At 70.4% G+C, this 55,929-nt stretch carries 46 protein-coding genes (2 of these 46 cut by a window edge); 15 read left to right on the forward strand and 31 right to left on the reverse strand.

What is annotated here, in order from left to right; genetic code table 11:
- From cybH to HHL10_RS12215, 4 genes are all read right to left on the reverse strand, one after another.
- Nucleotides 1-321 carry the 5' end (the start) of a Ni/Fe-hydrogenase, b-type cytochrome subunit gene (cybH, locus tag HHL10_RS12200; protein ID WP_169160639.1) on the reverse strand. Its footprint begins 408 nt before the window's first position, so the window shows 321 of its 729 coding nt (coding positions 1-321); its start codon is at nucleotides 319-321; its stop codon lies off the left edge, out of view.
- A 23-nt stretch (nucleotides 322-344) separates the two neighbouring features.
- Complete coding sequence (locus tag HHL10_RS12205; RefSeq protein WP_205833013.1) at nucleotides 345-941, reverse strand: HupE/UreJ family protein; 597 nt, start codon at nucleotides 939-941, stop codon at nucleotides 345-347.
- A 25-nt stretch (nucleotides 942-966) separates the two neighbouring features.
- Nucleotides 967-2,823 carry a nickel-dependent hydrogenase large subunit gene (locus tag HHL10_RS12210; protein WP_169160640.1) on the reverse strand — a complete coding sequence of 619 codons (1,857 nt, stop codon included), beginning with the start codon at nucleotides 2,821-2,823 and terminating at the stop codon, nucleotides 967-969.
- A 111-nt stretch (nucleotides 2,824-2,934) separates the two neighbouring features.
- Nucleotides 2,935-4,017, reverse strand: a complete 1,083-nt coding sequence (locus tag HHL10_RS12215; protein ID WP_169160641.1) for a hydrogenase small subunit — start codon at nucleotides 4,015-4,017, stop codon at nucleotides 2,935-2,937.
- Nucleotides 4,018-4,373: 356 nt separating this feature from the next.
- Here HHL10_RS12215 and HHL10_RS12220 point away from each other — a divergent pair, with 356 nt between their 5' ends.
- Nucleotides 4,374-5,045 carry a TetR/AcrR family transcriptional regulator gene (locus HHL10_RS12220; protein WP_169160642.1) on the forward strand — a complete coding sequence of 224 codons (672 nt, stop codon included), beginning with the start codon at nucleotides 4,374-4,376 and terminating at the stop codon, nucleotides 5,043-5,045.
- A 24-nt stretch (nucleotides 5,046-5,069) separates the two neighbouring features.
- Here the strand turns inward: HHL10_RS12220 and HHL10_RS12225 are convergent, their stop codons facing one another.
- The 5 genes from HHL10_RS12225 to HHL10_RS12245 all read right to left on the reverse strand — a co-directional run bounded on the left by HHL10_RS12225 (nucleotide 5,070) and on the right by HHL10_RS12245 (nucleotide 12,218).
- On the reverse strand, nucleotides 5,070-7,340 hold the full coding sequence (locus HHL10_RS12225) for a hybrid sensor histidine kinase/response regulator (RefSeq protein ID WP_169160643.1): 2,271 nt from the start codon (nucleotides 7,338-7,340) through the stop codon (nucleotides 5,070-5,072).
- A 233-nt stretch (nucleotides 7,341-7,573) separates the two neighbouring features.
- On the reverse strand, nucleotides 7,574-7,954 hold the full coding sequence (locus HHL10_RS12230) for a PilZ domain-containing protein (protein WP_169160644.1): 381 nt from the start codon (nucleotides 7,952-7,954) through the stop codon (nucleotides 7,574-7,576).
- A 367-nt stretch (nucleotides 7,955-8,321) separates the two neighbouring features.
- A complete protein-coding gene (locus HHL10_RS12235; protein WP_169160645.1) occupies nucleotides 8,322-9,431 on the reverse strand; it encodes a hybrid sensor histidine kinase/response regulator in 1,110 nt (369 codons plus the stop codon).
- Between the two features lie 40 nt (nucleotides 9,432-9,471).
- The gene (locus HHL10_RS12240; RefSeq protein WP_169160646.1) at nucleotides 9,472-9,891 is read right to left on the reverse strand and encodes a response regulator; all 420 of its coding nucleotides are present in this window, start codon (nucleotides 9,889-9,891) and stop codon (nucleotides 9,472-9,474) included.
- Nucleotides 9,888-12,218 carry a CHASE domain-containing protein gene (locus tag HHL10_RS12245; RefSeq protein WP_169160647.1) on the reverse strand — a complete coding sequence of 777 codons (2,331 nt, stop codon included), beginning with the start codon at nucleotides 12,216-12,218 and terminating at the stop codon, nucleotides 9,888-9,890. The genes HHL10_RS12240 and HHL10_RS12245 overlap by 4 nt, the downstream gene beginning before the upstream one ends.
- Before the next feature lie 282 nt (nucleotides 12,219-12,500).
- On the opposite strand from HHL10_RS12245, the gene HHL10_RS12250 reads away from it, so the two are divergent.
- The 4 genes from HHL10_RS12250 to HHL10_RS12265 all read left to right on the forward strand — a co-directional run bounded on the left by HHL10_RS12250 (nucleotide 12,501) and on the right by HHL10_RS12265 (nucleotide 15,253).
- On the forward strand, nucleotides 12,501-12,995 hold the full coding sequence (locus HHL10_RS12250) for a hypothetical protein (protein ID WP_169160648.1): 495 nt from the start codon (nucleotides 12,501-12,503) through the stop codon (nucleotides 12,993-12,995).
- A 15-nt stretch (nucleotides 12,996-13,010) separates the two neighbouring features.
- On the forward strand, nucleotides 13,011-13,538 hold the full coding sequence (locus tag HHL10_RS12255) for a DUF421 domain-containing protein (protein ID WP_169160649.1): 528 nt from the start codon (nucleotides 13,011-13,013) through the stop codon (nucleotides 13,536-13,538).
- 296 nt (nucleotides 13,539-13,834) lie between these two features.
- Entirely contained in the window at nucleotides 13,835-14,488 is a 654-nt protein-coding gene (locus tag HHL10_RS12260) for a hypothetical protein (protein WP_169160650.1), read from the forward strand.
- A 111-nt stretch (nucleotides 14,489-14,599) separates the two neighbouring features.
- Entirely contained in the window at nucleotides 14,600-15,253 is a 654-nt protein-coding gene (locus tag HHL10_RS12265) for a hypothetical protein (protein ID WP_169160651.1), read from the forward strand.
- A gap of 102 nt (nucleotides 15,254-15,355) precedes the next feature.
- Here the strand turns inward: HHL10_RS12265 and HHL10_RS12270 are convergent, their stop codons facing one another.
- Nucleotides 15,356-16,360 (reverse strand): LLM class flavin-dependent oxidoreductase, encoded by a 1,005-nt coding sequence (locus HHL10_RS12270; protein WP_169160652.1) that lies wholly within the window; start codon nucleotides 16,358-16,360, stop codon nucleotides 15,356-15,358.
- Nucleotides 16,361-16,447: 87 nt separating this feature from the next.
- Nucleotides 16,448-19,261: a PAS domain S-box protein gene (locus HHL10_RS12275; protein ID WP_169160653.1), complete on the reverse strand. Its 2,814-nt coding sequence runs from the start codon at nucleotides 19,259-19,261 to the stop codon at nucleotides 16,448-16,450.
- Nucleotides 19,262-19,441: 180 nt separating this feature from the next.
- Here HHL10_RS12275 and HHL10_RS12280 point away from each other — a divergent pair, with 180 nt between their 5' ends.
- The 6 genes from HHL10_RS12280 (at nucleotide 19,442) to HHL10_RS12305 (ending at nucleotide 26,068) form a co-directional block, all read left to right on the forward strand.
- Nucleotides 19,442-19,882 carry a host attachment protein gene (locus HHL10_RS12280; RefSeq protein WP_169160654.1) on the forward strand — a complete coding sequence of 147 codons (441 nt, stop codon included), beginning with the start codon at nucleotides 19,442-19,444 and terminating at the stop codon, nucleotides 19,880-19,882.
- 291 nt (nucleotides 19,883-20,173) lie between these two features.
- Nucleotides 20,174-20,758, forward strand: a complete 585-nt coding sequence (locus HHL10_RS12285) for a TRAP transporter small permease (protein WP_169160655.1) — start codon at nucleotides 20,174-20,176, stop codon at nucleotides 20,756-20,758.
- 30 nt (nucleotides 20,759-20,788) lie between these two features.
- Entirely contained in the window at nucleotides 20,789-22,069 is a 1,281-nt protein-coding gene (locus HHL10_RS12290) for a TRAP transporter large permease subunit (RefSeq protein WP_169160656.1), read from the forward strand.
- Between the two features lie 104 nt (nucleotides 22,070-22,173).
- Nucleotides 22,174-23,178, forward strand: a complete 1,005-nt coding sequence (locus tag HHL10_RS12295; protein ID WP_169160657.1) for a TRAP transporter substrate-binding protein — start codon at nucleotides 22,174-22,176, stop codon at nucleotides 23,176-23,178.
- Nucleotides 23,179-23,245: 67 nt separating this feature from the next.
- Nucleotides 23,246-24,133: a shikimate dehydrogenase gene (locus HHL10_RS12300; RefSeq protein ID WP_169160658.1), complete on the forward strand. Its 888-nt coding sequence runs from the start codon at nucleotides 23,246-23,248 to the stop codon at nucleotides 24,131-24,133.
- Between the two features lie 27 nt (nucleotides 24,134-24,160).
- A complete protein-coding gene (locus HHL10_RS12305; protein ID WP_169160817.1) occupies nucleotides 24,161-26,068 on the forward strand; it encodes a bifunctional sugar phosphate isomerase/epimerase/4-hydroxyphenylpyruvate dioxygenase family protein in 1,908 nt (635 codons plus the stop codon).
- Nucleotides 26,069-26,092: 24 nt separating this feature from the next.
- On the opposite strand, the gene HHL10_RS12310 is transcribed toward HHL10_RS12305, so the two are convergent.
- The 7 genes from HHL10_RS12310 to HHL10_RS12340 form a co-directional block, all read right to left on the reverse strand.
- Nucleotides 26,093-27,820 (reverse strand): MASE1 domain-containing protein, encoded by a 1,728-nt coding sequence (locus HHL10_RS12310; protein WP_169160659.1) that lies wholly within the window; start codon nucleotides 27,818-27,820, stop codon nucleotides 26,093-26,095.
- A 362-nt stretch (nucleotides 27,821-28,182) separates the two neighbouring features.
- On the reverse strand, nucleotides 28,183-28,524 hold the full coding sequence (gene mnhG / locus HHL10_RS12315) for a monovalent cation/H(+) antiporter subunit G (RefSeq protein ID WP_169160660.1): 342 nt from the start codon (nucleotides 28,522-28,524) through the stop codon (nucleotides 28,183-28,185).
- On the reverse strand, nucleotides 28,521-28,799 hold the full coding sequence (locus tag HHL10_RS12320) for a K+/H+ antiporter subunit F (protein ID WP_169160661.1): 279 nt from the start codon (nucleotides 28,797-28,799) through the stop codon (nucleotides 28,521-28,523). Before HHL10_RS12320 ends, mnhG begins: the two co-directional genes overlap by 4 nt.
- On the reverse strand, nucleotides 28,796-29,284 hold the full coding sequence (locus HHL10_RS12325) for a Na+/H+ antiporter subunit E (RefSeq protein ID WP_169160662.1): 489 nt from the start codon (nucleotides 29,282-29,284) through the stop codon (nucleotides 28,796-28,798). Before HHL10_RS12325 ends, HHL10_RS12320 begins: the two co-directional genes overlap by 4 nt.
- A complete protein-coding gene (locus HHL10_RS12330) occupies nucleotides 29,281-30,882 on the reverse strand; it encodes a monovalent cation/H+ antiporter subunit D (RefSeq protein WP_235971406.1) in 1,602 nt (533 codons plus the stop codon). Before HHL10_RS12330 ends, HHL10_RS12325 begins: the two co-directional genes overlap by 4 nt.
- Nucleotides 30,883-30,965: 83 nt before the next feature.
- Nucleotides 30,966-31,310: a Na+/H+ antiporter subunit C gene (locus tag HHL10_RS12335; protein WP_169160663.1), complete on the reverse strand. Its 345-nt coding sequence runs from the start codon at nucleotides 31,308-31,310 to the stop codon at nucleotides 30,966-30,968.
- Nucleotides 31,310-34,213, reverse strand: a complete 2,904-nt coding sequence (locus tag HHL10_RS12340) for a monovalent cation/H+ antiporter subunit A (protein WP_169160664.1) — start codon at nucleotides 34,211-34,213, stop codon at nucleotides 31,310-31,312. Before HHL10_RS12340 ends, HHL10_RS12335 begins: the two co-directional genes overlap by 1 nt.
- A 247-nt stretch (nucleotides 34,214-34,460) precedes the next feature.
- On the opposite strand from HHL10_RS12340, the gene HHL10_RS12345 reads away from it, so the two are divergent.
- On the forward strand, nucleotides 34,461-35,387 hold the full coding sequence (locus HHL10_RS12345; protein ID WP_169160665.1) for a universal stress protein: 927 nt from the start codon (nucleotides 34,461-34,463) through the stop codon (nucleotides 35,385-35,387).
- An 18-nt stretch (nucleotides 35,388-35,405) separates the two neighbouring features.
- Here HHL10_RS12345 and HHL10_RS12350 read toward each other — a convergent pair whose 3' ends face one another.
- Nucleotides 35,406-35,813 carry a GreA/GreB family elongation factor gene (locus HHL10_RS12350; protein ID WP_169160666.1) on the reverse strand — a complete coding sequence of 136 codons (408 nt, stop codon included), beginning with the start codon at nucleotides 35,811-35,813 and terminating at the stop codon, nucleotides 35,406-35,408.
- Nucleotides 35,814-36,288: 475 nt separating this feature from the next.
- Between HHL10_RS12350 and HHL10_RS12355 the strand changes: the two genes are divergently transcribed.
- Nucleotides 36,289-37,272, forward strand: a complete 984-nt coding sequence (locus HHL10_RS12355; RefSeq protein ID WP_169160667.1) for a DMT family transporter — start codon at nucleotides 36,289-36,291, stop codon at nucleotides 37,270-37,272.
- On the opposite strand, the gene HHL10_RS12360 is transcribed toward HHL10_RS12355, so the two are convergent.
- The 8 genes from HHL10_RS12360 to HHL10_RS12395 form a co-directional block, all read right to left on the reverse strand.
- On the reverse strand, nucleotides 37,246-38,652 hold the full coding sequence (locus HHL10_RS12360; RefSeq protein WP_169160668.1) for an efflux transporter outer membrane subunit: 1,407 nt from the start codon (nucleotides 38,650-38,652) through the stop codon (nucleotides 37,246-37,248). The genes HHL10_RS12355 and HHL10_RS12360 overlap by 27 nt on opposite strands.
- A complete protein-coding gene (locus HHL10_RS12365) occupies nucleotides 38,649-39,863 on the reverse strand; it encodes an HlyD family secretion protein (RefSeq protein ID WP_235971385.1) in 1,215 nt (404 codons plus the stop codon). The genes HHL10_RS12360 and HHL10_RS12365 overlap by 4 nt, the downstream gene beginning before the upstream one ends.
- Nucleotides 39,860-41,593 (reverse strand): MFS transporter, encoded by a 1,734-nt coding sequence (locus HHL10_RS12370; RefSeq protein ID WP_169160669.1) that lies wholly within the window; start codon nucleotides 41,591-41,593, stop codon nucleotides 39,860-39,862. Before HHL10_RS12370 ends, HHL10_RS12365 begins: the two co-directional genes overlap by 4 nt.
- A gap of 254 nt (nucleotides 41,594-41,847) precedes the next feature.
- Nucleotides 41,848-43,185 (reverse strand): ferredoxin reductase family protein, encoded by a 1,338-nt coding sequence (locus tag HHL10_RS12375; RefSeq protein WP_169160670.1) that lies wholly within the window; start codon nucleotides 43,183-43,185, stop codon nucleotides 41,848-41,850.
- 202 nt (nucleotides 43,186-43,387) lie between these two features.
- Complete coding sequence (locus HHL10_RS12380) at nucleotides 43,388-44,368, reverse strand: Bug family tripartite tricarboxylate transporter substrate binding protein (protein ID WP_169160671.1); 981 nt, start codon at nucleotides 44,366-44,368, stop codon at nucleotides 43,388-43,390.
- 55 nt (nucleotides 44,369-44,423) lie between these two features.
- Nucleotides 44,424-45,689: an MFS transporter gene (locus HHL10_RS12385; protein WP_169160820.1), complete on the reverse strand. Its 1,266-nt coding sequence runs from the start codon at nucleotides 45,687-45,689 to the stop codon at nucleotides 44,424-44,426.
- Between the two features lie 340 nt (nucleotides 45,690-46,029).
- Complete coding sequence (locus HHL10_RS12390; protein WP_169160672.1) at nucleotides 46,030-47,025, reverse strand: Bug family tripartite tricarboxylate transporter substrate binding protein; 996 nt, start codon at nucleotides 47,023-47,025, stop codon at nucleotides 46,030-46,032.
- A gap of 249 nt (nucleotides 47,026-47,274) precedes the next feature.
- Nucleotides 47,275-48,567: a gallate dioxygenase gene (locus HHL10_RS12395; protein ID WP_169160673.1), complete on the reverse strand. Its 1,293-nt coding sequence runs from the start codon at nucleotides 48,565-48,567 to the stop codon at nucleotides 47,275-47,277.
- 189 nt (nucleotides 48,568-48,756) lie between these two features.
- Between HHL10_RS12395 and HHL10_RS12400 the strand changes: the two genes are divergently transcribed.
- Nucleotides 48,757-49,671, forward strand: a complete 915-nt coding sequence (locus HHL10_RS12400; RefSeq protein WP_169160674.1) for a LysR family transcriptional regulator — start codon at nucleotides 48,757-48,759, stop codon at nucleotides 49,669-49,671.
- A 3-nt stretch (nucleotides 49,672-49,674) separates the two neighbouring features.
- Here HHL10_RS12400 and HHL10_RS12405 read toward each other — a convergent pair whose 3' ends face one another.
- The 4 genes from HHL10_RS12405 to HHL10_RS12420 form a co-directional block, all read right to left on the reverse strand.
- The gene (locus HHL10_RS12405; RefSeq protein ID WP_169160821.1) at nucleotides 49,675-50,274 is read right to left on the reverse strand and encodes an alpha/beta hydrolase; all 600 of its coding nucleotides are present in this window, start codon (nucleotides 50,272-50,274) and stop codon (nucleotides 49,675-49,677) included.
- A gap of 224 nt (nucleotides 50,275-50,498) precedes the next feature.
- Nucleotides 50,499-51,125 (reverse strand): LysE family translocator, encoded by a 627-nt coding sequence (locus HHL10_RS12410; protein ID WP_169160675.1) that lies wholly within the window; start codon nucleotides 51,123-51,125, stop codon nucleotides 50,499-50,501.
- Nucleotides 51,126-51,170: 45 nt separating this feature from the next.
- Entirely contained in the window at nucleotides 51,171-52,130 is a 960-nt protein-coding gene (locus HHL10_RS12415; RefSeq protein ID WP_169160676.1) for a PQQ-dependent catabolism-associated beta-propeller protein, read from the reverse strand.
- Nucleotides 52,131-52,177: 47 nt separating this feature from the next.
- The gene (locus tag HHL10_RS12420; RefSeq protein WP_169160677.1) at nucleotides 52,178-54,490 is read right to left on the reverse strand and encodes a TonB-dependent receptor; all 2,313 of its coding nucleotides are present in this window, start codon (nucleotides 54,488-54,490) and stop codon (nucleotides 52,178-52,180) included.
- Nucleotides 54,491-54,607: 117 nt separating this feature from the next.
- Here HHL10_RS12420 and HHL10_RS12425 point away from each other — a divergent pair, with 117 nt between their 5' ends.
- A protein-coding gene (locus HHL10_RS12425) for a sensor histidine kinase (protein WP_169160678.1) crosses the window boundary here: on the forward strand, nucleotides 54,608-55,929 show its 5' portion. Its footprint extends 76 nt past the window's final position; the window shows 1,322 of its 1,398 coding nt (coding positions 1-1,322); its start codon is at nucleotides 54,608-54,610; its stop codon lies off the right edge, out of view.

Below are 55,929 nucleotides of genomic sequence, written 5' to 3' on the forward strand. Positions count from 1 at the left end.
CTCGCGCGCATGGTGGTTGCCCACGAAGGCCCAGTACAGGCGGCCCAGCAGCCCGATGGCGAACACGTAGCCCGCGGCGAAGTGCGCGAAGCGGATATAGCCCATCAGGAAGTGGTCGCTGGCCTCGCCGGGCAGCGTGGGCAGCGGCGAGCCGATGAGGTAGCCCGTGACGCCCAGCACCGTGATGGCCAGCGCGTTGATCCAGTGCCACACCCGCACCGGCGCCTCGTAGACGTACACCGAGCGGATGGGATGTGCGCGCACCAGCTCGCGCGCATCCGCGCCGGGCAGGTGGTTGAGCTCCTTGGGGACGGCGGACATGGCGCTCTCCTGGGGCGTGCGGGTCAAAGGCGGGCGGCCAGCATCGCCAGGCCGCCGGCGCCCAGCGCCGCGCCGGTGACGGTCCAGGCCAGGGCGGGCAGCCGTTGCGCGCGCACCGCCAGCGCCAGGCCGGCGCCGTGCAGCGCGGCCGTGGCGGCAACGAAGCCGGCGGCAAAGGCCGCGAAGCCGCCGGCCGGGGCCTCGGCGCCATGCGCCAGGCCATGGGCCAGCGCGGCCAGCGCCACCAGCGCCAGGCCCGCGTTCGGGCTCATGCGCCGGCCCAGCGCCACCAGCACGCCGCACAGCATGACGCTGGCGGCGATGGCGACTTCCACGCCCGGCAGCGCCACGCCGCCCAGGGCAGCCAGCGCCGCGGCCAGCATCGCGGCCACGAACACGGCCGGGGCCTGCCAGCGCCGCGCCGCGGGCAGCGCGCGCGCCGACCACAGGCCCACGGCCACCATGGCCAGCAGGTGGTCCAGGCCCAGGAAGGGATGCGCCAGGCCGTCGGCCAGGCTCGTGGCATGGCCGGGGTGCGCGGCGGCGGTGCCGGCCACAGTAGCCAAGGTCAGCGCAGCGGCAGCGCGCGACAGGACGCGGGACGTCTTCAGGTTTTTCATGCGGGTCTCCTTGGGTCGCGCGGCTTCAGCGCACCTTCACCGTGGTCAGCTCGCGGCCGTCCTCGCTCATCACGTGCGTGGAGCAGGCCAGGCAGGGGTCGAAGGAATGCAGCGTGCGCAGCAGCTCCACCGGCTGCTCGGGATCGACCATGGGCGTGCCGATGAGCGCGGCCTCGAAGGCGCCGATCTGGCCCTTGGCGTCGCGCGGGCTGCCGTTCCAGGTGGTGGGCACCACGCACTGGTAATTCTCGATCCTGCCGTCCTTGATGCGGACCCAGTGGCCGAGCTGGCCGCGCGGCGCGGCCACCTGGCCCACGCCCTTGGCCTCCTTGGGCCAGGTGGCCGGGTCCCACTTCTCGACGTTGGCGGTGGCGGTGTCGCCGGCCTTGATGTTGGCGACGAGCTCCTTGTAGTCCTCCACCATCATCTCGGCGCAGTATTGGCTCTCCAGGCAGCGCGCCAGCGTGCGGCCGATGGTCGAGGGCAGCATCTGCTTGAGCGTGAGCTCGGTGGTGGGCAGGCCCAGCGCCTTGGGGAACCCGCTGTTGATCATCGCGGCCGCGTACTCCAGCTGCTCCTTGGGGCGCTGGGCGTACTTGTTGCCCTTCTTGGCGTGCGCGTAGGCCAGGATGTAGCGCGGCAGCGGGCCCACCTCCATGGCATGGCCGCGCCAGCGCGGGGCCTTGATCCACGAGTACTTGGCGCTCTCGTCGATCTGCTCGATGTTCGTGCGGCTGCCCTTGGTCTTGGCGCCGAGCTCGAAGTTGGGCTCGGTGACGCCGTCCCAGGGGTGCAGGCCCTTGCTCTCGTCGGCGTACTTGTACCAGCTGTGGGTGACGAACTCCTGGATCTGCTCGGGATCGCGCGCGTCCACCTCGTGGATCTCGTCCCAGTTGCCGTTGAGGATCGCCCCGCCGGGCAGTTGATCCGTCGACTTGTCGTAGTTGAGCTTCGGGTACTCGCCGTAGTCGCTGACGTTGAGCGCGGCCAGGCCGCCGCCGTGCAGCCACCCGGCCTGCTTGTACAGCGTGCCGATGGCCAGCACGTCGGGCAGGTAGACGTTCTTGTTGAACTCCACCATCTCGTCGATGCGCGCCTTGACGAAGTTCAGCCGCTCCATCGTGATGGGCGCGCCCACGGCGCCGTTGCCGTCGAGGTTGATGGCGCAGGGCACGCCGCCCACGAGGTAGTTCGGGTGCGGGTTCTTGCCGCCGAAGATGGTGTGGACCTTGACCCACTCCTTCTGCAGGTCCAGCGCCTCCAGGTAGTGCGTCACCGCCATCAGGTTGGCCTCGGGCGGCAGCACGTAGGCCTTGTTGCCCCAGTAACCGTTCATGAAGGGGCCGAGCTGGCCGCTCTCCACGAACTTCTTCAGCCGGTTCTGGATGTCGCGGAAGTAGCCCGGCGAGGACAGCGGGTGCGAGGGCGACACCAGCTGCTGCAGCTCGCTGGTCTTCTTGGGGTCGGCCTTGAGCGCCGACACCACGTCCACCCAGTCCAGCGCGTGCAGGTGGTAGAAGTGGACGGCGTGGTCCTGCACCTGCAGCGTCTTGGCCATCATCTCGCGGATGAGGTGCGCGTTCTTGGGGATCTTGATGCCCAGCGCATCCTCCACCGCGCGCACCGAGGCCAGCGCGTGGCAGCCGGTGCACACGCCGCAGATGCGCTCGACGAAGGCCCAGGCGTCACGCGGGTCGCGGCCCTTGAGGATGACCTCCAGGCCGCGCCACATGGTGCCGGTGGAGACGGCGTTGCGGATGACGTTGTTGCTGTCCACGTTGACCTCGCATCGCATGTGGCCCTCGATGCGGGTGACGGGATCGACGACGATGCGGCGGCCGCTGTCGTCGAGGTTGAAGCCTTGGGTGGCGTAGGCGGTCATGGCTTGCTTTCGTTGAGTTCCAAATCCCGTTCGGGCTGAGCCTGTCGAAGCCCTGTGGCCCAGATGGCAGGCAGGCCCTTCGACAAGCTCAGGGCGAACGGAAATTCAGCGTCAGGGCTGCGCGTTGGCCGCGGCGTCGTGCTTGTGCGTGGCGCGCTTGATGGCCGACACCGCCGCGTGCGCGGCCACGGCCGCGCCCACCGTGCCGGCGGCAGCGATGCCGACCTGGTCGGCATTGGCCTCGATGCCGAACTGATGGATGCCGCTCAGACGCTCGTAGAACGAGCCCTTGTCCCAGAAGCCGTCCTCGGAGCAGCCGATGCAGCCGTGGCCGGCCTTGATCGGGAAGCTCGTGCCGCCGTTCCACTGCACCGTGGAACAGGCGTTGTAGGTGGTGGGGCCCTTGCAGCCGACCTTGTAGAGGCAGTAGCCCTTGCGCGCGGACTCGTCGTCCCAGGCCTCCACGAACTGGCCGGCGTCGAAGTGCGGCCGGCGGTAGCACTTGTCGTGGATGCGCTGGCTGTAGAACATCTTGGGCCGGCCCTGGCGGTCCAGCTCGGGGATGCGGTCGAAGGTCAGCATGTAGGTGATGACGCCGGTCATCACTTCGGCGATGGGCGGGCAGCCGGGCACCTTGATGATGGGCTTGTCGGTGATGACCTTGTGCACCGGCACCGCCTGCGTCGGATTGGGCTTGGCGGCCTGCACGCAGCCCCAGGAGGCGCAGGAGCCCCAGGAGATCACGGCCTTGGCGTCCTTGGCCACGTGCCTGAGCTGCTCCACGAAGGGCCGGCCGCCGATGATGCAGCTCATGCCGTCCTGGTTCAGCGGCGGGTTGCCCTCCACGGCCAGGATGTAGTTGCCCTTGTACTTGCTCATGACCTCTTCGAGGATGGCCTCGGCCTGGTGGCCCGCCGACGCCATGAGCGTGTCGTCGTAGTCCAACGAGATCATGGACAGCACCACGTCCTTGGCCAGCGGGTGCGCGCTGCGGATGAAGGACTCGGAGCAGCAGGTGCACTCCAGCCCGTGCAGCCACAGCACCGGCGTGCGCGGCTTGGTCTCCATCGCGTGCGCGATCTGCGGCACGAAGGCCGGGCCCAGCCCCAGCGAGGTGGCGGTCAACGAGCAGTACTTGAGAAAGCTGCGCCGCGAGATGCCCTGCCGCCGCATCACCTCGTAGAAGGTCTCCATCCGTCTTCTCCGGTCTGTGGAACTGCCGCCCTTCCCCTGGCCGGGCGTTGCGCGAGGAATCACAAGTTCCATGCCGGCGGCACGGGCTCTGCGGGAGATCCCTGAGGGCACGTGCTAAAGCCTTGCGGCGCATCAAGTTTCAGGACCGGGTTCGTGAAGGGCTCGTGACCGGGTGCAGCGCCCCGTGGTCATGCGCCTTGCGGCGGCGCGGCCAAAGTGGAAGCGGTGCTTGCAGCGCCGGCCCGCCGGCCCGCCGGGCTGCGGGCGAATCGAGGCCGATGCCTAGGGTTTCCACCAGGATGCGGCGCCTGGGGTTGTCAGCCGGTGCAGGGGGTGCCGCTCCTACACTGCGCGGCATGAACCAGTCAGTACATTCCGCGCCGCGCACCGCGGCCGCCAAGGCGGAGACCACGCGGACGCACGACCCGGAGCGCACCATGGCCGACATCCTGGCCGTGGCCACGCGCGAGTTCGCCGACAAGGGGCTGGCCGGGGCACGCGTGGACGCCATCGCCGAGGCCACGCGCACCAGCAAGCGCATGCTCTATTACTACTTCGGCAACAAGGAGGGGCTGTACGTCGCGGTGCTGGAGAACGCCTACAGCGCCATGCGCGCCATCGAGGCCGAGCTGCACCTGGAGGACCTGGAGCCCGAGGCGGCGCTGCGCAAGCTGGTGTCCCACACCGTGGACTACCAGCGCGAGCACCCCGATTTCATCCGCCTGGTGATGAACGAGAACATGCACCGCGGCGAGTTCATGGCGCAGAGCAAGGTGATCCAGCAGCTCAACGTGCCCGCCATCGACGGGGTGCGCCGCATCTACGAGCGCGGTGTACGGGACGGCGTGTTTCGCCCCGGCCTGGACCCGGTGGACATCCACATGTCCATCAGCGCGCTGAGCGTGTTCAACGTCGCCAACCGCCACACCTTCTCGCTGATCTTCAAGCGCGACCTGGAAACCCCCGAGGCCATCGCCGCGCGGCGCGACAGCATCGTGGAGATGATCGTGCGCTTCGTGCGGCAGTGAGCCTGTCTGAGGCGGCCCGCCGCTTCAAGCTGCGGCTGTTGGCGCCCCGCTCCTGCGCCGCCGCACCGCCTCGATGAGCGAGGCCACCAGCTCCAGCAGCGCCTGGCTGTCCACGGGCTTGGTGAGGTGGTGGTCGAAGCCGGCCTCGCGGGCCAGGGCCTGGTCCGGCGCCCGGCCGTAGCCGGTGACGGCGATCAGGCCGGCCGCGCCCAGCACCGGGTCGCTGCGCCAGCGCCGGGCCACCTGGTAGCCGTCCAGGCGCGGCATGCCGATGTCGCACAGCGCCAGGTCCGGCGCGAAGTCCCTGGCGATGTCCAGCCCCTCCACGCCGTCGGCGGCGCAGCGCACCTCGTAGCCCTGGCCGCGCAGGATCTCGCCCATGGTCTCGCGCACGTCCTCGCTGTCGTCGATGACCAGCACGCGCGCGGCACCGGCGCTTCGGGCTGAGGGGCCCGGCGCCGCCGCGGCCGGCGGCGCTGCCGCGGCCAGCTGCGGCAGCGTGATGCAGAAGCGGCTGCCACGCCCCTCACCCTCGCTGTGCGCGCTGATGCGCCCGCCGTGCAGCGTGACCAGCGACCTGGCGATGGCCAGCCCCAGCCCGAGCCCGCCCTGCGTGCGCGCCGCGGCCTGGGCGCCCTGCACGAAGGGCTCGAACACCTGCGGCAGCAGCGCCGGGGCGATGCCCATGCCGGTGTCGGCCACGCACAGCTGCACCTCGCCGCCGTCGGACGCCAGCGAGGCCGTGACCGTGCCGCCGGCGTCGGTGAACTTGCAGGCGTTGACCAGCAGGTTGGTGAGCACCTGCAGCAGCCGCGTGCGGTCGCCGCGCACGTGCACCGGCGCCGCGGGCAGCTCCAGCCTGCAGCTCAGGCGCTTGTCGCGCACGGCGGGCTGCACGGTTTCCATCGCATCGGCCAGCAGCGCCGCGAGGTCCACGGGCTCCAGCGCCAGCGTGACGCGCCCTTCGGCGATGCGCGCCACGTCGAGCAGGTCATCGACCAGCCGCGTGAGGTGGCGCACCTGGCGCCCGATGACCTGGCGCGCGAGCTCGTGCGCGCGCGGCTCGGGCTTGTCCAGCAGGGTCAGTGCCGTGACGATGGGGTGCAGCGGGTTGCGCAGCTCGTGGCCGAGCATGGCCAGGAACTCGTCCTTGGCGCGGCTGGCGCGCTCGGCCTGGCGGCGTGCCTCCTCGGCCTGCGCGAACAGCCGCGCGTTGTCCAGCGCCAGCGCCGCGCGGTCGCCCAGTTGTGTGAGCATCGTCATGTCGGCGTCGTCGAAGCGCCGGCCCGATTCGGCCTGCAGCACCACCAGCGCGCCCAGGGTGCGCCCGCGCGCCACCAGCGGCACCATCAGCGAGTCGTGCACGCCCAGGATGCGCACCAGCTCGGCGAAGTCGGGGTCGGTGATGAGGCGGATGTTCTCCGGCGTCACGCTGCCGCGCTGGGGCTTGGCGTGGCGGATGGTCCAGTCGACCGACCCTGGCACCGTGGCGGAGGCGCGCCAACGCCGCGAATGGGCCTCGGCCCGCGCCGCCAGCCCGGCATCCTGGTGATGCACCAGCGCCACCGACGGCTGGCCTTGGGCATCGACCAGGTCGATGCGGCACCAGTCCACGACCGCGGGCACGAGCAGCCGGGCGATGGTGCGCAGCGTCGCGGGCGTGTCCAGCGTCTGCGACAGCTCGCTGCTGGCCGCGGCCAGCAGTTGCATGCGGCGCTGCGCGGACTCGGCCGCCAGCCGGGCGCGGCGCTCCGCCGCCAGCAGGCGCACGTTGGCCAGCGCCGGCGCGACCAGGTCGGCGATGTCCTGGGCCAGGGCCACGTCCTGCGCGCCGTGCCGGCGCCCGGAGCGGCCCATGAACAGTGTCAGCGCGCCCACGAGCTCGCCGCTGAAGCGCAGGGGCACGCTGACCATCGAGCCGAAGGCCAGCCCGCGCAGCGCGGCCAGGTGGGCCTCGTCGCCACGCGCCACGCGCCGGTACCAGGCGTCGTCGATGTCGGGGTGCACCGCCGGCACACCGCTGGACAGCGCGCACAGGTTCATGCCGTCGTCGCGCTCCTGGTGCGCCCAGCGCGTGGGCCGCAGCAACGCCTCGGTCGCCGGGTCCTCGTGGGCGCGCGCGGTGCGGACCACCTCGGTGCCCAGGTCCACGTCGAAGAAGCCGAAATCGCCCAGCAGCGGCAGGCAGGACTGCAGGACGTTGGCGGCCAGTTGCTCGAAGCTGGCCGAGGAGCACACCAGCGCCGCGCAGCGCTGCAACGCCAACAGGTGCCCGGAACTGTGTGTTCTGCTCATCGCCGCGGGGTGGGGTCGCGCCCGCCGGGAGTCGGCGGGCTTGACGGAGCTCAATGCAACAGCCCCAAGGCTACCGCAGCGGGGACCCGCGGCCGCCGCGCCGGCCCTTGGCCCCGAAGCCTTGGCTCGGCCGCCTCACTGGGACGCCGTGGCGACCGCTCGCGAGGAGTGGGCGTCGCGGCCCGGAGCCGCGACCGTGCCGGACGGCGAATGCGCGCCCAAATGCCTCGGGCTCAGCCCGTCATGTACCGCTTGATGGCGTGCAGCACGTCGGCATGTGCCTCGGTGAAATCCAGGCCGATCAGAAAGCCGCCCTGCTGGGCGCTGAGAATGCTGTGATGGACCCTGGCGTGGAGCCTGATGGGCACGCTGCCGTGCTCCATGAGCGGCAGGCGGAAATGCACCTCGCACTTGCAGCCCTGGGGCAAATTCAACGGCGCCACGACCCCCATGCCAGACGAGGCGATGAAATAAGTGCGGCCTTCGAGCTGTTCGCGGTTCGACAGCACCAGCATGGCGCGGGTCCTGAGCGTCCGCTTCTCGACTTCGCGGTCTGCTGAATCCCAATGCCCAAGAATTCCGGCTTCGATTGACATGCCCATGTTCTTGTCCATTTGGCAGTGTGATTTGGCAGTGTGCTGCTTGATTGAACGCTGTCTGTTTCCGGCGGCAGCTGGATTCTTTTAGAACCTGGCCCGGCTGGCATCGCACTGAATACAGCCGGGTGCGAACGAATACTTTTTCAGCGAAGGTTCTGCATGTTCGGCTACCTGTGACTTTGTTTGATTGTTTGCAACATTGTTCCCGGATGGCCTGTGACGAAGTTCACGCTTTTGCCCCTCGTGGCCTGCTTGCATGCTGTCCCGCACCCGGCGGTTGGTCAGTCTGCGGTGCGGCACCTTGGCGGCCGGAACCGGTTGTTCCGGTCGGTGAGCTCGGCAACCACTGCCCGCCAGCCAGGCCGGCCCTGGCTGTGCGCGTTCAGGTGTCGGCGGGCGTGCGCGGCAGCCGCACCGTGAAGCGCGTACCGGCGGATGCGGACGATTCCACGTCCACGCCGCCCCCATGCGCCCGCGCGATCTGGTCGACGATGAACAGGCCCAGGCCGATGTTGCCCACCGGCGCTCCCTGGCGCAGGGCGCCCCGGCGCAGCGGCTCGAACAGCGTGTCGCGCAGCTCCCCGGGAATCGGCTCGCCCTCGTTGTGCACGCTCAGGCCGACGCCGTCCTCGTTGCCGCCCACGTCAACCGTCACCGGCCGGTCGGGCGCGCCGTAGGCCAGCGCGTTGGTCACCAGGTTGGTCACGACCTGGGCCAGCCGGTCCGCGTCCCAGATGCCGGCGCCGTCGCCCGAGAGCCGCAGCACGAGCTCGCGGCCCGGGTGCGTGGAGCGCAGCTCCTCGACGGCTTCCGAAACCAGCGCATGCAGGTCGGTCGAGGCGCGGTTGATGGGGATGCCGCTGCCCAGCCGGGCCTGAGTGAAGTCGAGCAGGTCGTGGATGAGGCGCAGCGACTTCTTGCCGCTGGTCTTGATGCGCGCCACGCACTGCTGCAGCTCCGGCGGCAGCTTGGCCGAGCGCTCCAGGATCGCCACGTTGAGCATGATCACGCTCAGCGGGTTGCGCAGGTCGTGCGAGGCGATGCCCACGAACATCTCGGCGAACTGCACCTGTTGGCGCAGCAGCTCCTGCGCCTTGCTGGCCGCCTGCTGGGCCTCGTACAGCTTCAGCGCGGCCAGGATGCCGGTGCCCAGCCGCTGCGCGCTGAGGTTGGCCTTGGCGACGTAGTCGGAGGCGCCGGCCTTCATCAGCTCCACGGCCAGCGCCTCGTCGCCTTGGCCCGTGAGCATGATCACCGGCGTGTCAATGCCCATGGCGCGCACGCGCCGCAGCACGTCCAGGCCATCGAGCCGCGGCAGGTGGAAGTCCAGCAGCACGCAGTCGAAGCTGCCGGCCAGCAGCGCCTCGATGGCCGCGGCGGCGTCGCCGGCCTCGACGATGCTGGCGTGCAGCTCGCTGCCGCGCAGCATGCGCTGCACCGCCATGCGGTCGAGCTCGTCGTCATCGACGAGCAGCAGGCGCAGCGGCTTCATGCCCGGCTCCTGCGGCGGTCGGTGCCACGGGCGCGCGCCGTCATGGCATCTCCACCAGGGTCCAGTACTTCTGCAGCGTCGCCATGAGGTCCACGAAGGTCGTGAAGGTCACGGGCTTGAGCAAATAGCCGGCCACGTTCAGGTTGTAGGCCTCGACCTTGTCCTGGTCCTCGTTGGAGGTGGTCAGCACCACGACCGAGGTGGCGCGCAGCCGGGCATCGGCGCGCAGCTCGCGCAAGAACTCGATGCCGTTCATGCGCGGCATGTTGAGGTCCAGCAGCACCAGCAGCCGGCCCTGCGGCACCCGGCCGTCGCGCAGCATCTGCAGCGCCTCCAGCCCGTTGCCGGCGGTGTAGACCGGGTTGGCGAGATTGGCCTTGGTGAAGGCGCGCCGGACGTTCATCACGTCCACCTCGTCATCGTCGACGAGCAGGATGTTGAGCACACGCGGATCGGTCATGCCATTCCTTGTTGCAGTTGCTTGGGCCAGGTGAAGAAAAAGGTCGCGCCCGCACCTTCAGCGGACACCACCCAGGCCCGGCCGCCGCGGGCCTCCACCGTCTTGCGCACGATGGACAGCCCGATGCCGGTGCCCTCGACCTTGTCGCGGGCCTCCAGGGTCTGGAATATGGCCCAGATGCGCTCCTGGTACTGCGCCGGGATGCCGGGCCCGTTGTCCGCCACCGAGAACTCCCAGCAGCGCCCGTCGTCGCGCGCGGCCACGCGCACCTCGCCCCGCTCCCCGGCGGCATGCTTGAGCGCGTTGCCCACCAGGTTCATGAACACCTGCTGCAGCGCCGTGCGGTCGGCCAGCACCACGGGCATGGGCGGCACGATCTCGATGCGCATGCCCGGCGGCGGCGCCAGCAGCTCCACCACCTCGCGCAGCAGCTCGCCCACGTCCACCTGCACCGGGTCGGCCAGCACGCGCCCGGCGCGGCTGTACTGCAGGATGCCGTCGATCAGCGCCTCCATGCGGTGCACGCGGCCCTGCAGCAGCCGGGTGTACTGGGCGATCTGCTCCCCCTGCTCGCCCAGGTCTTCCTGTATCCACTGCGCCAGGTTGGCGATGCCGCGCAGCGGCGCCTTCAGGTCGTGGCTGGTGACGTAGGCGAACTGGTCGAGCTCCTTGTTGACCGCGTCGAGCCGCGCCTTCTGGGCCTCGGCCCGCTCGCGCGCCTCGCGCTCGCGCTGCAGCAGCTGCAGGTTCTCCAGCACCACGCCGGCCTGTGCCGCCAGGCCTTCCACCAGCCGCTCGTGCCCGGCCTGGAAGCGCCCCGGCTCGGGGTGGCCCAGCAGCAGCGCGCCCAGCACGCGGCCCGCGCGCGTGCGCACGCCCGCGCCCAGGTAGCTCACCACCGGCGGATGGCCCTCGGGCATGCCGTGGTAGGGCGGGTTGCGGCCGAACAGCGGGCTCTGGCGCACGTCGTCGAGCCGCACGGTGCGGCCCTCGAAGGTGGCGCCGAACAGCGCGGTGGCGCGCACCGGCGGGAAGCGCCGGAAGGCCTCGATGTCGGAACCCGACAGCGTGTAGAGGCCGAAGTGCCCGCCCGCGTCGGGCTGGTTGTGGAAGTAGGCGCCGAAGGCCGCGCCGGTGAGCCGCGTGGCCTCGTCGGTCAGGCGCTGCAGCAGCTCGTCGACGTCGGGCTCGGAGCCCAGCGCCAGCGCGATCTCCGACAGCGACTCGGCCAGGTGGCGTTGCGCGCGTTCGCCCTCCAGGGCACGCGAGCGGGCCTGGGCGATGGCCTCGGTGCGCCGGCGCGCGCGCAGCTGCGAGCGGGTGAGAAAGAACAGCAGCAGCGCGATGCCCGTACCCGCCAGCGCCGTGGCCGGGGGCAGTAGCGCCTCGGACGAGGCCTGGTGCAGCGGCACGAACTCCACCGTCCAAGGCTGGCCGCCGAAGCTGAAGCCGCGCAGCAGCCCGGCTCCTGGCGCGCCGGGCTGCTGCGGCTGCGCGTCGTGCAGCAGCTGCGCCACATCGGGCTTGGCCGCGGCATACACGCGCACATGGGCCAGCGGCGCGCTGGCCGAGAACAGGCCGCGGAAGAAGTCCGGCGCGCGCAGCGGCGCGTACACGAAGCCCAGCAGGCGCTGGCGCCGCTCCTGCACCGAGCCCGGCTCGGGCCCGGCGCCGTAGATCGGCTTGAAGATCAGGAAGCCGGCCTTCTTCTCGGGCTCGATCTCCTGGCGCAGCGTCACGCGGCCGGTCATGGCGACGTTGCCGCTGTCGCGCGCACGGGCCATGGCCTCGGCGCGCCGGGGCTCGGAGAACATGTCGTAGCCCAGCGCGGCGCGGTTGCGCTCGTCCAGCGGCTCCAGGTAGAGGATGCTGAAGGTCCATTCGCGCCAGCCCGGGGGCATGACGCTGAAGCCGTCGAGGCCCTCGCGGCGCGCGGCCGCCTCGAACTCGGCCACCCGCGCCGGGTCCACGCGCGGGCTGTAGCCGATGCCCTGGACGCTGGGATAGTCGCGCCGCACGTTGAGGCGGCTGACGTAGTCGTGGAAGCGGCCATGGTCCAGCGCCGGGCCCTCGACGCTGACGAAGGCGCGGGTGCCGCGCAGCAGCGCCACGTAGGTGGCCATGCGCGAATGCAGGGCGCCCATGTCGGCCTCGATGGCGGCCCGCAGCGCCATGCCCTGGCGCGCCTCCACCGCGCGCTGGGCCATGAAGCTCGCCACCAGCGTCAGGGCCAGCGCCGCGCCCAGCACGCTCCACGGCCAGGCCGCCGACAGCGTCCATTCGCGCCATGCGTTCCGGGCAGTCAGGGCAGGGGTCGCAACCGACATGAAACGATCCGGCCAGTCACGGCAATGAGGGACGGCCATTTTGTCAGCAGCGTCGCCTTGCGCCCGCCGGGGCCTTCCCCCAGCGGCGGCTTGGACCACGGCGTGGGACATTTCCGGGCGTTTTCCTAAATCAGCCCGTGAATCGGAAGGCCATCGGCCTGAGTATTGGCATTAAGCGTGGACCTTTGTTTGAGTTATTCCGCATCCGGGGCGTGCGCGGATGCGCCTGCAACCTGGGCCTGAAAGTTGCCTGCTGCTGGGTCCGTACCTGGCGCTGCCGTGATGAAAACCGAAGCCCGAGACCTACAGCTGTGTGAAAACCTGGGCCAGCAGCGCACCGAATGGGCCGTCACGCGCGTGCTCTGGCCCCTGCTTTATGCGCTGCTGATCGCCATTGCCTTCGGGCTGCTGGGCCAAGGGCCGCTCGCCAGGGCGAAAGTCGAAGGGGAAAACGGTGCCTTGATATTGGAATACAAGCGCTTCGCCACGGCAAAATCATCGACGTCGCTGGTCGTGAAAATCCAGGGGGCCGCCGGCCAGGGGCGTGTCCTGCTCAGCCGTGAATATCTGAGCAAGGTGGAAATACAGAAGGTCAGTCCCGAGCCCGACAAGATGGTCGCGGACGCCGAGGGCCTGGTCTACGTCTTCAACACCGCGTCCGCCGCCCCGGTCGAAGTGCGCTTCAGCGTGGAGCCCCGGACAGTGGGCCAGCTCAAGGGCTGGCTGGCCCTGAACGGCGGGGAAAAGCGCCATTTCAGCCAGTTCATCTACCCTTGACCCAGGAGCAGGCGCATGGATCTGTTTTTACGCACCGTCGCCGTCTATATTTTCCTGCTGATCATTTTGCGGCTCGCGGGCAAGCGCACGCTGTCGGAAATGTCCACCTTCGATTTCATTCTGGTGCTGATCATCAGCGAGGCGACCCAGAATGCGCTGGTTGACGATGACCGTTCGCTGACCAATGGCCTGGCGGTGATTCTCACGCTGGTGGCGCTGGACCGGCTGGCGGCGGTGGTGAAACGCCGCTCCCAGCGCGTGGAGCAGATTCTGGAAGGCACGCCGCTGATGCTGGTGGACCATGGCCGGGTGCTGGAGGAGCGGATGAAGAAATCCAACGTCACCCTCGAAGATATCCTGCAGTCTGCCCGGCTCCATCAGGGTATCGCGCGCCTGGACCAGATCAAATATGCCGTGCTCGAAGCCAGCGGCGGCATTTCCATCATTCCTGTCGATGAAAATGCCGAGCTGGACCAGAGAATCGAGGCGGCCGTCACCCGGGCCCTGGCCCGCCACAACGAAACGGTGGCCAGTCCGCGCTGATCTGGGGCGCGCACGTTTCGCCCAAGATATAACAAATTGCATCCTGCCCTTTGGGGTGGCTCATTTTTGATGCCCGTCAACAGCCGGGGCCGCAAAGCTTTCACGATGAGGCGCAGCAGCAGGGAGATGTAACGCTGGCGCTCAGCCTGGGTTTTACGCGCCTGACTTTCTCGTTCTGAAAGTCAGTGGGTGCCGGCGCGTGCCGCCGGAGCATGGTTCCATGCCTGGCTGTTCTCCTCCGGTGCTGCCCTGGGCCCGGCATGGGGTCGAACGACGTATTTGCAAAGGAGCAGGCCATGGGATGCAAGACATTTTCCAAGCTGGCGGCGGTATCGGTCGTGCTCTGTGCGAGCGCTTCTGCCCATTCGCAAAAAATGCTTCTTCCAGACCCCAATGTCTCTCAGGTCACGACGCATGTCTTTTCAGGTTCGTGGCAGGAAGAAAGAGCGGGTACGGTATACCACCTGGTGCTGCGGGTGCGCAGCGATATTTTCCTGCATGACCCGACCCAAAATACTACGTCCATCAAGCTCCAAGAGTTCTACAGCAATGAAAGCTCCGGAGCCTATGGGAGCCGATCCGCATGGAACTGCATTGTGGAAGGGGCGTTCCTTGCCATGAAGACGGACTCGGCAAATTTCAGTGCGACGGTGGATTTCAATAAGTGTGGAATATTTGGCGGCGAGCAATATGATCCCGTCACCAATACCTCGACTCCTTGGTCATTTCCTGCGTCGTTTTCGGTTGAACTCAAGGTTGTCGAGCCGACGATCTCGTTCCAGTCAATGGTCGTAAGCGTCGCCAGGGATCAGATTTCTGGCGCGCAATCCAAAAGTAACTGCCAGACCGCCTCCAAGGAAGGCGGCGTGGGCACCATATTGGTTGATGCGGTTGTAAAACCGATCAACCAAGGAGGGCAGTTCATCCGCAGTCTCTGCAAGAATATTTGAGGCTGCTCCATCGCTGTCGTCAAATCCGTATTGTTTGCCTGTGTCAGAGGGTTCTTGCGGATTTGAGGCGACGTCTTCAATATGCCGGGATACTCTCCGAAGGAGTAGGTCATGGAACGCAAATCGTTCATTGGACTGGGTTTGGTCGTTGCCGTGCTTTGCAGGGTCGATTCCGCATGCTCCCAGTCTTTTCTGCCGTTCAACCCCAACGTTTCTCATGTGAAAATCGAAAGCATATGGGGGGTTTGGGAGGAGGAGTCCGTGGGGACCGTGTTTCGGCTGTCGGCTGCGGCGCGTACCGAAACTGATTTGTCGGGTCCGCCCAGGAGCGGTACGTTGGTCGATGTCTGGGAAACCTACCGCAATGACAGCACAGGAGCTTATGGAGCGCGTTATGCGAGCGATTGCTTCGTGGGCGGCGCAACGGTGAGCGTGCAGGTCGAGTCGGCTCATTTCAGCGCTCTGCTGGACATGAGCAAATGCCTGAGTCAAGGCGGAAATATCTACGATCCAGCCAGCAATACGTGGAGTGCCTGGAGCTTTCCGGCGGCATTTCCTGTGATTCTTGATATTGCCAATGCGACCGGCGGCTCAAAATCCAATAGCGTCGGCGTTCGCAAAAACCTGGTTTCTGGTGAGCAAACTAAATACAACTGCCAGTCCAATACCGGGGATGGCGGCGTCAGGCAAATGTCCGTGGGAGCAGTAACTAAACCCATGAATTCCGTGGGTCAGTTCACTGCCGAGGTTTGCAAGAGTATTTGAGACATTGCCAGGCAGAAACCGCTCGTGCGCCTGGCGCCGCTGTCCAGGCGCTGCGAGGCCCGCATCGGGGCTTCGCAGCTGCCGCGTGGGATCAGCCTCGTTTCAGATCGCCGGCCGGGACGGCGGGAACAGCCTGGCCAGGATTTCATAGGCGTGCACCCGCGCCGCGTGGTCGAACACCTGTGCAGTGACCATCAGCTCGTCCGCACCCGTGCGCTCGATGAAGTCCTCCATCTGCCGGCGCACCGTCTGCGGCGCGCCGATGGCCGAGCAGGCCAGCGTGCGCTCCACCATCACGCGCTCGGCCATCGGCAGCCGCTCTAGGTAATCGGGCACCGGCGGCGGCAGCGGCGTGGCGCGCCCGGCATAGAGGTTCACGAAGGCCTGCTGCATCGAGCTCGCCAGCGTCCGGGCTTCCTCGTCGCTGTCCGCCGCGAAGACGTTGTAGCCCAGCATCACGTAGGGCCGCTGCAGGTGCGCCGAGGGGCGGAACTCGCGCCGGTAGAGCTCGACGGCGGCGTCCAGCATGGTGGGCGCGAAGTGCGAGGCAAAGGCGTAGGGCAGGCCCAGGTGCGCCGCGAGCTGCGCCCCGAACAGGCTGGAGCCCAGGACCCACACCGGCACGCGCAGCCCTTCGCCCGGGATGGCGCGCAGCTTCTGGCCTGGACGCGCCGGGCCGAAGTAGGCCAGCAGCTCGGCCACGTCCTGCGGGAACTCGTCCGCCGCCTCCGGGCCGCGCTGGCGCCGCAGCGCGCGGGCCGTGGCCGGGTCGGAGCCCGGGGCGCGGCCCAGGCCCAGGTCGATGCGCCCGGGGTACAGCGTCTCCAGCGTGCCGAACTGCTCGGCAATCACCAGGGGCGAGTGGTTGGGCAGCATCACGCCGCCGGCGCCGACGCGGATGGCGCTCGTGGCCCCGGCCACATGGCCGATGAGCACCGCGGTGGCGGCGCTGGCGATGCCGGGCATGCCGTGGTGCTCCGCCAGCCAGTAGCGGTTGAAGCCCCAGCGCTCGGCATGCCGGGCCAGGTCCACGCTGTTGCGGAAGGATTGGGCGGCGTCGCCGCCTTCGACGATCGGGGCGAGATCGAGTACGGAAAGAGGAACCATGGGCCGATGGTGCCCGCCGCGGCGGCATCGCGCCGGGACCACCGCGCGACGCCCTGCCCGGGCTGGGGCGTTGGCCGCCGTGGCGCCTCAGGCCCCGGGCTGCCGCCGCAGCCGCAATGCGCCGGCCAGGCCCTCCTCGGTGACGGGCTTGGTCAGGTGGCCGTCGAAGCCCGCTTCCCGGGCCCGCTGCTGGTCGCGCTCGCTGCCCCAGCCGGTCACGGCCACCAGCACCGTGCCCGACAGCTCGGCCATGCCGCGCAGCCGATCTGCCACCTCGTAGCCGTTCAGGCCGGGCATGCCGATGTCGAGGAACACCAGGTCAGGCCGCTGCGCCCGCGCCGCCGCGAGGGCCTGCCGGCCGTCGTGTTCGACCTGCACGGCGTGGCCTTCCATCTGCAGCAGCAGCGCCAGCGTCTCCGCGGCGTCCACGTTGTCGTCGACCACCAGCACCCGGCGCTGCCGCGCGGCCCGAGGTTGGGCACGGCGGGCTTCGTCCTCGGTCCGGGCCGCGACCGGTGCACCGCACAGCGGCAGCTCCACGGTGAACGTGCTGCCCTGGTCCGGCCCGGCGCTGTGCGCGCTGATGTGCCCCTCGTGCAGCTCGACGAGGCGCTTGGCCAGCGACAGGCCGATGCCCAGCCCGCCCTGGGAGCGGTCCAGCGCGCTGCCGACCTGCGTGAACAGGTCGAACACCTTGCCCAGCATGTCGCGCGGGATGCCGATGCCGTCGTCGCTGACCGCGATGGCCAGCCGCTGGCCCGGGCGGCATTGGGCGCTGAGCGTGATGTGCCCGCCCTGGCGCGTGTACTTGGCGGCGTTGTTGAGCAGGTTGCTCAGCACCTGGGCCAGCCGCGTCGCGTCGGCCCACAGCAGCACGGTGTCCTGCGGCAGCTGCACCGCCAGTTGGTGGCCGGCGGCCTCGATCAGCGGTCGGCTGGTCTCCAGCGCGAGCTCCAGCACCGCGTTGAGCGAGACCACGGCTTTCTTCAGCTCGACCTTGCCCTGGCTGACGCGCGACACGTCGAGCAGGTCATCGACCAGGCGCACGAGCTGGGCGAGCTGGCGCTCCATGAGCTCGCGCGCCCGCACTCCCACCGGGCTGCCGGCGTCGGCATGGCGCAGGATGGCCAGGCCGTTGGCGATGGGCGCCAGCGGGTTGCGCAGCTCGTGCGCCAGCGTGGCCAGGAACTCGTCCTTGCGCACGTCGGCCTCGCGCAGCGCCTCCTCGGCCAGCTTGCGCTCGGTGATGTCCTGCACCGTGCCGCGCATGCCGATGACCGTGCCGTCCGCGTTGCGGATCGCGGTGCCGCGTGCGATGACCCAGATCGGCTCGCCGCCGCGGAAGGCGCGCACGTCGATGGAGTGGCTGCTGCCGTGCGCCAGGGTCTGCTGCACCGCGGCGTTCAGGCGCTCCCAGTCCTGCGGGGGATAGAGCACACCGGCCTGGCGGCTGAAGGGCGGGATCTGGTCCGGCGAGTCCAGGCCGAAGATGCGCAGCAGCTCGGGCGACGGCTCGGTGAGGTCGGTGCGCGCGTCCCAGGTCCACCCGCCCAGGCGCGCCAGGCTCTGCGCCTCGCGCAGCTCGGCTTCGCGCTCGCGCAGCGCCTGCTCGGCCCGCTTGCGCTGCGTGATGTCGGTGAACAGCAAGGCCACCTTGTGCTCCTGCGGCTGCCCGACGCGGAAGGCGAAGGCGTCGAACCAGCGGCCCATCGACGCGGCATGTTCCTCGAAGCGCAGGGACTCGCCGGTGCGGGCCACGCGGCCATAGGTCTCCACCCAGGTCGGCTCGATGCCCGGCACCAACTCGCGGATGGTGCGGCCCCGCGCGCCGGCCATGCCGGTGTGGCGCTCGAAGGCCGGGTTCAGCTCCAGGAAGCGGTAGTCATGGGGCCGGCCCTCGGCGTCGAACAGCATCTGCACGATGCAGAAGCCCTCGTCGATGGACTCGAACAGCGTGCGGTAGCGCTGCTCGCTGAGCACGAAGGCCTGCTCCGCCGCCTTGCGCTGCGTGATCTCCAGGAACAGCACCGAGAACTGCCCGGGACCGATGGCCCGGGCCCGCGCCTCGTACCAGCGGTCGTTGAGCGCGGGGATGTGGACCTCGAACTCCAGCGGCTCGCCGCTGTCCACGACCCGGGCGTAGGTGGCGACGAGCTCATCGGGCACGCCGGGGATCACCTCGCGCACCGGGCGGCCCAGCGCCGTCCTGGCCGGGATGCCGGTCAGGCGCTCGAAGGCCGGGTTCACCTCCACGAAGTTGAAATCGACCATGTGCCCGGCCGCGTCGCGCAGGGCCTCGCCGATGAAGAAGCCCTCGCCCATGCGCTCGAACAGGCCGCGCCACTTGGCCTCGCTCTCGCGCAGCGCCTGCTCGGTGCGGCCGCGCTCGATGAGCTCGCGCGTGCGCTCGGCGACCTCGTTCATCAGCTCGACCTCGTGCGCCGTCCAGGGCCGCGCGGCGCGCTGGTTCAAGTAGACGATCGTGCGCAGCCGCCCGGCCTTGAACAGCGGCACCACCAGGATGGCGCGCGTATCCACCTCGTGCGAGGTCCGCAGGGCGGCCAAGTCGCTGGTCAGCGGATGCTCGCGCACGTTGGCGATCACGATGGTCTGGCCCGCGCGCAGGCGGTCGATGACCTGCTGCCCGAAAGCGCTGGCCGGGAAGCACCCCATCAGCGGCGGCACGCTGCCGTCAGTCCAGCACACGTCGTAGTCGATCAGGTCGAGCTGCTCGTCCACATGGCCGTAGCCGACCCGGTTCACGCCAAAGTGGCTGCCCAGCTGCGCGCTGACCTGCTCCAGGATCGAACGGGTGTCGCCATGGCCGCGCAACACGTCGGTCAGCATCAGCAGGAAGCGTTGCCGCTCCGCGGCGTGGGACTCGGGATTGGGGGACAACATCGTGGCGCTCATCTCCTGTTCAGGGCCAAGCCCTGCTTCTGCGCATCGGCAGCAGGCGGGCCCGGCGGCGTGCAGTGTGACGCCGAACCCGGCCGGCCCAGGCGGCCGGCCCGGCGGTGCGCCATGCCCCTGAGCTTGGCAAGTCTCTTGCATGGGCATGTGCTCACTTCGAGAACGCCGATGAGCGCCGACCTGATCCTGATCGCGAGTGCCCAAGAAGCGCGGCTGCTGACCCGCGCCGATTCCGAGGCGGAGCTGGTCGTGCTGGAGACGCTGCGCTGGACGGGCTCGCACCTGGGCGCCGGCATGGCGCGGCCCATGGCGCTGCCGCCGGGCCGCGGGGTGTCCTCCGTGCCGCTGGACCCGCGGCGCAGGCAGTGGCGCGAGTTCGCCGGCGTGGTGGCCCGTCGCTTCGAGGAGCTGCTGGCGCAGCGGCATTTCGACCGTGCGCTGCTGTTTGCCGCCTGCCCGTTCCTGAGCGAGCTCATGCGCCAGCTCAGCCGCGCCACCAAGCAGCAGCTGCTGGCGGTGGTCGATGCCGACATCATCGACCTGAAACTGCCGCAGACCTTGCAGCGTATCGAGCAAGAACTGCAAGCCGCCGAGGCGGCGCTGGCCTGAGCCGCAGCGCCGGCAGCCTCTACATTGACCGCCCCGCCGGCCTCCCGGTCCGGGGCTGATGCCCACCCGCGCCCTTCTGCAGGAAACTTGATTGCCGCTTCCCGCGGCGGACCGGGTGCGACTGCATGGTCAACGACATGCCCCACCCGTCCTTGTTGCGGTGCGGCTAGGGGTTTGTCCGGGGTCAAGAAAACGAACCAGTTCGTACATTAACGCCTCGCGGCGCTCCCAGCCGCTTTTTTGATGCCGAGCCGGCGCCGCGCGCGCGGTGCAAAGAACGGAGACATGCTCATGAACCGATTCCTCGACGCCTACTGCCGCGTGCTGGATGCGCTCATTGCCCTCGCGCTGGCGATCATGGTGGTGCTGGTGTTTGGCAACGTGGTGCTGCGCTACGCCTTCAACTCCGGCATCACCGTCAGCGAGGAGGTGTCGCGCTGGCTGTTCGTGTGGCTGACCTTCCTGGGCGCCATCGTCGCCATCAAGGAGCACGGCCACCTGGGCACCGACATGCTCGTGTCGCGGCTGGGCAAGACCGGCAAGAAGGTGTGCCTGGTCATCAGCCAGCTCGCCATGCTCTACGTCACCTGGCTGCTGTTCCAGGGCAGCCTGGCGCAGGCCCAGATCAACGTCGACGTGCAGGCGCCGGTCACGGGCGCCTCGGTGGCGATCTTCTACGCCTCGGGCGTGTTCTTTGCCGTCTCGGCCGCGCTGCTGCTGCTGCGCGAGCTGCTGCGCACGCTCACCGGCAAGGTCCGCGACGAGGAACTGGTGATGGTGCAGGAGTCCGAGGACCTGGCCGCGCTGCACGACCTGCACCTAGACGAGCCCATGAAGCTCGACGGCCAGCCGCCCCGCACCACGCCCCAGCGCTGAGCCCGCCGACCACCGCACAAGGACTCCACCATGACCGTCTTCATCTTCCTGGGCTCGCTGCTGGGCGCCATGGCGCTGGGCATTCCCATCGCCTACTCGCTGCTGGTCTCGGGCGTGGCGCTGATGTGGCACCTGGACATGTTCGATGCGCAGATCCTGGCGCAGAACGTCATCAACGGCGCCGACTCCTTCCCGCTGCTCGCGGTCCCGTTCTTCATGCTCGCCGGCGAGATCATGAACGTCGGCGGCCTCTCGGCGCGCATCGTCAAGCTCGCGCTCACGCTCGTGGGCCACAAGCGCGGCGGCCTGGGGTTCGTGGCCATCCTGGCCGCGTGCATGCTCGCGGCGCTGTCGGGCTCGGCGGTGGCCGACACCGCGGCGCTGGCCGCGCTGCTGCTGCCCATGATGGTCAAGGCCGGACATGACAAGGCCAAGAGCGGCGGCCTCATCGCCTCGGCGGGCATCATCGCGCCGGTCATCCCGCCGTCCATCGGCTTCGTGATCTTCGGCGTCGCGGCCAACGTCTCCATCTCCAAGCTGTTCCTCGCGGGCATCGTGCCGGGCATCCTCATGGGCGGCGCCATCGCCATCGCCTGGTACATCGTGGCCAAGCGCGAGAACATCCAGCCCCCGCCCAAGGCCAGCTTCAGGGAGCAGCTCGCGGCGCTGCGCGAGTCGCTGTGGGCGCTGGGGCTGCCGGTGATCGTGATCGTGGGCCTGAAGATGGGCGTCTTCACCCCGACCGAGGCCGCCGTGGTGGCCGCTGTCTACGCGCTGCTGGTGTCGATGCTGGTGTACCGCGAGATGAAGCTGCACCAGCTCTACGAGGTGTTCGTCTCCGCGGCCAAGACCACCGCCGTGATCATGTTCCTGGTCGCCGCGGCGATGGTGTCGGCCTGGCTCATCACGGTGGCCGACATCCCCAGCCAGATGATCAGCCTGCTGGAGCCCTTCATGGGCAACCAGACGCTGCTGCTCATCGCCATCATGTTCCTGGTGATGGCCGTGGGCACCGCCATGGACATGACGCCCACCATCCTGATCATGACCCCGGTGCTCATGCCCGTGATCAAGGCCGCAGGGATCGATCCGGTGTACTTCGGCGTGCTGTTCATCATCAACAACGCCATCGGCCTGATCACGCCGCCGGTGGGCACGGTGCTCAACGTCGTGGCCGGCGTGGGCCGCATGAAGATGGACGAGGTCACCCGTGGCGTGATCCCGTTCATGACCGCGCAGTTCATCGTCATGTTCCTGATGGTGCTCTTCCCCGCCATCGTCACCGTGCCGGCGCGCTGGTTCGCCGGTTGACGCGGCAACGGCCGGTGTGCCCGCGGGCGCATCGGCCAGTCATCCCGGCCCTGTGGGCCCGCGTTATCCGAACTTCCCTACACGATTCCCCGGAGACCCTTTCCATGAAGCTCGTCCGTCGTTCCCTCGTGGCCCTTGCCGCCGCCGTCCTGCTGCCCGTAGCCGCCCAGGCCCAGGTGCGGGAGCACAACATCAAGTTCGCGTTCCAGAACCCCAAGGAACATCCGCAGGGCATGGGCGCGCAGAAGTTCGCCGACCTGGTGGCGCAGAAGTCCGGCGGCAAGATGCAGGTGAAGCTCTTCCCCGGTGGCACGCTGGGCGGTGACGTGCAGACCGTCTCCGCGCTGCAGGGCGGCACGGTGGAGATGACGGTGCTCAACGCCGGCATCCTGCAGTCGCAGGTCAAGGAATTCGCGGTCTACGACTTTCCCTTCCTGTTCAACAACGCCCAGGAAGCCGACGCCGTGACCGACGGCGCCTTCGGCAAGAACCTGTTCACCAAGCTCGAAGCCAAGAACCTGGTGGGCCTGAGCTACTGGGACCTGGGCTTCCGCCACCTCACCAACAGCAAGCGACCCATCAACAAGGCCGAGGACATCGCCGGCCTGAAGATCCGCGTCATCCAATCGCCGATCTACATCGACCTCTTCAACGCGCTGGGCGCCAACGCCACCCCCATGCCCTTCCCCGAGGTCTACCCGGCGCTGGAGCAGAAGGCCATCGACGGCCAGGAGAACCCGACCACCGTCATCCGCGCCAACAAGTTCAACGAGGTGCAGAAGCACCTTGCGCTCACGCGCCACATCTACAACCCGCAGGCGCTGGTCGTGAGCAAGAAGTTCTGGGACAAGCTCAACGCCGAAGAGAAGAAGGTCGTCACCGAGGCCGCCGCCGCCGCCACCACCTACCAGCGCGGCATCTCGCGCACCCAGGCCGACCAGGCGCTGGACGACCTGAAGAAGGCCGGCATGCAGGTCACCGAGCTGCCGCCGGCCGAGGTCGAGAAGCTGCGCGCCAAGGTCAAGCCCGTGATCGACAAGCAGACCGCCGTGGTCGGTGCCGACACCGTCAAGGCGCTCACCGCCGAGATCGCCAAGGTCCGCAAGTAAGCACCGCGCTGCGAGGGGCGGCCGCGGCCGCCCCTTTTCTTTGCCTTCACGACTTCGAGAGCCCGCCATGGACGCCCCCACCCCCATCGATTTCCCTCACCACAAGCTGCTCGTGGGCCTGATCGGCGCGGGCATCCAGCGCTCGCTCACGCCGGCGATGCAGGAGGAGGAGGCCCGCCACCACGGCCTGCGCCTGCACTACCAGCTCATCGACCTGGACACCACGAAGTCCGGCCCCGAGCTGCTGCCCACGCTGCTCACCGCCGTGCGCACCATGGGCTTCGCGGGCCTGAACATCACCTTCCCGTGCAAGCAGGCCGTCATCCCGCTGCTGGACGATCTTTCCGACGAGGCGCGCGCCATGGGCGCGGTCAACACCGTGGTGCACCGCGACGGCAAGCTCATCGGCCACAACACCGACGGCTCGGGCTGGTCCTGGAATTTCAAACGCCAGCTCCCCGATGCCGACCTCTCGCGCGTGCTGCTGCTGGGCACCGGCGGCGCCGGCTCGGCCATCGCCCATGCCGCGCTGCGCATGGGCGTGAAGGAGCTGCGCCTCTACGACGTGGACCCGGCCCGCGCGAAAGGGCTGGCCGCCGAGCTCAACCGCCTCTACGGTGCGGGCCGCGCCGTGGCCGCGAGCGACATCGCCGCCGGCATCGCCGACGCCACCGGCCTGATCCACGCCACCCCGATGGGCATGGACAAGATGCCAGGGCTGCCGCTGGCCGAGGAGCTGTTGCGCCCGGAACTGTGGGTGTCCGAGGTGGTGTACTTCCCCATCGACACCGCGCTGCTCAAGGCCGCGCGCGCCAAGGGCTGCCGCACCGTGGACGGCGGCGGCATGGCCGTGGGCCAGGCCGTGGGCGCCTTCAGGCTCTTCACCGGCCGCGAACCCGATGCCGGGCGCATCGACGCCCATTTCCGCCGCCTGCTGGCCGAGCGCGCGTCCTGATTCCGCAAGCCGAGGAGGTCCATGCCCATGCGCCGCTCCATCGCCACCGTTTCGCTGTCGGGCACGCTGCGCGACAAGCTGCAGGCCATCGCCGCCGCGCGCTTTGACGGCATCGAGCTGTTCGAGCCCGATTTCACCAACGCGCGGATGTCCGCCGCCGAGCTGCGCACGCAGTGCGAGGACCTGGGCTTGCGCATCGAGCTGTTCCAGCCCTTCCGGGATTTCGAAGGCATGCCGCAGGCGGCCTTCGAGCGCAGCCTGGAGCGTGCGGAGAAGAAATTCGACCTGATGGAGGCGCTGGGCTGCCCGCTGATGCTGGTGTGCTCCAACACCTCGCCGCTGGCCCTGCCCGATCCGGCGCTCGCGGCCGAGCAGCTGCGAGCGCTGGCCGAGCGTGCCGCGCGACGCAACCTGCGCATCGGCTTCGAGGCGCTGGCCTGGGGCCGCCATGTGAAGCTGTGGCGCCAGGCCTGGGACATCGTGCAGCGCGTGGACCACCCGCACCTGGGCCTGATCGTGGACAGCTTCCACACCTTCTCGCTCAAGGACAGCCCGCAGGGCATCGCCGACGTGGGCGAGAAGCTGTTCTTCGTGCAGATGGCCGACGCGCCGCTGATGGGCCTGGACGTGATCGACTGGGCCCGTCACCACCGCAACTTCCCCGGCCAGGGGCAGTTCGACGTGGTGGGCTTCTTCGAGCAGTGCGTGCGCGCGGGCTACAGCGGGCCGCTGTCGCTGGAGATCTTCAACGACGTGTTCCGCGCCACGCCGAACCGCCGCATCGCGGTGGACGCCATGCGCTCGCTGCTGTGGCTGGAAGGCGAGGTGCGGCACCGCCTGGAGCAGGCCGGCGCGCAGGACGCCGCCGCGGCGCAGCTGCTGCAGCGCCAGGAGCTGTTCGACCCGCCGCCGGTGCCGGCCTTCAACGGTGTGAGCTTCATCGAGTTCGCGGTGGACGGCGCGCATGCCGAAAGCCTGGGCGAGCTGCTGCGGCAACTGGGTTTTCAGTTCGCCGGCCGGCACCGCTCCAAGGCCGTGACGCTGTTCCGCCAGGGCGGCATCCGCATCGTGCTCAACCAGCAGGCCACCTCGGCCGCGCGCGAGCGTTTCAGCGTGCAGGGGCCCTCGGTGTGTGCCCTGGGCTTGCGCACCGGTGACCCGGTCGGGGCCCTCAACCGGGCCACGGCGCTGCAGTCGGCGCGTTACGAGGCGCCCACCGGCGCGGGCGAGCAGCGGCTGCCTTCCATCGTCTCGCCCGGCGGCGTGATCGTGCACTTCGTGGACGAGGCGCTGGGCGAGAACGGCCTGTTCGAGAAGGATTTCATCCTGGAGGCCGAAGACGGCGCCGCGGGTGCCGGGCTGCAGGCCATCGACCACCTGGCCATCGGCCTGACGCCGGACCGGCTCGACACCTGGGTGCTGTTCTGCCGCGCCGTGCTGGGGCTGGACGCCGCCGACGCGGTGAAGTTCGCCGATCCCTTCGGCCTGATCCGCAGCACCGGCATGAGCGACGCCGCGCGGCGGCTGCGGCTGGTGCTCAACATGAGCATGAGCGAGCGCACGCGCATGGCGCAGGCCGCCCAGGCCAGCGGCGGCGTGGGCGTGCAGCACATCGCCTTCGCCAGCGGCGACCTGCTGGCCTCGGTGGAGCGGCTCAAGGCCACGGGCCTGCGCTTCGTGCCGATTTCCGACAACTACTACGACGACCTGCCCACGCGCTTCGAGCTGGACGCGGCCTTCGTGGAGCGGCTGCGCGCGGCCGGCATCCTGTTCGACCGCAGTGCGCAGGGCGACTACCTGCATGCCTACACCGAGCCCTATGCCGGCGCGGGCTTCTTCTTCGAGCTGGTGCAGCGCCTGGACGATTACGACGGCTACGGCGCCGTCAACGCCCCGGCACGCATGGCCTCGCAGGCGCAGGAGGAACGGCAGTAGGCAGCGCAGGCCGGGGCGGCCCCGTCAGGGTTGCGCCGGCGCGGAGGCTGGCGGCAGCCCGAAGGGCAGATCGACGCGGAAGGTGCTGCCGCGGCCCGGCAGGCTGTCCAGGCCCAGGTTCCCGCCCATCATGTCCACCAGCCGCCGCACGATGGACAGGCCCAGGCCCGTGCCGCCGAAGCGCCGCGTGGTGGAGCTGTCGGCCTGGGTGAAGGGATCGAAGATGCGCGCCTGTGCTTCGGGGGCGATGCCGATGCCGGTGTCGGCCACTTCGAAGCGCAGCGTGACACGGGCGGCCTCGCGGCCGCGCTCGCGCACGCGCACGCGCACGCGCAGCGTCACGCGGCCGGCCGGCGTGAACTTGACGGCGTTGTCCAGCAAGTTGACGAGCACCTGCCGCAAGCGCAGCGGGTCGCCCACCAAGGCCGTCGGCAGCCCGGCCGGCACGTCGAGCTGCAGCGCCAGCTGCTTGGCCACGGCCTGCGGCTGGATGAGCGCCTGCACGGTGTCGAGCAGCGGCAGCAGCTCCAGGCGCACTTGCTCGACCGCCGCTGCGCCGGCCTCGATGCGCGCCAGGTCCAGCACGTCGTTGGTCAGGCCCAGCAGGTGCTCCCCGGCCTGCGTGATGTGCCTGACGTAGCCGGCCTCCTTCTCGGCCAGGGGCGCGAGCGCCAGCAGGTGGCCCAGCCCGATGACGGCGTTCAAGGGCGTGCGGAACTCATGGCTCATGTTGGCCAGGAACTGCGACTTCACCTGGCTGGCATGCTCGGCCGACGCGCGCGCGGTTTCGGCCGTGACCAGAGCGGCTTCCGCGACGGCCCGTGCCGCATCCAGCTCGAGAATCGACTTCCGGCGCACGCAGGCCTGGCCCGCCAGCACCAAACCCGTCAGCGCCGCGGCCATGATGAAGGACTGCACCAGGAGCTGACGTGTTTCGAGCGGGTAGTCGGCGGCAAAGGGCCCCAGGCCGGACTTCGTATAGAGAACGACCTGCACCGTCACGGCCAGATTGGCCAGCGCGATTGCCAGATATTCGCCGCGTATGGCTGCCCAGATCAATATGGGCAGCAGGATGAATATGGTGGGATAAGGTTGAAACAACAGCATGTGGCCGCCCAGCAGCAGCGTGGCCAGCATGGCGAGAATTTCGCCCCCGTGGGCCTCGGGTTTGGCGTGCTCATGCTCCTGCCTGCCAAGAAGGACAAGCGTCAAGGGCGCAAAAATCAACACGCCGGCCGCGTCGCCGGTCCACCAGAGTTGCCAGGAGTCCAACAGCGGTTGTGAGGTATGGAAGCTGATCAGCGTACCGCCGATGGCGGTGCTCAGCAGCGGGCTGAACAATGCCGCAAAGCAGGTGAAAGCGAATACGGACGCGGCGCCATCGAGCCGGAAACGGCCACCGGCCCAGCGACCCAACAGCAAAGCGCCGGTGCTCGCTTCGAGCGCATTGCCCACGGCGATCCCGACGGAAAAACCGGTTGGGAAGCCGAACATTTGTATGCTGCAAATCAGGTCGGCGCATATTCCGGCCATGATGAACCAGGGCCATTTCCGCTTGGCCGTAAGCACAAGCGTCGCAACGAATATTCCGCTCGGTGGCCACAAGGCCGACCCCAGGTCCGGCGCGATGGTCAGGATCTGCCCGCCCCAACCCCCGAGAAGGTAGATTGCGAAAAATGCCGCGACCTGCACGGCGCTTCGGGAAATCTGGTTTGCCGATGAATTGCCGTCACCCGTGGCGGTTGTATTCAAGACCACCTCGATGTGGTTTCACGCGCGGGAAATGCGCGCCGGCGCTGAAGCAGGAGCTGCCGCGGCCCCCCGGCTCGACGCTGTGAGCCCGGCGCGCTGGTCGAGCCCTTGGCGTGCGGCGTGTCCACCCTTGCAGGCATGCGGCGGTACTCCCGGTCAGCCTCGATGTCGATCGATGGGCAGCGTCAGGCTGCCCCTGAAGTGGTGCGCGCTGCTTGCAGGGCCGCGCCCGGCCGCGATTGTCCCGTCCTGAAGCGGCGAGCCGGCTGGAAGCGCACGGCCCTGGTGGCGCGGGCCGGGCACTTTTTCACTGTCTGCCCGGCCACGTCGTCGGCCCGGCGGCGCCGCGGCGCAACCCGGCGCTAGCGCCGCGGCCTGAGCGCCGGTGGCACCTCCTGGTGGCCAGCTTGGCGGTGGCGGAACAGCGCGGCCCGGGCCAGCACCATGGTCGTCACCGGCGCGGTGATGGACAGCACGATGATGATCAGCCACACGTGCAGCGACAGCCCGCCCTCCTGCGCCGAGAAGTGGACGATGGAGGCCAGCGTCACGATCCAGGCCGCCAGCGTCGAGGCCAGCGCCGGCGCGTGCATGCGCAGGAAGAAGTCGGGCAGCCGGCGCAGTCCCAGCGCCGCGGCCAGCACCACCACGCCGCTGAAGAGCAGCAGCGCGGCCACGACGATCTCGCTCAGCGGCGCGTTCATTCGATCACCTCCCCGCGCAGCAGGAACTTGGCCAGCGCCACCGAGCTGACGAAGCCGAACAGCACCATCAGCAGCGCGCCCTCGAAGTACATGCTGCTGTCGTAGCGGATGGCCAGCACCAGCATGGTGAGCATGCCCACCACGTACATGAAGTCCAGCGCCAGCACGCGGTCCTGCGCGCTGGGGCCCTGCATCAGGCGCAGCAGCCCGATGCCCAGCGCCAGCGCGTAGCACAGCAGCGTCAGCGTGATGGCCACGGTCAGTACCACGCTCATTCGAAAATCTCCTGCAGCGGACGCTCGTAGCGGCGCTTGTAGCTGTCGATGAAGGCGGCCTCGTCCTCGACGTCGAACACGTGCAGCAGCAGCGCGCTGCGGTCGGGGGCGAGTTCGCACCAGACGGTGCCGGGGATGACGGCGGTGATCACCGCCAGCGCCGCCAGCGCGTGCTCGTCGCGCAGCTCCAGCGGGATCACGACGAAACGGCCGCGCGGCGGGCGCCGCCGCGAGCGCAGCACGCCGCGCCCGACCTGCAGCGCCGACACCACCACCTCGACGCCCACCATCAGGATGAGCCGTCCCAGCACCAGCGGCCGGCGCATCGGCCCGGCAGCCGGGCGCAGCGGCGCGGTCAGCACCGGAATGACCAGCGCCAGCACGGCGCCCAGCAGCAGGTGCCCCGGGCTCAGGCTCTCCTGCAGCATCAGCCACAGCACGAACAGCGCCGCCGACAGCAGCGGCGCGGGCAGCCAGCGCCTCATGGCGTCTGCTCCGGCACGACGGCCGGCGACACCGGCGACGGCGCCGCCACGGGCTGCGCCGCCATCACGGCGTCGATGTAGCGCCCGGGCAGGTGCAGCGTGTCGGCGGTGGCGCGCGTGTAGCGCAGCGCCGCGTCGCCGTGCACCACCAGCAGCGCGCAGCCCAGCAGCAGCAGCCCGATGGGCAGGGTTTCGACGATGCGCAGCCGCGGCGCCGGCCGGGCCTGCAGCGTCCAGAAGTGGCGCATACCCACGCGCAGCAACCCGGTGGCCGCCGCCAGGCCGGAGAGGATCAGCAGCGCGAACAGCACCCAGGCCGCCGCGCCGTGCATGTACAGCAGCGTCGTGAGCATGGCCAGCTTGGCGACGAAGCCCGACAGCGGCGGCAGCCCCGCCACCACCAGCGCACACAGCGTGAAGGCCACGCCCAGGAAGGCCAGCGCCGCCGGAATGGCGCGGCCGATGAGCGCCTCCTCCTCGTCGTCGAGGTTGGCGTCGGTGATCGGCTCGGCGTCCAGGAAGAACGGCAGCGCCTCGCGCGTGTCGTCCACCACCAGCGGATCGGCCTGCACCTGCCGCGCCCGCTCCAGCAGCTCCACCAGCAAGAACAGCGCGCAGCCCGCCAGCGTGGAACTGGCCAGGTAGTACAGCGCCCCGCTGCTGAGCGCGGGCTGGTTGAAGCCCAGCGCGGCGATGAGCGTGCCCGAGGAGGCGATGATGCTGTAGCCCGCCAGGCGGGCGAGCTGCTGCGAGGCCAGCATGCCCACCGTGCCGAAGGCCAGCGTCGCCAGCCCGCCCCACACCAGCACCTCGCTGCCGAACATGGCGGACGCGCCCGCGCCGGTGGGGAAGCACAGCGTCCACAGCCGCAGCACCGCGTACACGCCCACCTTGGTGAGGATGACGAACAGCCCGGCCACCGGCGCGCTGGCCGCGGCGTACGCGGGCGGCAGCCAGAAGTTCAGTGGCCACAGCGCGGCCTTGGCCAGGAAGGCGATGGCCAGGATCGAGGCGCCGGCGTGCAGCAGGCCGCGGTCACTCTCGGGCACCACGCGCAGCTTCATCGACAGGTCGGCCATGTTGAGCGTGCCGGCCACGCCGTAGAGCAGCGCCACGCCGATGAGGAACAGCAGCGAGGCCACCAGGTTGATGGCGATGTAGTGCAGCCCGGCGCGCACCCGCGCCGGCCCGTCGCCATGCAGCAGCAGCCCGTAGCTGGCGGCCAGCAGCACCTCGAAGAAGACGAACAGGTTGAACAGGTCGCCGGTGAGGAAGGCGCCGTACAGCCCCACGAGCTGCAGCTGGAACAGGGCGTGGAAATAGACGCCGGCCTGGTGCCAGCGCGCCAGCGCGTAGAGCAGCGAGGCCAGCGCCACGCCGCCGGCAAGCACCGCCATCAATGCCGAGAGCCGGTCGGCCACCAGCACGATGCCGAAGGGCACCGGCCAGTTGCCCGGCAGGTACAGCGCGAAGGCCTGCGCCGCGTCGCCCACGCCGACTCGGCGCAGCAGCAGCACCGCCAGCAGCAGCCCGGCCACCGTGGAGGCCAGGTTGAGCGCCGCCTTGATGCCGCGGCGCTTGGTGCCCAGCAGCAGCATGAGCGCGGCCGTGGCCAGCGGCAGCAGCACCGGCGCGACCACCAGGTGCTGCAGCGGCGCGGCCGTGAGGGAGGCGAGCTCGTTCACGGTTTCTCCTCCTGCCCGTCCACATGGTCGCCGCCGCTCAGGCCCCGCAGCGCCAGCAGCACCACCAGGAACAGCGCCGTGGTGGCAAAGCCGATCACGATGGCCGTGAGCACCAGCGACTGCGGCAGCGGGTCGGTGTAGTTCTCCAGGTTGGCGGCGAGCCCGGGCTTGACGATGGGCTCCTTGTCGATGGACAGGCTGCCGACGCTGAAGATGAAGAGGTTGACCGCGTACGACAGCAGCGACAGCCCGATGAGGACCTGGAAAGTACGCGGGCGCAGCACCAGCCACACGCCCGCACCCGCCATCACGCCGATGGCCAGGGACACCACGATCTCCATCAGGCGCTCTCCTCGCTGGGGTGGTCGTCTTCAGTGCGGCGGCGCACGCGCAGCGACTGGTGGGCGATGGCCGTGAGCAGCAGCAGCGTCGAGCCCACCACCACGGCGAACACGCCCAGGTCGAAGAAGGTGGCGCTGGGCAGATGCACCTCGCCGATGAGCGGCAGCGTGAAGTGCGCGGTGTGCGTGGTCAGGAAGGGATGGCCCACGCCCAGCGAGCCCAGCCCGGTGGCGATGGCCAGCAGCAGGCCCACGGCGATCCAGCGCGGCGGGCGCAGGGTCATGCGCGCCTCGACCCAGCGCGTGCCGCTGACCATGTACTGGGCGATGAAGGCGATGGCCACCACCAGCCCGGCGACGAAGCCCCCGCCGGGCTCGTTGTGCCCGCGCAGGAACAGGTGCACGGCGTACATCATCGCCACCGGCAGCAGCAGCCGCACCAGCACCGCGGGCACCTCCAGGTAGCGCTGCTCGCCCTCGGCTGCGCTGGGCCGCTCGGTCAGGTCGCTGTGCACGTTGCCGCCGACCACGCGCTGCTGCGCCGGCCGGTGGATCACCTCTTGCGGCGGCCTGAAGCGGCGCAGCAGCGCAAACACCGTCAGGCCCACGATGCCCAGCACCGAGATCTCGCCCAGCGTGTCGAAGGCGCGGAAGTCCACCAGCATCACGTTGACGACGTTGCTGCCGCCGCCGCGCGGCAGCGCGTTTTCGAGGAAGTAGGGCGAGATGCTCAGCGGCGCATGGCGCGTGAGCAGCGCGTAGGACAGCGCGGCCAGCCCCGCGCCCAGCAGCAGCGCCAGCACGAAATCGCGCCGCCGCCGCCAGCGCGCGCGGCCCGCGATGCGCGGGTCGTCCCGCTCCACCCGCCGCGGCAGCCAGCGCAGACCCAGCAGGAACAGCACCAGCGTGACCACCTCGACGGCCAGCTGCGTCAGCGCCAGGTCGGGCGCGGAGAACCAGGCGAAGGTGATGCACAGCGCCAGCCCCACCATGCCCAGCATGATCAGCGCCGCCAGGCGGTGGAACTTGGCCTGCCACGCCGCGCCGATGGCGCAGGCACCGGCGATGATCCACAGCAGCACGAACTCCAGCGTGGCCGGCACGCGCGCCCGGCTGCCCCACTCCAGCGGCACGATCAGCGCCGAGCCCAGCGCCGCCGCGCCGGCGATGGCAAGCATCCAGAAGAGTTGCGGCTGCAACCGCCGCGTGCCCGCCCAGCGCCGCACGCGCCAAGCCAGCGCGGTGACCCAGGCCAGGCCGCGCTCGAACATCCGCTTGCCGTCGAAGGGCATCAGCGGCGCGGTCTTGCTGCGGCGCTGCTTGAAGTGCCCGGCGAAGCGCAGGTAGATCACGAGCCCGAGCGCCAGCGCGATCACGCTCATCAGCAGCGGCAGGTTGAAGCCGTGCCACACCGCCAGGCTGTAGTCCGGCAGCGTGCCGCCCACCACCGGCCGCGCCGCGGTCGCCAGCATCGGCCCGATGGACCACGCCGGCAGCGTGCCCACCACCACGCAGCCCAGCACCAGCAGCTCCACCGGCACGCGCATCCAGTGCACGGGCTCGTGCGGCCGGCGCGGCAGGTTGCGCGCGGGCGGGCCGAAGAACACGTCATGCCCGAAGCGCAGCGAGTACACCACCGCGAACACCCCCGCCAGCGTCGCGGCCAGCGGCAGCACGATCTCCACGCCCGGGTGCGCCGTGACGAACACCGTCTCGGCGAAGAACATCTCCTTGGACAGGAAGCCGTTGAGCAGCGGCACGCCGGCCATGGCCGCGCAGGCCACGATGGCCAGCGTGCCGGTGACGGGCATGTTGCGGTACAGGCCATCCAGGCGGCGCATGTCGCGCGTGCCGGTCTCGTGGTCGATGATGCCCACCGACATGAACAGCGAGGCCTTGAAGGTGGCGTGGTTCATCATGTGGAACACCGCCGCCACCGCGGCCAGCGGGCTGTTGAGCCCCAGCAGCAGCGTCACCAGCCCCAGGTGGCTGATGGTCGAGTACGCCAGCAGCCCCTTGAGGTCGTTCTGGAACATGGCGGCGTAGGCGCCCAGCAGCAGCGTGGCCAGCCCGGCGCCGCCCACCGTCCAGAACCACGCGTCGGTGCCCGCGAGCACCGGCCACAGCCGCGCCAGCAGGAACACGCCGGCCTTGACCATGGTGGCCGAGTGCAGGTAGGCCGACACGGGCGTGGGCGCGGCCATGGCGTGCGGCAGCCAGAAGTGGAAGGGGAACTGCGCGCTCTTGGTCAGCGCGCCCAGCAGGATCAGGCCCAGCGCCAGCGGGTACAGCGGGTGCGCGCGCACCGTGTCCCCGGACGCCAGCACGGCGTCGAGCTCATGGCTGCCGGCGATGTGGCCCAGGATCAGCAGCCCCGCCAGCAGCGCCAGCCCGCCCGTGGCCGTGACGGTGAAGGCCATGCGCGCGCCGCGCCGCGCGTCCTTGCGGTGGTACCAGTAGCCGATGAGCAGGAACGAGAAGACGCTGGTGAGCTCCCAGAACACGACCAGCTGGATCAGGTTGCCCGCCGTCACCACGCCCAGCATCGCGCCCATGAAGCCCAGCAGCAGCGAGTAGAAGCGCGCCGTCGGGTCCTCGGGCGAGAGGTAGTAGCGCGCGTAGACGATCACCAGCAGCCCCATGCCGCTGACCAGCATCGCGAACATCCAGGCGAAGCCGTCGAGCCGCACGATGATGTCCACGCCCAGCCCCGGCAGCCAGGGCAGCCGCTCGCTCACCACGCCGCCGCCGGCCACCTCCGGATAGAGCAGCGCCAGCGGCACGGCCACGCCCAGCGCCACCACCGCCGCCCACAGCGACTCGATGTTGCGCGCATTGGTCGGCAGCAGCGCCGCGGCGGCGCTGCCTACGAAGGGGAGGAGAAGAAGCAGCAGCAGGGACATCGAGGCGGAGTCTAGGGCTACGGGAGCGCGTGCCTGGGTGGACGATCAAATTTGAAGGAGCAGGGAGCGAGCCCGCAGGTTCCGTTGCCGACGCGTGAAAGCCCAAACTTTTCCGGGTCCGGCCAATTGCGCGCGAGGCGCGGAGCGCGTGCCATGGAACGAAGCGCGGCAGTGCCGTACCAAGCTGTAGCCGCCGGTCCGTCGCGACGGGCCGGCACCGGATCAGCCTGTTCACAGAAAGGACGCCATGAGCACCCTGGGCCCCATCCTCGTCGCCACCGACTTCTCAGCGCCCGCCCGGCATGCCGCGCAGCGTGGGGCCCGCATTGCCCGTGAGACCGGCTCGCCGCTGTCGCTGCTGCACGTGCTGCCCGGCGACGCGCTGGAGCTGCTGCGCGAGTGGCTCGGCAACGACAACGCCGCGGAGCCCCAGTTGCTGGAGCAGGGGCGCAGGCAACTGCTGCGGCTGGCGCAGGAGCTGCAGACGGCGCACCAGGTGCCGCGCATCGACAGCAGCGCCCGGGCCGGCCAGGTCCTGCACGAGATCCTGTGCGAAGCCGAGGAGCGGCAGGCCGGGCTGCTGGTGCTGGGCGCCCGGGGCGCGGGCTTCCTGCGCCGCCTGCTGGTGGGCACCACTGCCGACCGGCTCATGCGCCGCACCGTGCGGCCGCTGCTGGTGGTGCGCCAGACGCCGCACGAGCCCTACCGCCGCGTGCTGGTGCCGGTTGACTTCTCACCCTGGTCTGCCCATGCCGTGGCGCTGGCGCACCGCGTGGCGCCTCACGCCCGCCTCGTGCTCATGACCGTCTACGAGGTGCCCTTCGAGGACAAGCTGCGCTTTGCCGGCGTCGAGGAGGCCACGGTGGCGCAGTACCGCCAGCGCAGCCGCGAGCAGGCCACCCAGCGCCTGGACGCGCTGGTGCTGCGCACGGGGCTCAAGGCCGGGCAATGGGAGCCGTGCGTGCTCGAAGGCGAGGCCTCGCTGCGCGTCGTCGAGCAGGAGCAGGAGCAGGACTGCGACCTGGTCGTGCTGGGCAAGCACGGCCGCTCGCTGACCGAGGACATGCTGCTGGGCAGCGTGACCAAGCATGTGCTGGCCGAGGGCAGCGCGGACCTGCTGATCTCGACGGCGCACGAGGCCGTGGAGCCGGTGGCCGGCACGGCCCCGGCATAGCCTGGCGGCCTGGCGGCGCTACAGCGTGTAGATGCCGCTGGCCTCGGGCTGGAACTCGATGGCTTCCACCCGGGCCGCGCCTTCCCAGCCGCTGGGCAGGCGCCAGCGCGCCACCTCGCCCACGCGCAGCCCCAGCACCGCCATGCCCACGGGCGAGAGCACCGACACGAAGCCGCGCCCGGGCTCGGCGTCGGGCGGGTAGCACAGCGTGAGGGTCAGCGGCGTGCCGGTCTCCAGGTCGCTGAGCCGGATGCGCGAGTGCATGGTCACCACGTCGGGCGGCACCTCGCGCGGGGACAGCAGGTCGGCCTGGTGCAGCACGGAGGCCAGGGGATGGCCGCCTTCGGGGCGGTGCTTGATCAACCGGCCGATGCGGCTGTAGTCCAGCTCGGTCAGCGTGCGTTCTTCGGCGCTCAGGATGTGCATCCTCGTCTCCTCGATTCGATGTGCGGCGCAGGCATGGCTGCGCCAGGGCGCTGTGCTGAAGGCCCGGCGATCGGAAGTTGCGCGCAAGATGGAACTGGAATCGGGATCGCCGGGCTCAACAGGGTGCGGCCGGCTGGCGGCGGCCCGGACTGCGCCGCCACGCACCGGCGCGACCGCCGACCAACCAGGTCGCGGCAACGCGGGGCAGAACAGAGGCATCCATGGGCGCGGAGCTTAGGCGCAGGATCTTTTCGCAGGCAAGCGCATGCCCATTGCGCCTGCTACCTCATGTCAGACAACTTGGTCAAGCCAAGGGGCCTGCGTTGGCGCCGGGATGAGGACATTGCTGTGGCTCTAAGACCGATTCAGCGAGGCCGATCACAATGCCCCGTTCTCGCCGGCCGCATGCTGTCAGACAGATCGCATGTCCGGTGCCCGCTCAACGATCCCCGCCTCTTTGGACTTCCGTGTAGCGATGACTTGCGCCGCTTCCACCCGCCCTGCAGCCACGGCTGCTGACTTCTTCACGTTGCCGCGGAACGTGTTCCTGCTCGCGACGCTGTGCTGCCTGCTGTGGGGCAGCGCCTATCCGGCGATCAAGAACGGCTACGAGCTGTTTGCCATCGGCGCGGGCGACGTGCCGTCCAAGCTCGTGTTCGCGGGCTACCGCTTCGTGCTGGCCGGCGCGGCGCTGCTGGCGCTGGCGGCGCTGCTGCGCAAGGACGTGCTGGGCCCGCTGCGCCGCCAGTGGGGGATGCTGACGGCGCTGGGCTTCGCGCAGACCACGCTGCAGTACATCTTCTTCTACGTCGGCCTGGCCTACACGACCGGCGTGAAGGGCTCGATCATGAATGCGACCGGCACCTTCTTCAGCGTGCTGCTGGCGCACTTCCTCTATCACAACGACCGGCTCAGCGCGCGCAAGCTGCTGGGCTGCCTGGTCGGCTTCGCCGGCGTGATGGTGGTGAATTTCCAGCCCGCGCTGCTGGACTTCGAGTTCACGCTGCTGGGCGAAGGTTTCATCGTCATCGCCGCCTTCGTGCTGTCGGCCGCGTCCATCTACGGCAAGCGCGTGTCGCAGCGCATGGATGCGATGGTGATGACGGGCTGGCAGCTGGCCATCGGCGGCGTGCTGCTGCTGGCGCTGGGCTACGGTGCGGGCGGCACGCTCACGGGCTTCACGCCCGCCTCCACCGCGCTGTTGCTGTACCTGGCGCTGCTGTCCTCGGCGGCTTTCGCGCTGTGGAGCATGCTGCTCAAGCACAACCGCGTCAGCCTGGTGACGGCCTTCAATTTCCTGGTGCCGATCTTCGGCGCGCTGCTGTCGGCGCTGTTCCTCAACGAGAGCATCCTGGAGTGGAAGAACGCGCTGGCGCTGCTGCTGGTGTGCTGGGGCATCTGGATGGTCACGCAGGAGGCGGCGACGGTGACGTCATCGGCTGCGCGGCCAGCGCGTTGACCGTTCGTTCTCAGCGCCCCCGCTCTCCCACCCCCCGCCCATCGCCTGGTGCAGCGCCACCATGGCGTTGAGCTCGTCGCCTACGGACTGCACCAGGGCCAGCTCGGCCGCCAGCAGGCTGCGTTGCGCGTCCAGCTGTTCCAGGTAGGAGGAGTAGCCGGCCTGGTAGCGGTTGGCCGCGTGCCGCCAGGCCTCGCTCACGGCCTCGCGCTGTGCCTGCAGGTGAGCGCGCTGCTCGCGCAGCCGGGCGACGGCACTGAGGTTGTCCTCCACCTCGCGCAGCGCCACCAGCACGGTGCGCTGGTAGGCCCACGCGGCCTGATCGCGCCGCGCCGCCGCCACATCCGCCTGGGCCCGCAGGCGCCCGGCCGAGAAGATGGGCGCCAGCACGCTGGCGCCGAGGGTCCAGATCGTCACCGGGTCATTCAGGCTCGACGCGAACACCTGTCCGGCCGTGGCCGTCAGCCGCAGCTGCGGCAGGAACTGCGCGCGCGCGGCGGCCAGCGTCGCGTCCGAGGCCGCCAGCGTGGACTCGGCCTGCGCGATGTCGGGCCGGCGCCGCAGCAGCTCGCTGGGCAGCGCCGGCGGCACGGGCGGCAGCGCGAGCGCCTGCAAGGCCGCGCCGCGGCGCACCGGCCCGGGCACCTGGCCGGCCAGCACCGACAGCGCATGCTCCTGGCGCGCGATGGCGGCCTCGGCCTGGGGCAGCTGCTGCGCCGTGGCCTCGTACTCGGCCTGGGCCTGGCGCCACTCCAGGTCCGAGGTGTAGCCCACCGCCGCGCGCCGCGCCGCCAGGCGCAGCGAGTCCTCGCGCGAGCGCAGCGTCTCGTGCAGGATCTCCAGCCGCGCATCCAGCACGCGCAGCGTGACGTAGCCGCTGGCGGCGGCGGCCGCGACGCCCAGGGCCACGGCATCGCGGGCCTGCTCGGTGGCGACGCTGCCCGCCTCGGCCGCCCGAACCTGGTCGGCGATGCGGCCGAACAGGTCCACCTCGTAGGCGGCCTGGAACAGCGGCTGGGCGCCGGTGGACTCGGTGGGACGGCCCAACGGGTCCAGGCTGCGCGAGCGCGTCGCGCCGACGGCCAGGTCCAGCGTGGGCCAGCGCTGCGAGCGCGCCACCTGCTCCTGCGCGCGGGCCTCGCGCACCCGCGCGACGGCGGTGGCGATGTCGGTGTTGTTCGCCAGCGCCGCCTCCACCCATTGCGCCAGCACCGGGTCGCCGAAGTCGCGCCACCAGTCGGGGCGCTGCGGCGCCGTGGCGTCGAGCCGGGTCTGCCACTGCTGCGGCAGTGCCAGCGGCGGCGGCGTTGACAGGGGCGGGGCCGTGCCGGCGCAGCCGGCCAGCAGCGCGGCGCCCGCCACCACGGTCCAGCGCGTCATGGCGCCGTCCCGGAGGCCGCCGCCTCGACCGCGGCCGTGTCCACATGCGCCTGCACCGACATGCCCGGCCGCAGGCGCGGCAGCAGCGGCTGGCCGGGGTCGAGCGTGATGCGCACGCTCAGGCGCTGCGGCACCTTCACGAAGTTGCCGGTGGCGTTGTCGGGCTTGATGACCGCGAACTCGTTGCCCGTGGCCGGCGCGATGCGCTCGACGTGGCCGTCGAGCCGCGCCCCGCCCAGCGCATCGACCGTCACCCAGGCCGGCTGGCCGGGGCGCATCCGCGCCGTCTGCGCCTCCTTGAAGTTGGCCACGATCCACACCGTGGGCGGCACCAGGAACAGCAGCTGCGAGCCCGCCGTCACGTACTGGCCGATGCGCACGCCCACCTCGCTGACGCGGCCGTCGCGCGGCGCGGCGATCTCGGTGTTGGCCAAGTCGATCTCGGCCAGCCGCAGCGCCGCCTGCGCGCTTTGCACGCCCGCCTCCAACCCGGCGCGGCCCACCGTCACCGTGCGCAGCTGCTCTTGGGCGACGCTGCGCTGCGCCTGGGCCTGCTGCAGCGCGGCCTCGGCCTGGCGCAGCGCGGCCAGCGTCTGGTCGCGCTCGCGCAGCGACACGGAGCGGTCCGCCGCCAGCTCCTCGACGCGGCGCATGTCGGCCTGCGCGCGCTCCAGCTGGGCGCGGGCGCTGGCCACCGCCGCGCCCTGCCCCTGCAGGCCGGCGGCCGCGGAGCGCCGGCTCTGCGCCGAGTTGGCCAGGGTCGCCTGCTGCACCGCGATGGCTGCGCGCGCCTGCTCGACGCGCTGGCGGTAGATGCGCGCGTCGATGCGCACGATCGGCTGGCCCCGGCGCACCTCCTGGAAGTCCTGGACCAGCACCTCCGTGACGTAGCCGTTGACCTGCGGGCTGATCACGGTGGTCTGGCCGCGCACGTAGGCGTTGTCGGTGGACTGCACATGGAGCCTGAAGGGCGGCAGCCCCCAGGCGTAGAGCACGACCAGCGCCCCCGCGAGCACGAAGGCCACGAACACCAGCGTCATGCGCAGCCCGCTGCGCGGCGGCGCCCAGCCCTTGGGCGCCGGCGGCGGTGGCGCGGCCGGCGCCTCGGCCTGCGTCTCGGCGACTTCCACCGGGTCGTCGAGCCGGGTGTGATCGTCGCCGGCCGGGGGACGGGCACCGGCGTTGGCCGTTTCACGCGGGGGCTGTTTCAAGGGCCGCCTTTCTCTGGAGCTGGTGAGGGGGTGGAGCCTTCGGCGGCACGGCTGGCGCGCAGGCGGGCCAGCGTCGCCAGGTCCTCGGCCAGCGGGTTGATGCCCTTGACGCGGTAGAGCAGCCAGCGCGCGCCGACGAGCAGGAAGGCCAGCGTGGCCAGCGTGCCGATCACGAGAAACACGTCGTTGAAGGCCAGCACGTTGGCCTCGCGGCTGACCTGCTGGCTCAGCAGCGTGCTGCCCACGGTGCGGCGCGCGGCCGGATCGGCCAGGACGCGGCCGTAGCTCAGCGCCAGCAGGTCCAGCCGGCCGGCCACCAGCGGGTCGGTGCCCACCAGCGCCTGCACCAGCTCGTTGGAGTGCAGCCGCTCGCGCGCGATCTGGATGCTGCCCAGCAGCGACGCGCCGGCCAGGCCGCCCAGGGTCTGCGAGATGCCGAACACCGCGGAGAAGCTGATGAGGTGGCTCGGCCCCCGGGCCAGCGCGCGCAGGATGCCGCTCATCATCAGCGGGCCCATGAAGTAGGTCGCGGCGAAGGCGATGAGCGCCTGGCTGACATGGAAATTGGCCGGCCGCGTGAGGTTGCTGGCGTCGGCGTCCATGAAGGCGCCCACGGCGATGAGCGCCAGCGAGATCACCACCGGCCGCAGCAGGTCCTGGGGATTGAGCGTGGCCAGGCTGGCGGCTAGGCCGGCCACCGTGGCCAGGGTCACGATGGCGTAGAGCGTCACCAGCTGGTCCGGTCCCATGCCAAGGACGGTCAGCAGCCCGGTGGAGCCGAAGCCCTGCTCCGACAGCAGCACCCGCATGGTCATGCCCAGCGTGGCGAACTTCAGGATCTGGCCGCTGGCCATCCAGCGGGTGTTGAGCAGCGGATTGGCGCGGTTGTGCTCCACCAGCATGGCCGTGCCCAGCAGCACCATGGCCGCCGCCAGCGCCGCGCCGATCCAGGGCGTGCTCCACCAGACCACGCGGCCCACCGCGAACACGCCGCACAGCAGCGCCATGCCCGGCGCGAACAGCGCGAAGGTCAGGAAGTCCAGCGGCTCGAAGGTCTTGACGTGCTCGCTGGGCGGCAGCGGCAGCAGCGCCACGCAACCCAGGCACAGCAGCGACAGGCCCCACTCCAGCAGGTACAGGTTCTGCACCTCGCCGCCTTGCAGCAGCGCCGGCGAGATCACGCGCGCCAGCGGCAGCGCGATCTGCGAGATGCCCACGCCCAGCACCATCCCGCCCAGGCGAGCCTGCGCCGACATGGACTGGATCACGTAGAACAGCGCCAGCGTGGACAGCCCGCTGCCGACGATGCCGCTGGCCGCGCGCACCACCATCTCCGTCGCATAGCCTTGCACATACAGCTGCAGCAGGCTCACCACGGCGAAGGCCGGCAGGAAGATGCGCGTGAACCAGCCCGTGCCGAACTGCTGCCGGAACTTGATCAGCAGCAGGCTCATGCACACGTTGGTCATCGAGTAGGCCGCCGTGAGCCAGGCGCCCTGCACGCTGGTCAGGCCCAGCGCGCCCTGGATCTGCGGCAGGTTGGCGAGCAGCAGCCCGTTGCCGAACCCGCCCGTGAGCCCCAGCAGCACGCCGATGCACAGGTAGGCCAGCCGCCGCAGCTTCGGATGCTCGGGCGTGGCGGGCGAGCCGGGCATGAACGGACGCTCATGCGGCTTGAACTGGTAGGCCGAGGCGGACGGCAGGGCCGGCTCGGGCTTGCGATGGGCCATGGCGACGCCCAAGGCAAGGGCCGTTCCCGCGGCGCTGATCCCGGCTTCGCTTCGGCCATGAAATGGCCCGTTCGCCCTGAGAGCCGCAGCGTGCAGGCCGTGTGCGAGGTGCGGGCGGACTCCGGCTTGGCCCAGGGGCCCAGCTCCGCGCCTGCACCTGCTGGCGGCGCGGCGCCAGCGGTCCATGGGCGTGGCCATGGCCGCCTGCGTCCTGCTGGCCTGGGGCGCGTTGCGGCTGCGGCGTCGGCGCCGACTCAACGCATCTGGAACAGCTCCTGGTGGAACTGCCGCGGCGGCAGGCCGTGGGCGATCAGGTCCTTGCGCAAGGCCTGGCCGAATCGGGCTGGGCCGCAGAACCAGATGCTGGCTTCGCGCCAGTCGGGCACCGTGGCGCGCAGCCGTGGGCCGTCGAGCCGGCCGTCCTGCGCGTCCACCAGGAGGTGCAGCCGCACGCCGGCAGCGCGGGCGTCGGCCTGGAGCTTGTCGATGGCGGAGGCCTCGTGGACCGCGGTCGGGTGGAACAGGTCGATCGGCAGGGCCTGCGGCTGCGCCGCCAGCTGCTTCATGCGCGCGACGAAGGGCGTGATGCCGATGCCCGCGCCGATCCAGATCTGGCGCCGTGAGCCGTCCTCGAAGTCGAAGCAGCCGTAGGGCCCTTCCACCGTCACCGGCATGCCGACCTTCAAGCGCTCGTGGAGCCGGCCGGTGTGGTCGCCCAGCGCCTTGGTGATGAAGGTGATGCGCCGCTCCTGCGGGTTCCAGGCCGAGGCGATGGTGTAGGGATGCGCGCCCTCGCGCGGGTCCGAGGTGGCGAAGGCGAACTGCCCGGCCGCATGGCCCGGCCAGCCGGGCTGCAGCGCGACGCGCGACTCCAGCACGCGCAGCGCGGGGTGGTACTCCAGCGCGTCGATGACGCCGGCCACCTTGCGCCCGGCGCCCACGCGTCCGGCCAGCACCCGCAGCGCGGCCACGCTGCCGCCCAGCAGCAGCGCCGCCACCAGCCAGCCCACCGGCTGGCGCCAGTAGCTGAACTTCACCAGCACCGCCGCGTGGTAGACGAGCGCCAGGTAGGCCACGGCCAGCCATTTGTGCGTCTTCCTGAAGAGGTGATAGGGGAAGCGCTTGACCAGCGCCAGCACCATCAGCAGCGCCGCGGCGTAGAAGGCCCATTCGCCCACCGACTCGGCCAGGCCGCGCTGGCCGCGCAACCAGCCCTCGATGGCGCCGAGCTGCGAGGGGTCCGGGCGCGGCCCGCGCGGCGGGCGCACGAGCCAGCCCCAACCCACCATCCACTTCGTGCCGCGTCCCACCCACCAGTGCAGCACCGAGACCACCAGCGCCGTGATGCCCAGCCACTTGTGCAGCCGATAGAGCTTGTCCAGGCCGTCCAGGTGCGGCTCCAGCCACTTGGGGCGCAGCGCCAGCAGCATCGCGACGCTCATCGCGCCGATGGCGATGACGCCGCTGAGCTGCATGAACACGGTGCGGAACGGGAAGTAGCCGAAGGGCTGCGGCCACAGCGTGTCGGCCAGCAGCCATGACACCCCCAGCAGCGCCAGCGTGGCGACCAGGGCGACTTTGATCCGTTTCATCAGGCACCTCCCGAGGCCTTGGACAGTGCGGGCCGGTTCCTCAGCCGGAACGAGACCGAAGCCCTGAACCGGCCGAGGCCGACTCGCGTTGCTAGCTTCCTCGGGTACGGGCTCACTCACATGGCCGGCGTCGAGGAAGTCGCAGCAGAGTTGAGAACGCGACGGTTATAGCCCCGGGTAATTGCTGCTTGATTAACGGACGTCAGTCAGGCTTGACGTGGCCGGCCTTCACCACCTCGGTCCAGCGCGGGATCTCGCGCGCGATCAGCTCGCCGAGGGCCTTGGGCGTGGTGGGCGTGGGGATGGCGCCCTCACCGGCCAGTTGCTGGGCCACCGCGGGCATCTGCAGCGCCTTGTTGATTTCGGCATTGAGCCGTTCCACCACGGCCGCCGGCGTGCCGGCCGGCGCGACGATGCCGTACCACTGGTCGGCCTCGAAGCCGGGAAAGCCGCTCTCCGCCACGGTGGGCACCTCGGGCAGCGAGGCCAGGCGCTGCGGGCTGGAGACGGCCAGCGCGCGCAGGCGGCCGTTGCGCACATGCGGCAGCACCCCGGGCGCGCCGGTGAAGGTGGCATCCACCTGCCCGCCCAGCAGGTCGGTCACCGAGGGCGCCGTGCCCTTGTAGGGAATGTGCAGCATGGGGAACTTCGCCATGAGCTTCAGATACTCGAAGGCGATGTTGGCGGCGCTGCCGTTGCCGCCGGAGGAATAGGTGAGCTTGCCCGGCTGGGCGCGCGCCGTCCGGATCAGGTCGTCCAGTGTCCTGATGGGCGAATTGGCGTTGACCACCAGCACGTTGGGCACGCGCGCCACCCAGGCCACCGGCACGAAGCTCTTGAGCGGGTCGTAGGGCAGCCTGGGATAGAGCGCCGGGTTGACCGCCAGCGTGCCGATGTGGCCCATCAGCAGCGTGTGGCCGTCGGCCTCGGCGCGTGCCGCCTCGGTGGCGCCCAGCGAACCGCCGGCGCCGGGCTTGTTGTCGATCACCACGGTCTGGCCGAGCGCAGGGCCCAGCTTGGCGCCGATGGCGCGCGCCAGGATGTCGGTGGAGCCGCCCGGCGGGAACGGCACGATCAGCCGCAGCGTCTTGCCGGACTGGGCGCGAACCGCGGGCCAGGCGGCCGAGGCCAGGGCGCCCAGCAGGATCGCTCGGCGCCGGGGTGCGTGGTGGTTGTGCTCCATCCTCGTCTCCTTGTGTGAGTCCTTGCCCGGCGGGCCGGCAAGCGATGGGCCGTGGTCAGGCCTGGGCGCGCCGGCTCAGCAGCACCGCGCCGGCGGCCAGCGCCGCGGGGATGGCCAGCAGCGACAGGATCGTCTCGAAGCTCCAGCCCAGGCCCAGCAGCAGGCCGCCGATGGCCGAGCCGAAGATGCTGCCGAAGCGGCCCATGCCCAGCATCCAGCTCACGCCGGTGGCGCGCGCCATGGTCGGGTAGCACGAGGGCGCGTAGGCATTGAGGCCGGTCTGCGCGCCGCTCATGCAGAAGCCCACCAGCGCCACCAGCAGCCCCAGCGCCGCCGACATCGTGCCGCTGTAGGCCAGCAGCAGCACGCTGGCCGCGCCGGCCAGGTAGCCCAGGCTGATCACGCGCGTCGGGGCGCGCTTGTCCATCAGCCAGCCGACGAACACGCCGCCGACGGTGCCGCCGATCTGGAACAGGGCCGTCATGTTCGCGGCCTGCGACACGGTGAGGCCGGCGTCCTTGAACAGCGTGGGCAGCCAGCCGGTGAGCAGGTAGATGACCATGAGACCCATGAAGTAGGTCAGCCACAGCGCGCCCGACATCAGGCCGAAGCCCTTGGAAAACAGCAGCCGCACCGGCGTCTTGGCCGGCGTCTCCGGCTCCTGCGACACGAAGGCCGTGCCCGCCGGGAAGGTGGCGCCGCAGACGCGGCCCAGCGTGCGGGCGATGCGCTGCGCCGGCGCGCCGCGCACGGCCAGGAAGCGCGAGGACTCGGGCAGCAGCAGCATCAGCAGCGGCACCAGTGCCAGCGGCACCAGGCCGCCGGCCACCAGCACGGCGCGCCAGCCGTACACGGGAATGAGCGAGGCCGCCACGAAGCCCACCAGCGCCGAGCCCAGGTTGAAGCCGGTGAACATCATGGTCACCATCAGCGAGCGCGACTTCTCGGGCACGTACTCCGACAGCAGCGTCGTGGTGTTGGGCATCGCCGCGCCCAGGCCGATGCCGGTGAGAAAGCGCAGCCCCATCAACTCCGTCACGTTGTGGGCGTAGGACGCCGCCAGCGTGAACAGCGCGAAGGCCAGCACCGAGCCCACCAGCACCTTCTTGCGCCCCACCTTGTCGGAGGCCGGACCGGCTAACAGCGCGCCGACCACCAGGCCGATGGGCGCGGCGCTCATCACCATGCCGAAGGCGGCGCGCGAGATGCCCCACTCCTGCAGGATGGTGGGCGCCACGAAGCCCATGATCGCGACGTCCATGCCGTCGGCCGCGACGATGAGGAAGCACAGGCCGAGCACCAGCCACTGGTAGCCGGACATCGGCCGCGCGTTGATGAAGGTGCGCACGTCCACCGTGGACGCTGCGGAAAAGGAATTCAAGCTTGTCTCCTGAGAGTCGTGATAACCGGGCCGGCTGTCGCCTTGAACAGCCGCGGTGTGCGGGCCGCCTCCGGGGGCGGCGGATGTCGTTGACACGGGCTTGTCTCCATGGCTGCGATCAACGGCTCCTTGCGCCAGCTCCAGGGAGCTGCGCCGGCCGTTTGATCTGTGTCACGAGAAAGTCGCGACTCTAGGGACGAGGGCCCTCGGCCATAAGATGACGCGAAGGCGGGCGCGATAACCGAGGAATATCAGGGTTAACCTGAGTTCGAAGGGCGCCTCACTGCCGCTCGATCTTGGCCTCCGCGATCACGGCGGACCAGCGCTTGATCTCCGAGGCCAGCAGCGTCTGCAACTCCTGCGGCGTGCCGCCCTTGGGGCGCACGCCCAGCTTCTGCAGCTGCTGCTGCACTTCGGGCTGCTTCAGCGCGTCGTTGGCGGCCCGGTTCAGGCGCTCGATGACGGCCTGCGGCGTCTTGGCCGGCACGGCCAGCGCGTTCCAGGAGGCGACGTTGTAGTTGCGCACGCCCGACTCCTGCACGGTCGGCACGTCGGGCAGCGTCGGGAAGCGCTTGTCCGAGGTCACGGCCAGGGCGCGCAGCGTCTTGCCCGTGACCTGCGACAGGAAGGGGCCCAGGATCTCGAAGCCGATGTCGATCTCACCGCCGCGCAAGGCGGTCAGCACCGCCGCGGAGGCCTTGTAGGGCACGATCACCGCGTCGATGCCGGCTGTGGTCTTGAACAGCTCGGCCGCCAGGTGCTGGGTGGAGCCTATGGAAATGGTGCCGATGGTGAGCTTGCCCGGGTTGGCCTTGGCGTAGCCGATCACTTCGGCCAGGCTCTTGAAGCGCGAGCCGTTGTCCACGAAGGCCGCCAGGTCGAAGAAGCCCAGCGTGGCCACGGGCGCGAAGTCGCGGATCGAGCTGAAGGGCAGCTTCTTGAACAGTCCCTCGCTGACGGCGTTGGAATTGCTCATCAGCAGCACGGTGTAGCCGTCGGGCGCGGCCTTGGCCACCGCCTGGGAGGCGACGATGCTGCCGGCGCTGGGCCGGTTGTCGATCACGATGGTCTGGCCCAGCGACTTGGCCACGGCCTGCGTCACGGTGCGGGCCGTGATGTCGGCGATGCCGCCCGGCGCGAAGGGCACGATCAGCGTGATGGTCTTGGCGGGCCAGGCCGGTTGCGCCTGCACCCAGCGGGCGGCCGGCAGCGCGAGCGCTGCGGTGAGCAGGCGGCGGCGGGTGGGCTGGAACCGAGGCCGGTGCGAGGAAGTCATGGGGAAAGTCTCCGAGGCAATTCACCGCGCAGCATATGGCGGGCCCAGGGCGACGGGCTCGCGCGGTCCCGGCACAAGCGCGTGCAGGCGTCGCGCGATGTTCGCGCGACGCCTGCGGGGGCGGGCTTGGCCGGGATGCGGCGGTGCGGCCGGTGCGGGCCGGCGTGGGGCACTCAGTCCGGCGACGCCGGTGCGCCCTCGAATGTTCCCGGGCCGCCGGATGACGGCCCGGGTGCTTGGCGCTTCAGGTCAGCCCTTCTTGCTGTCCCAGGCCAGCGTGGCGGCGTCCTTGCCGGCCACGGAGTACAGCGCGCCCGGCGCGTTGCGCGTGGCCTGGAACTGCTCCAGCGTCTCGCCGCGCATGGCGGCGTAGATGTGCAGGTTGGACACGCCCACCACCGCGCCCAGCTTCTCCAGCACGAAGAAGGAGGCGCCGTACTGGATGAGCGCGCGCCAGTCGCGCCGTCGCACCATGTCGCGCTCGTGTTCGCTCAGGCCGGCTGCTTCATAGGCCGCCTCGGGCGCCTCCAGGAAGCGCGCGCGCTGCTCGGGGATGATGAGGTCGTGCAGGAAGCGGTTGAGGCGGTAGGCCTTGACGCTGCGCTCCAGCGTGAACGCGTAGGTGCCCTGCAGCTTCTCCGCGCCCTGGAGTTGCAGGCCCATGGCGTCGCGGTGGCGCGCCAGCACCGATTCGGGCAGCGGCCCGGTGGCGCACTCGAAGATGGCGGTGGCGATGCCCGTCATCGACGGCAGGTAGTAGCTGCGGTGCCTGCACTCGACCTTGGCGCCCAGCGCGCCGCGCATGGTCAGCCACATGATGACCTCGGCACCCTCCATGCCGCCGAGCTCGGCGTACTCGGCGTGCGTCATGTCGGCGAGCTGTTCGGGATCGTGCTCGAACAGGTCCAGAAACTTGTGGTCCCACGCCACGTTGTTGAAGCCCGCGCGCTCGCCGTGCACCTGGTGCGACAGGCCGCCGGTGGCCACCACCGCCACGCGCAGGTCTTCGGGGTAGCTCTCGATGGCGCGGCGCAGCGCCTGGCCGAGCTTGTAGAAGCGCCGGGCCGTCGGGATGGGGAACTGCAGCACGCCCATTTGCAGCGGCACCAGCCTGGCGGGCCAGTCGGGCTTGTGCTCGCACAGCATGGACAGCGGCGAGAAGCAGCCATGGTCCAGCGGCTTGTTCTGGAAGCAGGAGAGGTCGAACTCCTCGGACACCAGCGACTGCGCGATGTGCGCCGCGAAGCGCGGGTGCCCGGCGATCGGCGGCAGGTCGCGCGCGCCGCCGCCCTCGTCGGCCACGCGCCACTCCTCGCCCACGCCCAGCGCGAAGGCCGAGTAGTGGTCGAAGAAGAAGGAGGTGACGTGGTCGTTGTAGGTCAGCAGCAGCACGTCGGGGCGCTGGTCCTTGATCCACTGCCGCACCGGGTCGAAAGCCTCGAACACCGGCTGCCAGGCCGGGTCGTGGCGCTTGTCGCGGTCGAAGGCGAAGCCGATGGTGGGTGTGTGCGAAGCGGCGATACCGCCGATGATGGTTGCCATGGGAACGTTTTCCTGGAGATGCCGCTCGTCCGCCGAGGCGCGGGCCTCGAACGAGGCGGCGCCGCCGCGCCCGGGCAGGTGCGGGCCTGTTGATCTGCGTGACGAAGGCCGCGACTCTAGGGACGGAATCGTGCGGCCATAAGATGACGCGAAGCGGGCCGCGATAACCGGCCGATATCAGGGAAAACAATGAAGTTGCAGTCACTGCGCGCGCTGGTGGCGGCCGTGGAAACCGGCAGCCTGCGCAACGCGGCGCGCCAGCTGGGCGTGTCCCAGCCGGCGCTGACCAAGGCGATCCGCGAGCTGGAGCAGGAGCTGGGGGCGCCGCTGCTGATGCGCTCCAACACCGGGGTGTCCACCACCGCGCAGGGGCGCGTGCTGGCGGACCGGGCCAGGACGGTGGAGCGCGAGCTCGCGGCGGCGGTGGACCAGATCCGGCAGCTCAGCGGCGAGATGGTCGGCAGCCTGCATGTCGCGGCCGTGCCGCTGGCGCTGACGCTGCTGGTGCCCGAGGCGCTGCGCACCTTCAGCGCCGCCTACCCCGGCATCCGGCTGCGCATCGACGAGGAGCTGTACATGGCGCAGCTCACCCGCTTGCGCGCCGGCGAGGTGGAGGTGGCGGTCGGCCCGGTGCCCTCGGGGCTGCCCGCGGGCGAGCTGGTCATCGAGCCGCTGATGCCGATCCAGATGGTGGTGGTGGCGCAGAAGTCCTCACTGCATGCCCGGGCGAAGTCGCTGGCCGAGTTGGCGGAGGCGCGCTGGGTGTTCACGGGCACCTCGGCCGACGCGGGCTATGCCCGGCACCTGTTTACCGAGCATGGCCTGCCCGTGCCCAAGGCCAGCGCGGTGGTGAACTCCACGCTGGGCCTGCTGGCGCTGATCTGCGGCGGGGATTTTGTGGGCCTGATGCCGCGGCAGATCGCCATGCACCCGATGGCTGGGGCCTACATGAAGATCGTGCCGGTCCAGGAAGGCGCGTTGCAGGCCCACATGGCGGCCATGACGCGCCCGGAAAGCGCGCTGGTGCCGGCGGTGCGCCAGTTCATCGCCCACCTGGGGCGGGCGGCGCATCACTTCGGGCACCTGGAGACGCCGGCGTGGTGAGCGTCACAGCCCGCCTGCCAGGTGACTCACCGTCAGCGAGCGCAGCAGCGGCAGCTTGCCGGTGAAGAAATGGTCCGCGCCCGGGACCACCAGAACGGGCTTGACCTGGGGACGGGCCCAGTCCAGCACGTTGGCCAGGGGCACGGTCTCGTCCAGCTCGCCATGAATGACGAGCGCCTCGTCCACGGCGGCCGGCGTCTCGAAGCGGCGCCCGCTGCGGACCTCGCCGGCCGGCATGCCGGCCAGCACCACCCGCGCCGCCGGCCGGCCCGCGTCCGCCAGCCGCCGCGCCACGCGCGCCTGCACGAAGGCACCGAAGGAGAAGCCCACCAGCGCCAGCGGCAGGCCTTCGTGCTCGGCGCGCAGCCGCCCGGCCAGCGCCAGCAGGTCCTCGGCTTCGCCGAAGCCATGGTCATGCGCGCCCTGGCTGGCGCCCACGCCGCGGAAGTTCGGCCGCAGGCTCAACCAGCCGTCGTCGCGCAGCGCACGCCCCAGCAGCTGCGGGATCTTGTGCTGCGCGCTGCCGCCCAGCAGGGGCTGCGGATGCGCGACGATGGCCACACCGCGCGGAGCGTCCGGCGGAGGGTCCACGAAGACCTCCATGGCTCCCGTGGGGGCATCGATCAACACGGCGCCGCGGACATCGGCTGCGTGTCCGAACAGGCGGGTGGCTGCGTGCACCGGTCAGATCCTTCTACTGCTTTGCGGTTCGTGCGCCAGCCTACAGCGCCATGGCCCCGGGCACGGACTACGCCACGGCGTCCGCGTTCTCGGCCCGGCCTTTGCGGCCTGCACAGGGGACGCCTTCACCCTGGCCCCACAGGCACTCACCGCGCCACGATCAGGCGCGTGCCCAGCCCGATGAAGATCATGCCGGCGAGGCGATCGAGCCACAGCGCGGAGCGCGGCCGGCGGTTGAGCCATTGCCCGATGCCTCCGGCAAAGAACCCGAGCAGGCCGAACAGCAGGGCGGCCTGGGCCGTGAAGATGACGCCCAGGGCGGCGAGCTGCGTCCCGACCGGGCCCTGCGCCGGCACCACGAACTGCGGCAGGAAGGACAGGAAGAACAGCACCACCTTCGGATTGATCGCGTTGGCAACCACTCCCTTGAAGAACAGCGCCCGCAAGCTCGAATCCGCGGACTGCGCATGGCCGATGCGGGTCGAGCCCCGGCTGCGCAGCGCCTGGGCGCCCAGCCACACCAGGTAGAGGCCACCGGCCCACTTCAGCAGCGTGAAGGCCAGCGGCGAGGCCGCCACGATCGCGCTCACGCCAATGGCGGCCAGCAGCGTATGGCTCAGGCAACCCAGGGCGCAGCCGAGCCCGAAGGCGATGCCCTGCCGGCGTCCCTTGGAGATGCCCACACTGAGCACCATCAGGTTGTCCGGACCGGGGGAGGCCGTGATGAGCACGGCGGCGAGCAGGAAGGCGAGAGCCTGGGACAGCGTGAGCATGCCCGATGATAGGTGCCGGGGTGCACCGCCACGCCCGGCCCCCCGTCAGGGCAGCACCACCGCCATGTACGGCACCCGTCCCACCGGCACGCTCTTGAGCGCCTTGCCGCTGGCGGTTTCGACGATGGTCACGTCGTCGCTCATCCCGTTGCTCACCACCAGGCGGCTCTCGTCCGGGCTCAGCGCCACGTGCCAGGCGCGCTTGCCCACCAGCACGGTCTTGGTCAGCTTGCGGCTGGCCACGTCGATGTAGCCCACGTGGTTGGCGCGACCCATGGACACGAACGCCGTCTTGCCGTCGCGCGTCATGGCCAGGCCCACGGGCGTGATGTCCTCGGCGCGCGCGCCCTTGAGTTCCAGCTTGATGGTGTCGGCGACCGCGAGGTCCTTGACCGAGATGACGCTGATGCTCGCGCCCAGCTCGTTGCTCACCCACAGCTGCGCGCCGTCGGGCGTGAACACCATGCGGCGCGGGCGCTTGCCGGCGGCGATGTTCTTGCGCAGCTTGCCGGTGGCGGCATCCACGACGTGGACCATGTTCGCCACCTCGGAGGTCACGAACACCAGCTTGCCGTCAGGCGAGGTCTTCACGCCCTCGGGCTCCTTGCCCACCGGCACCGAGGCCAGCGTCTTGCCGCTGGCGGCGTCGATGGTGACCAGCGCGCCCTCGTCCTCGGCCGAGACGTACAGCGCCTTGCCGTCGCTGGAGAAGTCGAAGGCCTCGGGCTCGTCGCCCAGCGACACGCGCCCCACCGACTTGCGGCTCGCCACGTCGATGATGTCGGCCTGGCCGGACTCGGTGCAGGCCACGAACAGCCGCTTGCCGTCGGGCGCGAGCTGCATGTGGCGCGGGCGCTTGCAGGTGGGGACCACGCCGGCCACGGCCTGCGTCTTCAGGTCCACCAGCGTCAGGGCATGGTCCTTCTCGCTCGACACCCAGGCGGTCTGCGCCGCGGCGGCGCCGCAGGCCAGGGCCAGCGCGGCGGCAATGAGGGTGGGTTTCATGGCTTGCGGTCTCCTGGTTCGTTTTCGTGCAAGTGTTCCCAACGCCGTCAGAAGCGGTAGCGCGCGCCGATGAAGACGCTGCGCGGCGCGCCGGGCGCGACGAACACCGCGTCGCGCTCCTCGCCGCTGTAGTTGCCGGCGGCATCGAACACCGTGCTCGCCAGCGCCGCGAAGTTCTCGTAGCGGCGGTCGAACACGTTGTTGACCTTGGCAAACAGCTCCCAGCCCTGCTGCTGCGGCAGCGCCTGGGGGCGCCAGCTCGCGCGCAGGTTCAGCACGGCATGGCCGGGCAGGCTCAGGTCCGCGCGCTCGTCCTCGCCGTCCTCGATGCGCCCGTCCTCGTTGCCCGCGGTGACGCGGCGCGACACGGCCTGCAGGTCGCCGCCCAGGCTCCAGCCTGGCGAGAAGCGCCAGTCGGCGCTGAGCTTCAGGCTGTGCCGGGGCAGCCCTGCGATGCGCGTGCCGGGCGTCACCTCGATGTTGCGCTCGCCCTGGCGCAGCAGCCCGGTGGCCTCGTAGGTGGCCTGCAGGAAGCTGTAGCCCACGGTCCACGACACGGCGCCCATGCGCCCCTGGAGGTCCAGGTCCACGCCCTGGTTGCGCGTGCGCGGGAAGTTCTGGAAGTAGCCCTGCTGGCTGGTGGCGCTGACGCTGCGGAACAGGATGTCGTCCCGGTTCACGGTGCGATAGGCCGCCACGCCCAGCTGCAGCGAGCGGGACAGCGGCCAGCGCACGCCGACTTCGGCCGTGCGCGAGATCACCTGCTTCAGGTACGGGTCGGCCTGCAGCCCGGCGGGCAGCCGGCAGGGCTCCTGCGGGTCGGCGCAGCCCAGCTCGATGACGGTGGGCACGCGGTTGTTGCGCGCCAGGTTGGCGAACAGCGTGGGGCCGGCTTCGAGCCGGTGCGCGATGCCCAGCGCGGGGTTGAGGCTGTTGTAGCGGAACTTCTCGTTGGGCCGCTCGCGCACCTCGCCGGTGTCGTCGTCCACGCTGGTGAGCTGGTTGCTCACGCGGGCGTGGTTGTAGCGCAGCGTGCCCGTCACATGCGTGCGCGGTGCCACGCGCCAGGTGTCGGTGCCGTAGAGGCCGAAGGCGATGGAGCGGCCCGTCACGCGCGCGCCCAGCTCCGCTTCCTCGTCGCCGGGCGTCACGCCGCGGTCGGCGGTGAACAGCGCTTCCTGCTCCGTCTCGCGGAAGCGCGTGCGGCTGGCATCCACCGTGGCGCCGACTTGCCACTGGTGCGCGCCGCGCGTGCCGGAGAGGTTCAGTGCCGCGCCCACGCCGCGCTGGCGCGTCTGCGTGGTGTTGAAGGAGGCGTTGGCCTCGTCCTCGGGCTCGTCCGCCTGGTCGCCGTTGACGGTGTCGCGGCGTGAGTGCCGCACGTAGGCCAGCGCCGCCAGCTCGGTCCGGTCGTCGATCTGGTGCCGCACGTTCAGGCCGAGCTGCGCCAGCCGGTTGGTGCTGCGGTCCGGGTGGGTGTAGACGGCTTCGCGACGGCCGGCGTAGAGGTCGGGCACGCGGGAGACGCCGCCATCGCCCTCCTCCAGCGTGTAAGCCGGCACCAGGCCGTTGCCCACCAGGCGGCTGCGGCCGAGCTGCAGCGACAGGTCCCACTCGGTGGGGCCGGCGCCGTGGCCCACCTTGGCCAGCAGGTTGCCCAGGCGGCCCTCGGAGTGATCGCGCCAGCCGTTCTCATCGAACAGCGTGCCGGCCACGAAGCTGTGCCAGCCGTCCTCGCTGCTGGTGCCGTGGCTCAGGTCCAGGCGCTTGCGATTGAAACTGCCCGCCGATACTTCCGCGCGCCAGCCCGGCGCGGTGCGGCCGGTGTGCGTGGTCAGCGACAGCGCGCCGCCCAGGCTGTTGAGGCCGAAGGCCGGGTTGGCGCCGGGCACCAGCGTCACGCTGTTGAGCGCGAACTCGGGCACCAGGTCCCAGTTCACGACGTCGCCGAAGGGCTCGTTGATGCGCACGCCGTCCAGGTAAACCGACAGGCCCTGCGCCGCGCCCAGCAGCGGCGAGGCGCGGAAGCCCCGGTAGGTGAGATCGCCCTGGAAGGGGCTGCCCTGCACGTCGTTGACCTGCACGCCGGGCAGGTGCCGGTTCATGAAGTCGAGCAGGTTGTCGGCCTGGGCCTCGTCCAGCCGCTCGCGGCGCACGCTCTGGGTGGCGTAGGGCAGCAGGTTGCGGTCCACGCCCTGCCCCGGCAGCGGCGAGGTCCCGATGACCTCCACGGTGGCCGCGGGCGCTTCCAAGGCCTGGGCGCGAACGCCCGGCGCGGCGGCCGCGAGGGCCAGCGCCGGCAGCACGGCGCGTTGAAACAGGCGGGCCAGCGGCGATAGTCGCGGCTGGCGAAGGTGCACTCGCCTTCCCACTTCGGTTGTCTCCCGGTGTTGTCAGAAGTTATGTCCTCACTCTATGCACGCCCCGCCGCGTCCCCGGCGGGAGAAATTCCCGACCTGCGTTCCGAGCGCCTTCCCATGGAGCTGCCCCGGCTGGTGATGCGCCGCGCGCTGGCCGTGGCCCTGGGCGCGCTGCTGCTGTCGCTGGTGCTGGGGCTGCTGCGCGCGCGCGAGGACACGCGGCGCGAGATGGCGAGCTCCCTGGCGCTGGCGCGCGCCGGCGCGGTGCTGTCGGGCATCGGCAGCCAGGACGACGCCGCGGCGCTGGCCGCGCTGCGCTCGCTGCACGGGCTGCGCCACCTGTCGCTGGCGCTGCGCGACGCCGAGGGTCGGCCGCTGCCGGGGCTGCCCGCGGCAGCGGCGGCCGAAGCCGCGGGCGCGGCCTCGCCGGTGGCGCGGCTGCTGGGGCTGGACGGGCCCGAGCCGGCGGTGAGCTGGCGCGTGCCGCGGCCTGACGGCACGGCCTGGACCGTGACGCTCACCGCCTCGCCCGACAGCGAGCTGCAGGAGGCGCTGGGCAACATCGCGGGCAGCTTCGGGCTGCTGGCGCTGTGCAGCCTGCTGATGCTGGCGGTGATGCAGTGGAACGTGCGGCGCGCCTTCGGGCCGCTGCAGTCGCTGCTGGGCGCCATCGCCCGCGTGGAGCGCCAGGACGCGGGTGCGCTGCGCGCGCTGGGCGCCATGCCCATCCGCGAGCTGGAGGCCATCGCGCGGGCGCTCAAGCGCCTGGTGGCGGCGCAGGAGAAGGCCGAAGCCGCGCGCCGCGTGCTGGCGCTGCGGCTGCTGAGCCTGCGCGAGGATGAGCGCCAGCGCCTGGCGCGCGACCTGCACGACGAGTTCGGCCAGCGCCTCACCGCCCTGCGCGTGGACGCGGCCTGGCTGACGCGGCGGCTGCAAGGCCAGCCCGAGCTGCAGCCGGTGGCCGCCGGCATGGGCGAGCAGGTGGCGCGCGTGCAGCAGGACGTGCGCGGGCTGCTGGCCCGCCTGCGCCCCTTCGACACCTCCGGCGGCGCCACGCCGACACTGGGACGGCTGCGCGCGATGCTGGAGGAGCTGATGGCCGGCTGGCGAAGCGCCGCGCACGGCCATGGCCTGGGCTTCGAGCTGGAGGTCGCCGGCGACGATGCCCTGGCGCTGCCGCAGGAGCTGCTGCTGGGGCTCTACCGCATCAGCCAGGAGGCGCTGACCAACGTGGCACGCCATGCCGGCGCGACGCGGGCGCGGCTGGCGCTGCGGGTGGCCGGCGACGGGGACGGTGGCGGGTTGCGGGTGGACTGGTCGGTGCAGGACGACGGGCGCGGACTGGACGGCCTGGAGGCGGCGCTGCAGCGCGGCAGCGGCCTGGCCGGCATCAAGGAACGGGTGTGGGCGCTGGGCGGTGATTTCGACTGGCACGGTGG

The sequence above is a fragment of the Azohydromonas caseinilytica genome (genome assembly GCF_012927045.1).
Lineage (GTDB): Bacteria > Pseudomonadota > Gammaproteobacteria > Burkholderiales > Burkholderiaceae_C > Azohydromonas > Azohydromonas caseinilytica.

What these genes read in the sequence shown, in the direction of transcription:
- HHL10_RS12205 (WP_205833013.1), bottom strand. Translation starts at nt 941, where the DNA reads ATGAAAAACCTGAAGACGTCCCGCGTCCTGTCGCGCGCTGCCGCTGCG.
- HHL10_RS12210 (WP_169160640.1), bottom strand. Translation starts at nt 2,823, where the DNA reads ATGACCGCCTACGCCACCCAAGGCTTCAACCTCGACGACAGCGGCCGC.
- HHL10_RS12215 (WP_169160641.1), bottom strand. Translation starts at nt 4,017, where the DNA reads ATGGAGACCTTCTACGAGGTGATGCGGCGGCAGGGCATCTCGCGGCGC.
- HHL10_RS12220 (WP_169160642.1), top strand. Translation starts at nt 4,374, where the DNA reads ATGAACCAGTCAGTACATTCCGCGCCGCGCACCGCGGCCGCCAAGGCG.
- HHL10_RS12225 (WP_169160643.1), bottom strand. Translation starts at nt 7,340, where the DNA reads ATGAGCAGAACACACAGTTCCGGGCACCTGTTGGCGTTGCAGCGCTGC.
- HHL10_RS12230 (WP_169160644.1), bottom strand. Translation starts at nt 7,954, where the DNA reads ATGGACAAGAACATGGGCATGTCAATCGAAGCCGGAATTCTTGGGCAT.
- HHL10_RS12235 (WP_169160645.1), bottom strand. Translation starts at nt 9,431, where the DNA reads ATGAAGCCGCTGCGCCTGCTGCTCGTCGATGACGACGAGCTCGACCGC.
- HHL10_RS12240 (WP_169160646.1), bottom strand. Translation starts at nt 9,891, where the DNA reads ATGACCGATCCGCGTGTGCTCAACATCCTGCTCGTCGACGATGACGAG.
- HHL10_RS12245 (WP_169160647.1), bottom strand. Translation starts at nt 12,218, where the DNA reads ATGTCGGTTGCGACCCCTGCCCTGACTGCCCGGAACGCATGGCGCGAA.
- HHL10_RS12250 (WP_169160648.1), top strand. Translation starts at nt 12,501, where the DNA reads ATGAAAACCGAAGCCCGAGACCTACAGCTGTGTGAAAACCTGGGCCAG.
- HHL10_RS12255 (WP_169160649.1), top strand. Translation starts at nt 13,011, where the DNA reads ATGGATCTGTTTTTACGCACCGTCGCCGTCTATATTTTCCTGCTGATC.
- HHL10_RS12260 (WP_169160650.1), top strand. Translation starts at nt 13,835, where the DNA reads ATGGGATGCAAGACATTTTCCAAGCTGGCGGCGGTATCGGTCGTGCTC.
- HHL10_RS12265 (WP_169160651.1), top strand. Translation starts at nt 14,600, where the DNA reads ATGGAACGCAAATCGTTCATTGGACTGGGTTTGGTCGTTGCCGTGCTT.
- HHL10_RS12270 (WP_169160652.1), bottom strand. Translation starts at nt 16,360, where the DNA reads ATGGTTCCTCTTTCCGTACTCGATCTCGCCCCGATCGTCGAAGGCGGC.
- HHL10_RS12275 (WP_169160653.1), bottom strand. Translation starts at nt 19,261, where the DNA reads ATGTTGTCCCCCAATCCCGAGTCCCACGCCGCGGAGCGGCAACGCTTC.
- HHL10_RS12280 (WP_169160654.1), top strand. Translation starts at nt 19,442, where the DNA reads ATGAGCGCCGACCTGATCCTGATCGCGAGTGCCCAAGAAGCGCGGCTG.
- HHL10_RS12285 (WP_169160655.1), top strand. Translation starts at nt 20,174, where the DNA reads ATGAACCGATTCCTCGACGCCTACTGCCGCGTGCTGGATGCGCTCATT.
- HHL10_RS12290 (WP_169160656.1), top strand. Translation starts at nt 20,789, where the DNA reads ATGACCGTCTTCATCTTCCTGGGCTCGCTGCTGGGCGCCATGGCGCTG.
- HHL10_RS12295 (WP_169160657.1), top strand. Translation starts at nt 22,174, where the DNA reads ATGAAGCTCGTCCGTCGTTCCCTCGTGGCCCTTGCCGCCGCCGTCCTG.
- HHL10_RS12300 (WP_169160658.1), top strand. Translation starts at nt 23,246, where the DNA reads ATGGACGCCCCCACCCCCATCGATTTCCCTCACCACAAGCTGCTCGTG.
- HHL10_RS12305 (WP_169160817.1), top strand. Translation starts at nt 24,161, where the DNA reads ATGCGCCGCTCCATCGCCACCGTTTCGCTGTCGGGCACGCTGCGCGAC.
- mnhG (WP_169160660.1), bottom strand. Translation starts at nt 28,524, where the DNA reads ATGAACGCGCCGCTGAGCGAGATCGTCGTGGCCGCGCTGCTGCTCTTC.
- HHL10_RS12320 (WP_169160661.1), bottom strand. Translation starts at nt 28,799, where the DNA reads ATGAGCGTGGTACTGACCGTGGCCATCACGCTGACGCTGCTGTGCTAC.
- HHL10_RS12325 (WP_169160662.1), bottom strand. Translation starts at nt 29,284, where the DNA reads ATGAGGCGCTGGCTGCCCGCGCCGCTGCTGTCGGCGGCGCTGTTCGTG.
- HHL10_RS12330 (WP_235971406.1), bottom strand. Translation starts at nt 30,882, where the DNA reads ATGCTGCTGCTGGGCACCAAGCGCCGCGGCATCAAGGCGGCGCTCAAC.
- HHL10_RS12335 (WP_169160663.1), bottom strand. Translation starts at nt 31,310, where the DNA reads ATGGAGATCGTGGTGTCCCTGGCCATCGGCGTGATGGCGGGTGCGGGC.
- HHL10_RS12340 (WP_169160664.1), bottom strand. Translation starts at nt 34,213, where the DNA reads ATGTCCCTGCTGCTGCTTCTTCTCCTCCCCTTCGTAGGCAGCGCCGCC.
- HHL10_RS12345 (WP_169160665.1), top strand. Translation starts at nt 34,461, where the DNA reads ATGAGCACCCTGGGCCCCATCCTCGTCGCCACCGACTTCTCAGCGCCC.
- HHL10_RS12350 (WP_169160666.1), bottom strand. Translation starts at nt 35,813, where the DNA reads ATGCACATCCTGAGCGCCGAAGAACGCACGCTGACCGAGCTGGACTAC.
- HHL10_RS12355 (WP_169160667.1), top strand. Translation starts at nt 36,289, where the DNA reads ATGACTTGCGCCGCTTCCACCCGCCCTGCAGCCACGGCTGCTGACTTC.
- HHL10_RS12360 (WP_169160668.1), bottom strand. Translation starts at nt 38,652, where the DNA reads ATGACGCGCTGGACCGTGGTGGCGGGCGCCGCGCTGCTGGCCGGCTGC.
- HHL10_RS12370 (WP_169160669.1), bottom strand. Translation starts at nt 41,593, where the DNA reads ATGGCCCATCGCAAGCCCGAGCCGGCCCTGCCGTCCGCCTCGGCCTAC.
- HHL10_RS12375 (WP_169160670.1), bottom strand. Translation starts at nt 43,185, where the DNA reads ATGAAACGGATCAAAGTCGCCCTGGTCGCCACGCTGGCGCTGCTGGGG.
- HHL10_RS12380 (WP_169160671.1), bottom strand. Translation starts at nt 44,368, where the DNA reads ATGGAGCACAACCACCACGCACCCCGGCGCCGAGCGATCCTGCTGGGC.
- HHL10_RS12385 (WP_169160820.1), bottom strand. Translation starts at nt 45,689, where the DNA reads ATGTCCGGCTACCAGTGGCTGGTGCTCGGCCTGTGCTTCCTCATCGTC.
- HHL10_RS12390 (WP_169160672.1), bottom strand. Translation starts at nt 47,025, where the DNA reads ATGACTTCCTCGCACCGGCCTCGGTTCCAGCCCACCCGCCGCCGCCTG.
- HHL10_RS12395 (WP_169160673.1), bottom strand. Translation starts at nt 48,567, where the DNA reads ATGGCAACCATCATCGGCGGTATCGCCGCTTCGCACACACCCACCATC.
- HHL10_RS12400 (WP_169160674.1), top strand. Translation starts at nt 48,757, where the DNA reads ATGAAGTTGCAGTCACTGCGCGCGCTGGTGGCGGCCGTGGAAACCGGC.
- HHL10_RS12405 (WP_169160821.1), bottom strand. Translation starts at nt 50,274, where the DNA reads ATGGAGGTCTTCGTGGACCCTCCGCCGGACGCTCCGCGCGGTGTGGCC.
- HHL10_RS12410 (WP_169160675.1), bottom strand. Translation starts at nt 51,125, where the DNA reads ATGCTCACGCTGTCCCAGGCTCTCGCCTTCCTGCTCGCCGCCGTGCTC.
- HHL10_RS12415 (WP_169160676.1), bottom strand. Translation starts at nt 52,130, where the DNA reads ATGAAACCCACCCTCATTGCCGCCGCGCTGGCCCTGGCCTGCGGCGCC.